Source organism: Pectobacterium jejuense (genome assembly GCF_026800125.1).
Lineage (GTDB): Bacteria > Pseudomonadota > Gammaproteobacteria > Enterobacterales > Enterobacteriaceae > Pectobacterium > Pectobacterium jejuense.
Genome location: NZ_JAPQKX010000002.1, coordinates 115,343 through 173,013 on the forward strand (window position 1 = coordinate 115,343; position 57,671 = coordinate 173,013).

General features: G+C 56.9%; 41 protein-coding genes (2 of these 41 running past the window's edge). 16 read left to right on the plus strand and 25 right to left on the minus strand.

All coding sequences use genetic code 11. The features are described from left to right. The 3 genes from NXT09_RS04095 to NXT09_RS04105 form a co-directional block, all read right to left on the minus strand. On the minus strand, positions 1–136 hold the 5' portion of the coding sequence (locus NXT09_RS04095; protein ID WP_268578967.1) for a hypothetical protein. 74 nt of this gene lie to the left of the window's left edge; the window shows 136 of its 210 coding nt (coding positions 1–136); the start codon lies at positions 134–136; its stop codon lies beyond the left edge, outside the window. A 142-nt stretch (positions 137–278) separates the two neighbouring features. Next, entirely contained in the window at positions 279–752 is a 474-nt protein-coding gene (locus NXT09_RS04100; protein WP_268578968.1) for a hypothetical protein, read from the minus strand. An 837-nt stretch (positions 753–1,589) separates the two neighbouring features. Continuing rightward, on the minus strand, positions 1,590–1,868 hold the full coding sequence (locus tag NXT09_RS04105; RefSeq protein WP_119889254.1) for a YrhB domain-containing protein: 279 nt from the start codon (positions 1,866–1,868) through the stop codon (positions 1,590–1,592). A 171-nt stretch (positions 1,869–2,039) separates the two neighbouring features. Between NXT09_RS04105 and NXT09_RS04110 the strand changes: the two genes are divergently transcribed. After that, entirely contained in the window at positions 2,040–2,222 is a 183-nt protein-coding gene (locus NXT09_RS04110; protein WP_268579186.1) for a SymE family type I addiction module toxin, read from the plus strand. A 40-nt stretch (positions 2,223–2,262) separates the two neighbouring features. On the opposite strand, the gene NXT09_RS04115 is transcribed toward NXT09_RS04110, so the two are convergent. From NXT09_RS04115 to NXT09_RS04125, 3 genes are read right to left on the minus strand one after another with little or no spacing between them, the layout of a single operon-like run. After that, complete coding sequence (locus NXT09_RS04115) at positions 2,263–2,517, minus strand: hypothetical protein (protein ID WP_268578969.1); 255 nt, start codon at positions 2,515–2,517, stop codon at positions 2,263–2,265. Further along, positions 2,514–21,803 carry a hemagglutinin repeat-containing protein gene (locus tag NXT09_RS04120; RefSeq protein ID WP_268578970.1) on the minus strand — a complete coding sequence of 6,430 codons (19,290 nt, stop codon included), beginning with the start codon at positions 21,801–21,803 and terminating at the stop codon, positions 2,514–2,516. Before NXT09_RS04120 ends, NXT09_RS04115 begins: the two co-directional genes overlap by 4 nt. Before the next feature lie 50 nt (positions 21,804–21,853). After that, entirely contained in the window at positions 21,854–23,518 is a 1,665-nt protein-coding gene (locus NXT09_RS04125) for a ShlB/FhaC/HecB family hemolysin secretion/activation protein (protein ID WP_268578971.1), read from the minus strand. A gap of 336 nt (positions 23,519–23,854) precedes the next feature. Here NXT09_RS04125 and NXT09_RS04130 point away from each other — a divergent pair, with 336 nt between their 5' ends. Continuing rightward, entirely contained in the window at positions 23,855–24,520 is a 666-nt protein-coding gene (locus NXT09_RS04130) for a GntR family transcriptional regulator (protein WP_268578972.1), read from the plus strand. 20 nt (positions 24,521–24,540) lie between these two features. On the opposite strand, the gene NXT09_RS04135 is transcribed toward NXT09_RS04130, so the two are convergent. Together NXT09_RS04135 and NXT09_RS04140 are read right to left on the minus strand one after the other, a co-directional pair. Continuing rightward, positions 24,541–24,963, minus strand: a complete 423-nt coding sequence (locus tag NXT09_RS04135; protein ID WP_268578973.1) for a type III secretion system chaperone — start codon at positions 24,961–24,963, stop codon at positions 24,541–24,543. Between the two features lie 35 nt (positions 24,964–24,998). After that, positions 24,999–29,882: an AvrE-family type 3 secretion system effector gene (locus NXT09_RS04140; RefSeq protein WP_268578974.1), complete on the minus strand. Its 4,884-nt coding sequence runs from the start codon at positions 29,880–29,882 to the stop codon at positions 24,999–25,001. A gap of 174 nt (positions 29,883–30,056) precedes the next feature. On the opposite strand from NXT09_RS04140, the gene NXT09_RS04145 reads away from it, so the two are divergent. Both NXT09_RS04145 and NXT09_RS04150 read left to right on the plus strand, forming a co-directional pair. Beyond that, positions 30,057–31,532, plus strand: a complete 1,476-nt coding sequence (locus NXT09_RS04145) for a pectate lyase (protein ID WP_268578975.1) — start codon at positions 30,057–30,059, stop codon at positions 31,530–31,532. A gap of 1 nt (position 31,533) precedes the next feature. Further along, entirely contained in the window at positions 31,534–31,857 is a 324-nt protein-coding gene (locus tag NXT09_RS04150) for a hypothetical protein (protein WP_044204348.1), read from the plus strand. A 76-nt stretch (positions 31,858–31,933) separates the two neighbouring features. On the opposite strand, the gene NXT09_RS04155 is transcribed toward NXT09_RS04150, so the two are convergent. The 13 genes from NXT09_RS04155 to NXT09_RS04215 all read right to left on the minus strand — a co-directional run bounded on the left by NXT09_RS04155 (position 31,934) and on the right by NXT09_RS04215 (position 40,498). Further along, the gene (locus NXT09_RS04155; RefSeq protein ID WP_268578976.1) at positions 31,934–32,116 is read right to left on the minus strand and encodes a hypothetical protein; all 183 of its coding nucleotides are present in this window, start codon (positions 32,114–32,116) and stop codon (positions 31,934–31,936) included. Positions 32,117–32,351: 235 nt separating this feature from the next. Further along, positions 32,352–32,810 carry a hypothetical protein gene (locus NXT09_RS04160; protein WP_268578977.1) on the minus strand — a complete coding sequence of 153 codons (459 nt, stop codon included), beginning with the start codon at positions 32,808–32,810 and terminating at the stop codon, positions 32,352–32,354. 387 nt (positions 32,811–33,197) lie between these two features. Beyond that, positions 33,198–34,268, minus strand: a complete 1,071-nt coding sequence (locus NXT09_RS04165; RefSeq protein WP_306417446.1) for a type III secretion protein HrpN — start codon at positions 34,266–34,268, stop codon at positions 33,198–33,200. A gap of 144 nt (positions 34,269–34,412) precedes the next feature. Beyond that, complete coding sequence (locus tag NXT09_RS04170) at positions 34,413–34,760, minus strand: type III secretion protein (protein WP_268578978.1); 348 nt, start codon at positions 34,758–34,760, stop codon at positions 34,413–34,415. Further along, a complete protein-coding gene (gene hrpT, locus NXT09_RS04175; protein ID WP_268578979.1) occupies positions 34,753–34,944 on the minus strand; it encodes an HrpT family type III secretion system protein in 192 nt (63 codons plus the stop codon). Before hrpT ends, NXT09_RS04170 begins: the two co-directional genes overlap by 8 nt. 27 nt (positions 34,945–34,971) lie before the next feature. Continuing rightward, on the minus strand, positions 34,972–37,041 hold the full coding sequence (sctC, locus tag NXT09_RS04180; protein ID WP_268578980.1) for a type III secretion system outer membrane ring subunit SctC: 2,070 nt from the start codon (positions 37,039–37,041) through the stop codon (positions 34,972–34,974). Next, the gene (locus NXT09_RS04185; RefSeq protein WP_268578981.1) at positions 37,034–37,468 is read right to left on the minus strand and encodes a type III secretion system chaperone; all 435 of its coding nucleotides are present in this window, start codon (positions 37,466–37,468) and stop codon (positions 37,034–37,036) included. Before NXT09_RS04185 ends, sctC begins: the two co-directional genes overlap by 8 nt. After that, positions 37,455–37,679: a type III secretion protein HrpF gene (locus NXT09_RS04190; RefSeq protein WP_009112566.1), complete on the minus strand. Its 225-nt coding sequence runs from the start codon at positions 37,677–37,679 to the stop codon at positions 37,455–37,457. Before NXT09_RS04190 ends, NXT09_RS04185 begins: the two co-directional genes overlap by 14 nt. 147 nt (positions 37,680–37,826) lie before the next feature. Continuing rightward, positions 37,827–38,426 (minus strand): type III secretion system stator protein SctL, encoded by a 600-nt coding sequence (gene sctL / locus NXT09_RS04195; RefSeq protein ID WP_268578982.1) that lies wholly within the window; start codon positions 38,424–38,426, stop codon positions 37,827–37,829. Positions 38,427–38,463: 37 nt separating this feature from the next. Next, positions 38,464–39,081, minus strand: a complete 618-nt coding sequence (locus NXT09_RS04200; protein WP_268578983.1) for a type III secretion protein — start codon at positions 39,079–39,081, stop codon at positions 38,464–38,466. Next, positions 39,078–39,845 carry a type III secretion system inner membrane ring lipoprotein SctJ gene (gene sctJ, locus NXT09_RS04205; protein WP_240585444.1) on the minus strand — a complete coding sequence of 256 codons (768 nt, stop codon included), beginning with the start codon at positions 39,843–39,845 and terminating at the stop codon, positions 39,078–39,080. Before sctJ ends, NXT09_RS04200 begins: the two co-directional genes overlap by 4 nt. Before the next feature lie 6 nt (positions 39,846–39,851). Beyond that, a complete protein-coding gene (locus NXT09_RS04210; protein WP_205555015.1) occupies positions 39,852–40,223 on the minus strand; it encodes an EscI/YscI/HrpB family type III secretion system inner rod protein in 372 nt (123 codons plus the stop codon). Positions 40,224–40,291: 68 nt separating this feature from the next. After that, positions 40,292–40,498, minus strand: coding sequence for a type III secretion system major pilin HrpA (locus NXT09_RS04215; RefSeq protein ID WP_009112561.1), 207 nt, complete (start codon positions 40,496–40,498; stop codon positions 40,292–40,294). Between the two features lie 346 nt (positions 40,499–40,844). On the opposite strand from NXT09_RS04215, the gene NXT09_RS04220 reads away from it, so the two are divergent. Then, positions 40,845–42,440 (plus strand): EAL domain-containing protein, encoded by a 1,596-nt coding sequence (locus tag NXT09_RS04220; protein WP_268578984.1) that lies wholly within the window; start codon positions 40,845–40,847, stop codon positions 42,438–42,440. A 113-nt stretch (positions 42,441–42,553) separates the two neighbouring features. On the opposite strand, the gene NXT09_RS04225 is transcribed toward NXT09_RS04220, so the two are convergent. The 4 genes from NXT09_RS04225 to NXT09_RS04240 all read right to left on the minus strand — a co-directional run bounded on the left by NXT09_RS04225 (position 42,554) and on the right by NXT09_RS04240 (position 46,944). Then, positions 42,554–43,639, minus strand: coding sequence for a sigma 54-interacting transcriptional regulator (locus NXT09_RS04225; protein ID WP_205555017.1), 1,086 nt, complete (start codon positions 43,637–43,639; stop codon positions 42,554–42,556). A gap of 370 nt (positions 43,640–44,009) precedes the next feature. Continuing rightward, positions 44,010–44,651: a response regulator transcription factor gene (locus tag NXT09_RS04230; RefSeq protein ID WP_174865493.1), complete on the minus strand. Its 642-nt coding sequence runs from the start codon at positions 44,649–44,651 to the stop codon at positions 44,010–44,012. A 36-nt stretch (positions 44,652–44,687) separates the two neighbouring features. After that, positions 44,688–46,157 (minus strand): PAS domain-containing sensor histidine kinase, encoded by a 1,470-nt coding sequence (locus tag NXT09_RS04235; RefSeq protein ID WP_268578985.1) that lies wholly within the window; start codon positions 46,155–46,157, stop codon positions 44,688–44,690. Between the two features lie 241 nt (positions 46,158–46,398). Continuing rightward, complete coding sequence (locus NXT09_RS04240) at positions 46,399–46,944, minus strand: RNA polymerase sigma factor (protein ID WP_268578986.1); 546 nt, start codon at positions 46,942–46,944, stop codon at positions 46,399–46,401. Positions 46,945–47,271: 327 nt separating this feature from the next. Here NXT09_RS04240 and sctW point away from each other — a divergent pair, with 327 nt between their 5' ends. The 11 genes in view from sctW to sctU are tightly spaced (at most 11 nt apart) and all read left to right on the plus strand, a layout consistent with a single transcriptional unit that may run on beyond the window. Next, positions 47,272–48,480: a type III secretion system gatekeeper subunit SctW gene (gene sctW, locus NXT09_RS04245; protein WP_268578987.1), complete on the plus strand. Its 1,209-nt coding sequence runs from the start codon at positions 47,272–47,274 to the stop codon at positions 48,478–48,480. Next, complete coding sequence (gene sctV, locus NXT09_RS04250) at positions 48,477–50,579, plus strand: type III secretion system export apparatus subunit SctV (RefSeq protein ID WP_268578988.1); 2,103 nt, start codon at positions 48,477–48,479, stop codon at positions 50,577–50,579. The genes sctW and sctV overlap by 4 nt, the downstream gene beginning before the upstream one ends. Before the next feature lie 9 nt (positions 50,580–50,588). Continuing rightward, complete coding sequence (locus NXT09_RS04255; protein ID WP_268578989.1) at positions 50,589–51,524, plus strand: FHA domain-containing protein; 936 nt, start codon at positions 50,589–50,591, stop codon at positions 51,522–51,524. Then, positions 51,524–52,891 (plus strand): type III secretion system ATPase SctN, encoded by a 1,368-nt coding sequence (gene sctN, locus NXT09_RS04260; protein WP_268578990.1) that lies wholly within the window; start codon positions 51,524–51,526, stop codon positions 52,889–52,891. The genes NXT09_RS04255 and sctN overlap by 1 nt, the downstream gene beginning before the upstream one ends. Next, positions 52,881–53,318 (plus strand): type III secretion protein, encoded by a 438-nt coding sequence (locus tag NXT09_RS04265; protein WP_268578991.1) that lies wholly within the window; start codon positions 52,881–52,883, stop codon positions 53,316–53,318. Before sctN ends, NXT09_RS04265 begins: the two co-directional genes overlap by 11 nt. Beyond that, positions 53,315–53,860, plus strand: coding sequence for a type III secretion system HrpP C-terminal domain-containing protein (locus NXT09_RS04270; protein WP_268578992.1), 546 nt, complete (start codon positions 53,315–53,317; stop codon positions 53,858–53,860). Before NXT09_RS04265 ends, NXT09_RS04270 begins: the two co-directional genes overlap by 4 nt. After that, on the plus strand, positions 53,857–55,029 hold the full coding sequence (sctQ, locus tag NXT09_RS04275; RefSeq protein ID WP_268578993.1) for a type III secretion system cytoplasmic ring protein SctQ: 1,173 nt from the start codon (positions 53,857–53,859) through the stop codon (positions 55,027–55,029). Before NXT09_RS04270 ends, sctQ begins: the two co-directional genes overlap by 4 nt. Beyond that, a complete protein-coding gene (sctR, locus tag NXT09_RS04280) occupies positions 55,026–55,679 on the plus strand; it encodes a type III secretion system export apparatus subunit SctR (protein ID WP_095994683.1) in 654 nt (217 codons plus the stop codon). Before sctQ ends, sctR begins: the two co-directional genes overlap by 4 nt. Before the next feature lie 7 nt (positions 55,680–55,686). Continuing rightward, positions 55,687–55,947, plus strand: a complete 261-nt coding sequence (sctS, locus tag NXT09_RS04285; protein WP_011093640.1) for a type III secretion system export apparatus subunit SctS — start codon at positions 55,687–55,689, stop codon at positions 55,945–55,947. A 7-nt stretch (positions 55,948–55,954) separates the two neighbouring features. Then, complete coding sequence (gene sctT, locus NXT09_RS04290) at positions 55,955–56,755, plus strand: type III secretion system export apparatus subunit SctT (protein WP_174865484.1); 801 nt, start codon at positions 55,955–55,957, stop codon at positions 56,753–56,755. 11 nt (positions 56,756–56,766) lie between these two features. Further along, positions 56,767–57,671, plus strand: the 5' portion of a protein-coding gene (gene sctU / locus NXT09_RS04295; protein ID WP_268578994.1) for a type III secretion system export apparatus subunit SctU. 175 nt of this gene lie beyond the right edge of the window; 905 of the gene's 1,080 nt are visible here — the first part of the coding sequence; it begins with the start codon at positions 56,767–56,769; the stop codon falls past the right edge of the window.

Genomic DNA, 57,671 nt, shown 5'->3' on the forward strand with positions numbered 1-57,671 from the left:
TGCACCGCTGGCAATCGCTGCCCGCTAGTGCCTGGATCGGGCTGAGCGCGTTGTTCGCGTGCCCAACGTCACGGCTCAGCGTGGCGATATCCTGCACCTGCTTCGCCGTATCCCGCAACAACAGGCTGCAAGTCATCTAGAAGCTTGCTGGAAACAGCGGGATTTGGGACAGATATCCCAGTAGCAATAACCATTGAACACAGCCATCTGCTGATACGCACTGTAACTGAGTGACAGATGCAAAAATCCCAGCTCTTTTAGAGGCTGGGATTAGTCATTTATAATAATTGATATTTAATACCTTCATCGTATTCATATGATAAAGGTAAAGAATTAAAAATATTTATTTCATCTCCAACATTTACAATAATCAAATTTAAATCACCTTCAAAAACCAACTTTATTCCTACATAAGAATTTTCTATCGAAGAAAATATCGAATAAATCTCTAATAGTTCCTTCCCAGCATAGTCAATGAATAATGCAAATTTCGACATATCCATAATTACTTCCTTACCGTATTCGCCAAGATCACTTTCATGAATAGGCGAGTCCGTAAGTTCAAGTGTTGACCCATCTTTACCGCAGACGAAATTGACTAATCCTTCTGGGTTAGAAAAAATAAACTGCAATTTTTGAGGATGATAAAAATCAGGTGTATCAAGTTCATATACAAGCCCTCTCACACCTAAAAGCCGTTCATTAATAACACTACTTGCCCATTTTCTATATTTCCCTAAAAATTTAATCATTTAGGATCTCCCTTTAATGCATGCTAGCAATTCCGTCTTTTAGAATCGTGACAATATCACAGCAGCCCACACAGCAGACTGTCTGCCTCTCACCGCCGCATAAGAGTGGCTTAAAACTCGGTTTTAATACTGGACAATCCGTTATCGTCACCGTTGAACGCAGTAATCTGGTGTTTGAACCAGAACTGAAGCGCAGGCCGATAAAAAGAAGATCTCGATTTAAGGTCAGGATCTTTGAACATATTTTATTTATCCCTATTCACCTTGAGACGGGACATAAGCCAGATTCCTATCCCTAAGGGGACTCCCCCGGATAGGCCTTTTCTAGCAGAGTCAATAACTCCGTTCTGCCACGAAAAGTAAAAAAAACCATTCTTAAAAAAGAATACAGATGCGATACCTAATCTAATAAGAAGCATAGTTAAAGCAATGAGCACAGTGAATGACGTGATTAGAACCAAAAGAGTTTTAATCCCTACTTTATTTGCCATTTTGATTATTCCTGATTGCCTTTACTTGGTTCCCCGCCTCAGAAGTCGGTGCTTCTGAACTCAAAGCACTGACTACCGTCCCTACAGATTCCGCTGCTCTATCTGAAACAATATCACCATCGTCGAGAGCATACTGACACTCATCGATGGACTGGCGCTGAGGCCGATGGAATTCAACACGATCCTACTTGTAGCTCAAACTCAGCTTCAAGCCACTGAAATAAATAAATTTCAATATCGTCCAGTCAGTTATCGTTACCGTTGAGCGGGGTAAACTGGTGATTGAGACTGAGCTAAAATTTTGAGTAACGGATGTAAAAAACCCACCAATAACGGTAGTTTTTTGTTAACTCAGGCCATTTTTCTTTTCTTCATAATCCTGCAAATACTTTTCAATAGGATATACAGTTCCTAATGAGTGTATTTCACCACTATCTTTATCAATTATAAATGGAGCATTACCCGCCAACAGTGCAGACGAATCTCCAGTCTCAAGATACCCTCTTGATTGAAAGCAGAAAACCCACCCTTCAGTAAAACGGCCAATCAACGTTATGACAACAGGAGGTTCATCGCCTTCCAAATATTTATTAGCTTTTTCTAAAGCATCATCAAAACTGATCATTTATTCGTTCTCAATAATTGGAATGATGTAAACTGACTAAGATCCGCAGCCTTGCCAGATTGCCCATCAAGGAATCGAGCTATTCCATTCTGATTATCGACATTCAATACATGTCCCAGTTGACCGATACCGCTAGGCAGCATCATAAGTCAGCCCCCAGTATTACGACATCTGAAAGTTGGCTATGTCAGTCGTCGCCATGCCAATCGTCATGATATGACAAGCTATTACGGCCGAAGTCCCAGCCTGCACCCTACGGACCAGTGGCTGGATGCCGCGGAATTTTGGACAGATACCCCGATAGTTATCACCGTTGAGCACAGCCAGTTGCTGATCCGTATTGTGACTGAGTAACTGGCAAAAAAAACCGGCCTTTTTAGGGACCGGTATTTTTTTATTTTGGATCAGAATGAGGTTTCTTTTTAAACTTATCCAAAAGCTTAAAAATCAAAATACCTAACCATGCAGCAACTCCCGTGATCGAGCCAAATACAACCGCCCTTTCTACTTGATATTTAGGAAAATTAAATACCCCATGTGAAAAATAATACACAGATGAAATAATAATTCCTAAAGACAACAACATTAATATAAAAAACAAGCAGCTATAAAGAAGAAGAGCAATGTATCTATAGAGAGATTTAATCATTTATTTATCTCTCCTTCTGACGTAGGTTTATTGATGTCCTTGATAAAACCACTTGTAAACTCAGATGCTACCCCGCCGCTAAAATCATAAATAAATTCAGGTACCGGATCACTGCCAATCGCTTTTTTTACAACTTCAGGCGCATATTTTCCAAATGCGCCGCCAGCCCAAGAACCCGCCGCAGCACTGCCAATAGCACCTACGCTTGGCCCATCCGTAAATACCGCACTTCCCATCGCGATACCGACGTTCGGTAAAATATCACGCCCCGGAGCCAACCCACCAGTCACTAATGCCGCCGTGGTGCCCCAGTAGTCATAGCTTTTGTTTTCATTACCCGGCTTGCTCAGGTCATACCATTGATAGGCAGCATTCGCACTGCCACTCAAAGCAGAACCAACCACTACTTTACCTAACGCAACTGCCGGCCCCAGATACCACGCACCCGCTATCAACACACCATCCGTATATCCGTTCACGATGGCTTTCGAGATATCCTGCCCTTCCGGCATAACACCCGTCACTAACCTGTGCATCGCATACTGACGCTCTTCTTCCGTTATCGGATTCAATACATTACCGTTTTCATCCAGCAGGTTGGTATTGGTATACAATGATGTCATCGACATACCAACATCAGTCATTCCTTTTGGCATGCCATTTGGACCAAAGTAATTATTCTCAACCGCATTACGCCCGGACTGCGCGCCGCTGGCGGCGGAGGCGGTGCTGTTGCCTGCCAGACCGGATATCAGCCCGGAGGCCAGCGTCGAGAGAGCGCTGACTGACTGCTTTTCCTCTTCCGTCAGGTCGTTTGCCGTCTTGCCGGGGTATTGATCGGCCATGATGGCGCGGGCGATCAGTTCACCGCTGGAAGCACCGATCGCACCCGCCGCCGCATCCTGACCCGACAACTGCGCGACTACTGCTCCCACCACGGCGTGCGCCATTGCGTTGGCTGCGATATCCGACGCCGTGATTTTGCTTTCATCCTTCGGTATCGTGACATCTTTCACCAGCTGTGCCAGATACGGTGAGGCACCGCTGGCAATCGCTTTCTGAATGTCCCCGCCAGCCAGGGCCTGAATTGCCGCCGTGGCCGCCTGTGCCGCACGCTGGAAATCACTGCCCGTGCCGTATTTCTGCATCTCGGCTTTGTAGGTCGGCGATTCCGTCAGCGCTTTTTTATAGACTTCCCATTCCTTCGCCGAATCACCGTCTTTCGGACGGTTGACTTTGGCGTCACCCTTGGCTTCCGCCGCTTTCTGCGCTTTCAGCTCGCCTTCCGTGCGCACAATATCCATCACCTGCGCGCCGATTTCACCAATCAGCTGCGCCTGTTTCAGGCGTTTTTGCTCTTTCTCTTTGTTAAAGATCGGGCTGAGCGCGTTATTCGCGTGCTCAACGTCACGGCTCAGCGTAGCGATATCCTGCACCTGCTTCGCCGTATCCCGCAACAACAAGGTACCATCGCTCACCGCCGCATAGGTGGTGCTGGCGGCGCTGCCGCTGCTACCCAGCGACATCAGCGCCGACGGGGCCGTCATCGCCAACGTCGAGAGCATACTGCCACTCATCGAAGGGCTGGCGCTGAGGCCGATGCCACTGTGCTCCACCTTGAACTCGGCTTTGTTGTTCAGCCCGCTCCAGCCCAGCGTCCCCGTTTCCAGCCGGTTTTTCTCTGCGCTGGCGGTGGAACCAATCACCGCGGCATCAAGCTGGGTGTGTTCACCGGTTTTTATACCAAATCCGTCTTTACCGGCAAAGAACCCGGTCTGCTGCTGCACGCTGTCATAGTTGCTGTGGATCTTGTCTTTACTGGCACTGAGGTAACCACTGCCACTCATCGATCCCCAGGTAAAGCTGCCGCCGGCGGCCACGCTGGTCTGTTTGGAGTCATAACGCTCGCTGTCCTGCTGACTTTGCAGCAGCAGATTACGTCCGGCATCGACATCAATGCGCTCACCGTTCACCTGCGCGCCAATCAGCCGCGTGTCGCGTTCGCTTTTCAGCGTGACGTGGTTACCCGCATCCACCGTCGTTTCTGACCAGCTATTGCCCGTCCCGGTTTCGCGCCCTTTTGCCGCATTGACGTTAGCAAAAATGCTGAGCCCCGCGCTTCCGTTGCTTAAGCCCAGACTGATGCCGATATTCCCGCCGCTGCTGCTGTTTTTACCGCTGATCTCCTCGCTGTTACGCGCAGAGAGCAGGTGGATATCCCGTGCCGCGTTCATCATGACATCGCCGCCCGCCTTAAGCTGACTGCCTGCGACCGTGATATCCCCGGTGCGCGATTCAATGCCAATATCCCCCGCCGCATTGAGCGTCGAGCCAAAGCTCTGCTTCTGCTCGCTGGTCTGGCTGGAGCGGGAGTTTTGCGCCCCGATAGAAATACTGACTCCAACAAAAGAGGCTTCCCCCTTGTTGTTCAGCTCGGACTGGCTGCCCTGGTAGGCCTGATACCCGGACAGCCCGGCTTTCATGCCCTGAAGCAGCGCCAGACGGCCATCGCTTTCACTTTTTGCCGCCTGAATGCTCTGCACCGCGCTGTTGAGCGCCGAGCCCACCACGCCGGACAGCGCCACGGTCAGACCCGCGGTTTTCTGCTGAAACTCCTGCTGCTGTTTGCGCATGTCATAGCCCGGATCGAGGGTGACGTTGTTGCCTTGCAGGAAGATGTCTTTTCCGGCCACCATATCAGTGCCGCTGATCGTGACATCGTTCCCGGCCTTCACCGTCACCGAGTCGGTCGTACTGCCGAGGGTGCTGATGCTCTGGCTTTGTGTCGCGGCCTGATCGCGCAGTTTCTGACTGGTCGAGGTTGAACCGATGGTAAAGCCAATGCCGCCACCGCTGAACAGGCCGCTTTTTTTCTTGCTGTGCTCTTCATAGTTCTGGTAGTTCTCGACGCTGGCAACGGTGTTGACGTCATTATTCGCCAGCAGCGTGACCTGTCTGTCACCAACCACGGAGGAGCCCTGCAGGTTGATATCCTGATTGGCCGCCATCGTGACACTGTCACCCGACAACAGACTGCCTTTCTCATCGGTTTGCAACGTTTCCCGCAGGGTATGCGTCACCGTCTTCGAGAACCGCTTCTTCTTGACTTGGGTTTCTTCAAAGAACGTGTGCTGCGTTTCGGTGGCTGACAGCAGATTGATGTTGTTGCCCGCCTGTGCCGTCACCGCACCGCTCGCCACGCCCTGTGCCGCCTGCAGATTGATGTCTCTGCCGGCCTGCAGGTTCAGGCCTTTGCCCGTCGTGAGTTCGGTACTTTGTTGGGTGATGTTTTGCTGCCAGTCGGCGTGACGGCTCCACCAGTTGCCGCTGTAGGTTTCTTCGGTTTCAGACAGCAGGTTGAGATCGCGTCCGGCCGCCAGTGTCGCACTACCTTTGGCGTTCAGGCTGGCCGCTTCGGACAGCACGTCTCGTCCGGCCACCAGATTCAGGCCGCCCCCGCTCAGGAGCTGGCTGTTTGCCACGTCCTGCGTGCGGCGCTGCACGGTGCTGCCGCCCTGATACAGCGTCTCTTTCAGCGTGTCCTGCGCCGTCAGACGGATATCATTACCTGCCGCCAGCGTCAGCGCCGTCCCGCCGGAAAGCGAGCTGGCGTCAATCTGGATGTCCTGACCCGCGACGGCGCTCAGTGCGCCGCCCGCATTGACGGTGCTGCCCTGCACGGCCGTGTTCAGCGCGGTGTTGCTGCTACCCCAACCGATATCCACGCGGTTGTTGGTCAGCGCCAGCGCCTCAATCGCCACATTACCTTTGGCGTTCAGCGCCATGTCCTGTCCGGCGTTGAGCGTGGCCGCCACGTTGCGGATATCCTTGCCCGCGCTGAGCGTCAGGCTGTTGCCCGCGACGATCTCGGCGGTTTTACCCAGTTCAGTGAACGTGAGTGAGCCAGTGCCGCTGCGGGAAGCCGTCGGCTGCGCGGTCTGGAAATTGCGGCTTTCCGTCCGGTTGATGATATCGCCGTTAATGCTGGCAAGCTGCAGCGTGTTACCCTCAATCCGGCTGCCGCTGTTAGTGATGTTATTCAGCGCCACCAGATTAAGGCCGCCGTCTGACTTGATCAGGCCGCCCTCGTGGTTATCAATCCTGTCGCCGCTGGCGATCGCCAGTAATTCAACGGCGTTAAGCGTGCCGCTGTTGGTGACGCTGCCGCCCGCGTTCAGCTCGACTTTATTCGCGACAATCGCGCTGCCCTGCAGGTTGCTTTTATCCGCCTGCGCCAGATACAGCTTCGGTGCCAGCACTGTCTGCCCGTTGACCTCGATATTTTCCCACCAGACCAGACTCTGGCTGAGGTTCGCGACCTGATCCGGCGTCAGGCTGACGCCCAGCTGCAGGTTCATGCCTTTCTGCGCCGCCGCGGCGTTATCCAACAGCATTTGCATCTGTGCCAGATCGGAGCCGGTGCCGTTCAGGTGACGCTGCCCGCTCTGTTTCAATACCGCCTGGCTGATGTAGCGGGTATCAAACTCCGCATCCCCGAGGAAACGGTAGTCATGGTCTGCATCCAGATTCAGCCTATCCAGCAGATAGGATGAGCCCAGCACCCGGTCGGCCTGCGTCCACTGAGAGCGCGTTTCGACCGGCACCACCGTTGACGGCTGTTGCCCCAGCAGCGTCTGCAGATCGCTGAACAGCGCGTTATCCACCTGTCCCAGCTGTTCCAGTTTCGGATTGGTGTGGATCAGGTAACGGCTGTCGGCATTCGGATCGACAACCAGCAGCCCGTTATTGCCCGTCGGCAGCGGGTAATCGGCAAGTGGATTGGTGCTCAGGTTTTGCAGCCCGTTGCCAATGGTGCTCAGCAGCGCGGCAGCAGAGAGAGGTTGTGGCGCAGAAGGCGAACTCCCGCCCGACAGGGTGTCTGCACTGACCGCCTGCTTCGGTGCCTCAACCGCGGCCATACCCGGTGTGGTCAGTGTGGCAGGGGTACCCACCGTACCCGCTATCGTGACGCCCGCCGCGGTATTGTCCACGTTAACTGGCGTCAGGCTTGTACCAGTATCAGGTCGTTGACCCGTCGACGTCAGTGCGACCGCATCAGGATTGCTGACGTGACCAGAGGTAGAAGGTTGCAACACCACCGCGTCGCCGGTGTTGAGCGTCAGCGGCCCGGCGGTATTCGGCGCAGCGATCACCTCGGTGATGTTGTCAGCCTGTGCGCCCGCTTGCAGCGCGGTGCCCGCCTGCTGCGTCAGCACGACCGCATTGGGATTGTTCACGTGACCGGAAGTCGAAGGCGATAATACCACGGCGTCACCGGTGTTGAGCGTCAGTAGCTCGGTGGTATTCGGCGCCGCGATGGCCGTGGTGATGTTGTCCGCCTGTGCGCCCGCTTGCAGCACGGTGCCCGCCTGCTGCGTCAATGTGACCGCATTGGGATTGCTGATGTGGCCGGAAGCTGAAGGTGATAACACCACCGCCTCGCCGGTGTTGAGCGTCAGCGGCCCGGTGGTATTCGGCGCAGCGATCACCGCCGTGATGTTCTCCGCCTGTGCCCCCACTTGCAGCGCGGTACCCGCCTGCTGTGTCAACATCACGGTTTTACCCGTCGCATTCACGCCTGCGGCATTGCCTGCGAGCGCAGTCTGCCCGCTCCCTGCCTGGGTGACGTCTACCGCACCCGCGTTAAACGACGAATCCTGACTGGCCAACTGGCGCGTGGTCTGCTTCTGCAAGGGTGATAGCGTGGTGATGGCATCCAGCACCGGTTTGGTGGACGCAGGCATAAATCCGCCGCTGCCCGGCTGCAGTGTGGTGTTGCTGATATCTTGATCAAAATCGGCGGTGATGGTGCCGCCCGCCTGAATTAAGGCGTTATAGCTTTCGCCCTCAGTTTTTTCGGTAGTCGGGGTGCCATCTAGTCCAAAGTAAATATAATCTGGAGCATTTTGACGAGCAGCATCACTTACTTCAGTTGTTGTTAATGGATATTTTCCTTTGTGTATATATGTTAAAGATTCAAATATCCCGCCTGAATGATATGAACGATTATCAAGTTCACTACCTTGAATTGCGGCATTATTTTTAGCTAAAAATAATGACGCACTATTAAATACTGCATTTGAAAATATTACTAAATTATTACCAGATCGAATTCCTGCTGCACTGCCTTTAGTATTTATTGTCGTCAACTTACTTTTTATCACTACTTTTTGGATGTTAGCATTTGGCAAAGGGACATATGTATACCTTTCAGGACGGCCTAATTTTTGAGGGCGATAATTTATCCCGTAATCACCCTCTTTAAACCATGAAATAGGGATATAAGCATCTGTTTTTCCTGCCCATTCCGGGACCGAGTCTCCAGCCAATTCCGTTTCCGTAACAACAAACCCTTCCCGCTGATTGGTTAGCGTGCCGGTATTAATCGTGATATCCCCAGACTGGGTTTCAATGGTGCCGGAGCTGTTGAGCAGCGACGTGCTGGCGTTGCCCTGTGCGTCACGCTGCACCCACAGGCTGTTGCCCGCCAGAATGGTACCGAATACGTTAGTCAGGGAATCCGATAGCAGACGCATATTGCCGCCCGCATAGAGCATGCTGCTGTTATGTAACACGCCGCCGGCCTGCACCAGCAGGTCGCCCGTGGTGCCAATCAGTCCTTGGTTATTCAGCGTGTTATCGCTTACCAGCGTCAGGTTGCCGCCCGCCTGCACGCTGCCCGCTTCCAGCTGTACGATATCTTTTGCACTGAGGCGCGATTCGCCGCCTGCCAGAATGCGGCCCTGATTCGTCAGCGTACCGGTGCTGGTCAGTTGGACGGATTGGCCCTGCAGGGTGCCACGCTGATCGAGGTCGCCCGCCACGTTCAGCGTCAGCTGCTGTCCGGCGGCCATAGTTTGCGTAAAGGTCAGCGGCCCGGTGAGTTCGGCGCTCAGGTTACCCAGCGCCACCAGTTGCCCGTCCTGTTGCAGTTCCTGCGTTTTCAGGCGCAGGTCCTGTGCGCTGTAGAGCTTCGCACCCTGACGGTTGATGAGACGCTGCGTCTGCAGCGCCAGCTGTGTCAGGCCCAGCAGCGTGCCGTGGTTGTCCAGTTCATCCGCGATAATCTCCAGTTCACCGGCCTGCACAAGCCCGTTGTTCACCCACTGCGGGATTTTCAGCGTCAGTTTGTCCTGCGCCATCAGGCTGCCCTGCTGGGTCAACTGCGCGGTGTTGAGCACCAGTCCGCGCCCCTGCAGCCAGCCGTGGTTGTCCACCGCGGGCGCATTAAGCGTGGTGATGCCGTCAGATAACAGCTGTCCGCCCTGCTGGTTGATAATCCGGTCGGTCGCGTCCAGCTGCAGCGCGGCGGTGCCCTGCACCGTGCCGCCGTTGATGACGGTGTTGCCCGTCAGCGTGGTGGTGGCAGCTTTGATGTCGCCCTGATTGTCCAGCGCCGCGGCCTGCACGTTCAGCGTGCCGTCGCTGCTTAAACGCGCCTGCGAAGCATTACTGAACTGGCCGGTGACGGTGGCATTCAGCGCACGGTCGCCGCGCAGGGTGCCGTGATTAGTGAGTTCATCGGCACCCAGCGTCAGCGTGCTGCCCTGCAGTTGCCCGCGGTTGATGATGTCATGCGCCGTCAGGCTCAGGTCACCGCCGCTGACCAGCTGGCTGCCCTGCGCCCCCTGATAGGTCCCGCTCAGCTGCAGCGTCCCGCGCTGCACGCCCAGCAGATTGCCCTGCTGTTCCAGGTCACGGGCGGTCAGTCGTAACGCGTCCGACTGCCACAGTCCCTGATTGCTCAGCACGCCGGTTGTCAGTTCACCCGTACCGCCACTGAGCAAGCGCCCCGTGGCCAGGTTATCGACGCGGTCGGTGAGCTGCAGCGTAAAGCCGCCGACACCCGTCAGCGTACCGCCGTTCTCCAGCGTCTTGCCGGTTAACGTCACCGCACCCTGCGAGAACAGCTCGCCCTGATTTTTTATCTGGTCGCTGGTTAACGACAGACGGTTCAGCCCCGCGACGGTGCCGCGGTTGTCGAACGTGTCACCGTGCAGCGTCAATGTGCCCGCCTGCCATAACCCGGCGTTGTCCGCCTGTTTAGCCTGGAGCGTGGCCGCGCCTTTGCTGAGCAACTGGCTGCTTTTATCGCCAACATAACGCAGCACATCGAGCAGACGCAGCGCGTCGGTACCCTGAATGCGGCCCTGATTATCGATATCCTCTGTGCGCAGTTGCAGGTCGTTGGCCTGTAGCGTACCCGCATTGCGCAGCGTGCCGCTGTCGAGGCGGCCTGCGCCATTGGTCAGCAGTTCCGCTCCCGCGCGGTTAATCAGTTCATCACGGTTAACCACCGTCAGGCCGTGGCTGCCCAGTATGCGTCCGCCGTTATCCAGCGTGTTGGTGGTCAGGTTCAGCGAGCCCGCGGCTATCTCACCGCTCTGGCTCAGGCGGTCGGCCGTGATGATGGCATCGCCGTCGCTCAGCAGACGGGAGGAAGCCGTCCCCTGATAAGTGTCCCGTAAATCAAGGCGCAGCCCGTCCTGACCGAGCAGCGTCCCACCGTTTGTCAGGTCGTTCGCCGTCAGCGCCAGCGTGTTGCCCTGCCAGAGCCCGTCGTTTATGACCGTGCCCGCCTGCGCCTGCAGGACCCCGTTGGTCAGCAACTGACCGGTGCCGCCGACCGTCAGGCCATCCCGCAGCACCAGCGTGATGCCGCGTTCACCGATAACCGTGCCAGCGTTGTTGAACGAACCCCCGTCCAGCGCCAGCGCCCGGCTTTCCCAGCGTCCGCTATTGCGCAACTGATTGCCGCGCAGCGTCAGCGTATCGGCGGTATGCAACAATCCCGAGCCCTGATAGTCGCCGTCAAGCGTCAGCGCCCCGTCGGCCATCACGCTGCCCGCGTTGTTTATCGCCCCACTGTCGAGCGCCAGCTTACCCACGCCGGATACCGTGCCCTGATTGTCGAGCCGGCTGGCGCTCAGCCAGCTGTCGCCGCCGGAGAGCAGCATGCCCTGATTAGTGAGAAGGCTAGCAGGGTTAGTACGGTCCAGCGTGATAGCTAACCCGTTGTCCCCCTGCATCCGCCCACGGTTGGTCAACTGCTGGGCCTCAAACGTCAGGCGGTCTGCCTGCGCATCGCCGTCGTTTATCACGCTCGCCGCGCGTAAAACCGCCATCCCCTGCGACAGGAGTTTTCCGTTTTGCTGATTCGTCAGGCCATTGGCGGCGGTCAATGACAACGCATTGATACCAAAAATCTGCCCGCTGTTGGTCAGCTCAGCGGCCTGCAGCGTGATGTCGCCCGCCTGCCACTGCCCGTGATTCTCAACCTGACCCGCCGTCAGCGTACTGCTACCCTGACTCAGCCAGTTGCCCTGATTGCGTGCCGTTCCCGCAATCGCCAGCGTCAGTGCATCCACGCCCAGCATCTTGCCCTGATTATCCAGCGTCTGCGCGTCCACCTTCAGCGCCCGCGCTTCCAGCGTACCCTGCTGGTCGATATGGTTCGCCACCACGCCCAGCGTGGTGCTGCCGCTGATAAGCCCGCGGTTATCCAACTTATTACGCACATCCAGTTGCAGATCGTCCGAGCCGAGCATCTGCCCGTGGTTCAGCACGTCTGCCGCGGTGATACCGATACGCTGGCTGGTGAGATCGCCCGTGTTGGTTAGGGTGCCGTCCAGCGTCAGTTGCAGATCGCGTGTGCCGTTAAGCAGCCCACCGTTGGTCACGTCGCGGGCGGCAATGGCAAGCGCCTGACTGTTCAGCGCGCCCTGATTATCAAGCTGATTGCCGAGCGCCAGCGTCAGCCCGTTCACGCCCGTTACCGTGCCGTGGTTGACGACGTCATTGGCCTTGAGCGTCAGCGCATTGCTGCTGAGGTCACGCGTATTATTCAGTGTCCCGTTCAGCCCCAGAGACAGGCTGTCGACGCCGGTGATTGTGCCGCTGTTGGTCAGGTCATTGGCGTTCAGCGTCAGCGCCGCCCCGTACAGCGTGCCGCGGTTGGTGAGGTTATTGCCGACCGTCAATTCAAGACGGTCGAGGCCGTTAATTTTCCCACCGTTTTCCAGCCTGTCGGCCTGTGCGGTCAGTTGATTGCTGCTCAACGCCCCCTGATTGATTAACGCGTCATCCAGCGTCAGATGAAGACCGTCAACGCCGGTCATCTCACCCGCGTTGGTCAGCGTACGGGCCGCAATCGTGGCGAGCTTGCTCCACAGTGTGCCCTGATTAGTGACGTCACCGTTTGCCAACGTCATCTTCAGGGATTTGTCGCCCTGAATATGGCCGCGGTTGTTCAGGTGTTGCGCGTCCAGCGTCAGGCTGTCCGCCAGCCATTCACCGTCATTTTCGGCGCTGGCCGCGTTCAGCACCGCCACGCCCTGCGTGAGCAGTTGGCCGGTTTGCGCATTGGTCAGCGTATTTTTCGCCGTCAGCGTCAGTGCCGACAGCCCCAGCAGTTGTCCGGCATTCCCGACGTCATCCGCCGTCAACGTCAGCGTGTTGCCCTGCCAGAATCCGTCATTCGTGACCGTTTTTGCCTGCGCCTGCAGGGCACCGTTGGTCAGCAACTGACCAGTGCCGACGACCGTCAGGCCATCGCGCAGTTCCAGCGTGATACCGCGCTCACCGATAACCGTGCCGGTGTTGTCGAACGCACCGCCGTTCAGCGCCAGCGCCCGGCTTTCCCAGCGTCCGCTATTGCGCAACTGATTGCCGCGCAGCGTCAGGGTGTCGGCGGTATGCAGCAGGCCTGCGCCCTGATAGTCACCATTGAGTGACAGCGCCCCGTCGGCAATCACGGTGCCCGCATTGCTAATCGAACCGCTGTCGAGCGTCAGCTTACCCACGCCGGACACGGTGCCCTGATTGTCGATCAGGCTGGCGCTCAGCCAGCTGTCGCCGCCGGAGAGCAGCGTGCCCTGATTGGTTAACCGGCTGGCGGGGTTGGTGCGGTCCAGCGCGATGGCTAACCCGTTGTCCCCTTGCATCCGGCCGCGGTTGGTCAGCTGCTGGGCTTCAAACGTCAGGCGGTCTGCCTGCGCGTTGCCGTCATTTGTCACGCTCGCCGCACGCAATACCGCCATGCCCTGCGACAGGAGTTTCCCGTTTTGCTGATTCGTCAGGCCGTTGGCGGCAGTCAATGACAGGGCGTTGAGACCAAAAATCTGCCCGCTGTTGATTAGGTCAGCGGCCTGCAGCGTGATGTCGCCCGCCTGCCACTGCCCTTGATTGTCAACCTGATCCGCCGTCAGCGTGCTGCTGCCCTGACTCAGCCATTTGCCCTGATTGCGCGCCGTTCCCGCAATTGCCAGCGTCAGTGCATCCACACCCAGCATCTTGCCCTGATTATCCAGCGTACCGGCGTCCACCTTCAGCGCCCGCGCTTCCAGCGTGCCCTGTTGGTCGATATGGTTCGCAGCGATACCCAACGTGGTGCTGCCGCTGAGAAGCCCGCGGTTATCCAGTGTGTTGCGCAGATCCAACTGCAGATCGTCCGAGCCCAGCATCTGCCCGTGGTTCAGCACGTCCGTTGCGGTGATACCGGTCCGCTGGCCGGTAAGGTCACCGGTGTTGGTCAGGGTGCCGTCCAGCGTCAATTGCAGGTCACGTGTGCTGTTCAGCTGCCCGCCGTTGGTCACGTCGCGGGCGGCAATGGCAAGCGCCTGGCTGTTCAGCGCCCCCTGATTATCCAGATGATTGCCGAGCGCCAGCGTCAGCCCGTTCACGCCCGTCAGGGTGCCGCGATTAACGACGTCATTGGCTTTGAGGGTCAGCGCATTACTGCTGATGTCGCTAGTATTATTCAGCGTCCCATTCAGATGTAGATTAAGGCTGTCGACGCCGGTGATCGCGCCGTCGTTGGTCAGATCGCGGGCATTCAACGTCACCGCTGTCCCGTACAGCGTGCCAGCATTATCGAGGCTCTCGTTTACCGTGATCTCCAGTTGATCAAGGCCGTTGATTTTCCCGCGGTTGTCCAGTTTGTCCGCCTGTGCGGTCAGCTGATAGCTGCTCAACGCGCCCTGATTGGTTAAGGCGTCATCCAGCGTCAGCTGAAGACCGTCAACGCCGGTAATCTCACCCGCGTTGGTCAGAGACCGGGCCGCAATCGTGGCGAGCTTGCTCCACAGCGTCCCCAGATTGTGTAATTCGCCGTTTGCCAGCGTCACTGCCAGCGATGTGTCACCCTGAATGTGGCCGCGGTTGTTCAGGTTTTGCGCGTCCAGCGTCAGGCTATCCGCCTGCCATTCGCCCTCATTGCTCGCCTCAGCCGCGTTCAGCTCCGCCAGACCCTGCGTGAGCAGTTGGCCAGTTTGCGCATTGGTCAGTTTATTTTTCGCCGTCAGCGACAGCGCCGACAGCCCCAGCAGCTGGCCGGCATTCCCGACCTCATCCGCCGTCAGCGCCAGCGTGTTGCCCTGCCAGAGCCCGTCGTTTATGACCGTGCCCGCCTGCGCCTGCAGGGCCCCGTTGGTCAGCAGTTGGCCGGCACCGCCGACCGTCAGGCCATCGCGCAACTCCAGCGTGATACCGCGTTCACCAATTATCGTGCCCTGATTGTTCAGCGCCCCGCCGTTCAGCGCCAGCGCCCGGCTTTCCCAGCGTCCGCTATTGCGCAGCTGATTGCCGCGCAGCGTCAGCGTATCGGCGGTATGCAGCAGGCCTGTGCCCTGATAGTCGCCATCGAGCGTCAGCGCCCCGTCGGCAATAACCTTGCCCGCATTGTTTATCGCAGCACTGTCGAGCGTCAGTTTACCCACGCCGGACACGGTGCCCTGATTGTCGAGCAGGCTGGTGCTCAGCCAGCTGTCACCGCCGGAGAGTAACGTGCCCTGATTGGTTAACCGGCTAGCGGGGTTGGTACGGTCCAACGTAATGGCTAACCCGTTGTCACCCTGCATCCGCCCGCGGTTGGTCAACTGCTGCGCGTCAAACGTCAGGCGGTCTGCCTGCGCATCGCCGTCGTTTGTCACGCTCGCCGCGCGTAAAACAGCCATCCCCTGCGACAGGAGTTTCCCATTTTGCTGATTCGTCAGGCCGTTGGCGGCGGTCAATGACAGGGCGTTGAGACCAAAAATCTGTCCACGGTTAGTCAGATCGTTGGCCTGCAGCGTGATATCGCCCGCCTGCCACTGCCCCTGATTGTCAACCTGATCCGCCGTCAGCGTGCTGGTGCCCTGACTCAGCCAGTTGCCCTGATTGCGGGCTGTCCCCGCAATCGCCAGCGTCAGGGCATCGACACCCAGCATTTTTCCCTGATTATCCAGCGTCTGCGCGTCGACCTTCAGCGCCCGCGCTTCCAGCGTACCCTGTTGATCAATCTGGTTCGCCACCACGCCCAGCGTGGTGCTGCCGCTGAGAAGCCCGCGGTTATCCAACTTATTACGCACATCCAGTTGCAGATCGTCCGAGCCGAGCATCTGCCCGTGGTTCAGCACGTCTGCCGCGGTGATACCGATACGCTGGCTGGTGAGATCGCCCGTGTTGGTCAGGGTGCCGTCCAGCGTCAGTTGCAGATCGCGTGTGCCGTTAAGCAGCCCACCGTTGGTCACGTCGCGGGCGGCAATGGCAAGCGCCTGACTGTTCAGCGCGCCCTGATTATCAAGCTGATTGCCGAGCGCCAGCGTCAGCCCGTTCACGCCCGTTACCGTGCCGTGGTTGACGACGTCATTGGCCTTAAGCGTCAGCGCATTGCTGCTAAGGTCACGCGTGTTATTCAGTGTCCCGTTCAGCCCCAGAGACAGGCTGTCGACGCCGGTGATTGTGCCGCTGTTGGTCAGGTCATTGGCGTTCAGCGTCAGCGCCGCCCCGTACAGCGTGCCGCGGTTGGTGAGGTTATTGCCGACCGTCAATTCAAGACGGTCTAGGCCGTTAATTTTCCCACCGTTTTCCAGCCTGTCGGCCTGTGCGGTCAGTTGATTGCTGCTCAACGCCCCCAGATTGATTAACGCGTCATCCAGCGTCAGATGAAGACCGTCAACGCCGGTCATCTCACCCGCGTTGGTCAGCGTACGGGCAGCAATCGTGGCGAGCTTGCTCCACAGTGTGCCCTGATTAGTGACGTCGCCGTTTGCCAGCGTCATCTTCAGGGATTTGTCGCCCTGAATATGGCCGCGGTTGTTCAGGTGTTGCGCGTCCAGCGTCAGGCTGTCCGCCAGCCATTCACCGTCATTTTCGGCGCTGGCCGCGTTCAGCACCGCCACGCCCTGGGTGAGCAGTTGGCCGGTTTGCGCATTGGTCAGCGTATTTTTCGCCGTCAGCGTCAGCGCCGACAGCCCCAGCAGTTGGCCGGCATTCTCCACGTCATCCGCCGTCAACGTCAGCGTATTCGCCTGCCACTGGCCTGAGTTCTCCAACCGTCTGGCGGTCAGCGAGCTGTCGCCCTGACTCAGCCATTTTCCGCTGTTGCGCGCCGTGGTGTTAATCGCCAGCGTCAGCGCATCGACGCCCAGCATCGTGCCCTGATTATCCAGCGTATCCGCCTGCACCTGCAGCTGGCGGCTTTCCAGTGACCCTGCTTGGTCGACCTGATTCGCCTCAAGCTGTATCATCTGAGTGCCGCTAATCAGGCCGCTATTGCGCACCGTATCCTGCAGCGTCAGGTGCAGCGCATCACCAGAGATCTCACCCCGATTGAACAGATCGGTCGCCGACAGTCCCAGCGTCGCGCCATAAAGCTGTCCTTTGTTTGTCAGGCTATCGGCAACGGTCAGCTGCAGTGCCTCAACCCCGGCAATTTCGCCGCCGTTAAACAGGCTAGTGGCCGTGATGTCGGTGCGCTGCCCCAGCAGCGTGCCCTGATTGTCCAGCGCGTGCCCCTGCAGTTGGATAGCGTTCGCCTGCCAGCGCCCGCGGTTGGTGAGCGTAGTGCCGGACCAGTCCAGCAGACCGTCAGTCTGCAGCGTCCCGCTGCCCTGATAATTGCCCGCCAGTGACAGCCCGGTGACGGCCACGATATCTCCGGCATTCTCCACCGTCTCGCCGATAAGGGTTGCTGTGCCGTTACTGGCCAGTGAGCCCTGATTGGTTAGCTGCGTGGCGCGCAGCTGTGTGTCGCCCCCGGAGACCAGCGTGCCGCGGTTGTCCAACACACCGCTTGTTGCTCCGCGGCTCTGACGTGTGGATGATGCGTTGAGTTGCTGAATATCGACCGCCAGTGACAGCGCCATCGGCAGGAATGAACGTTGACGCGCGGCGTTCGCAGGCGCGACCGTGATATCCATGTCCCCTGCGGCCTGTACCCGTCCCGTATTGATAAAGTGGGCGGTTTCCAGCGTCAGGCGCTCTGACCGCCACTCGCCGTGGTTCTCCGCCTGCGCGGCCTGTAACACCGCCGCGCCCTGCGTCAGCAGTTTCCCGGTTTGTTGATTGGTCAGCCCGTGTTGTGCAGTTATCGACAACGCGTCAATTCCCAGCAACTGCCCGGCATTCACGATCTCATCGGCCTGCAGAGTCAGGTTCCCCGCCTGCATCAGGCCGCGGTTGTCCACCTGCTGAGCGGTAACCATGCCAGCTTTCTGGGTCAGCAGGCTGCCGTCATTGGACAGATTACCGGCAATCGACAACGTCAGCGCGTCCACACCCAAAATCTTGCCCTGATTGACCAGTGAGGCGGCGTCCAGCGTGACGGTTTTTCCTTCCAACGTACCGCTCTGTTTGACACCATCTGCCGTCACCGCCAGCGTATTGCTGCCGCTGATTATCCCCGCATTATCCAACTGACCGGCGAGCGTGAGCTGCAGCGCGTCCGTCCCGACGATGTCGCCACGGTTATCGAGGGCGGTTGCCGTGATACCCAGTGCACGACTGCGCAATATCCCGGTATTATTCAGGCGGTCGCCGAGCGACAGCGTTAGCGTATCGACACCCGTGAGGTCGCCGTGGTTAACCAGGCGATCTACGGACATAGTGACCGTGTTCCCCAGCACCGTGCCCTGATTGGTCAAGAGCTTCCCTTGCAGGGACAGTGCCCGGCTTTCCCAGTGCCCGTTATTCGCCAGCGTGTCGCCGTGCAGCATCAGTGTGCCTGCCGTATTCAGCAGGCCACGGCCCTGATAGTCACCGCGCAGCGACAGTCCGGTTGCCGCGACCACTCGCCCGTCGTTAACCAGCGACAGCCCGGTCAGCGACGTATGGCCCAGACTGGACAACGAGCCCTGATTGTCCATCAAGCGCGCGAACAGCGTGGCATCCCCGCCGGTCGTCACAGTGCCGCGGTTAACGAAGGTGCCTTTGCCGTCAGTGGCGGGTAGCGTCAGGGACAAAGCCTCATCGCCCTGGATCTGGCCGTCATTGGTCAGATTCCCTGCCGCCAGCGTCAGGGTGTTCGCCTGCCACTCTCCGGCATTGACGGCTTCTGCCGCTGTTAACGTCGCAATGCCCTGAGACAGCAGTTTGCCCGCTTGCTGGTTGGTGAGCGCGCGGGTGGCCGTCAGCGCCAGCGAGGACACACCGAGGATTTTCCCCGCGTTATCCAGTTCCTCAACCTGCAGCGCGACGTTTTTCGCCTGCAACGTGCCCTGATTGATAAACCGTTGCGCTGACGTGATGCTGTCACCGTCGCTCAGCAGTGCACCCTGACTGGACAGGGTGCCGACTATCGCCAGCGTCAGCGCGTCGGTGCCCTGCAACGTGCCCTGATTGGTCAGACGTGCCGCTTCTGCACGAAGCTGGTTGCCCTGCAGCGTGCCGGTATTATCCAGGTTGCCGGTTAAGAAGAGCGACAGATTATTGATACCGCTCATCGTGCCACGGTTGTCGAGAGACGTGCCGTCTGCGGTGAGCGTTAACGCCTGCAACGTGCCCCGGTTTTCGGTCTGCGCCGCCTGAAGGTGCAACGCCTCTGCGCTGAGCCAGTCGCCGCTATTGGTAAAGGTATCGGCGACGGTCAGGTTCACCGCGCCCCGCGCCTGTGCCTGCCCGCTGCTGGTGAGGGTATTCGCCTGAATATTCAGCACAGTGCCCTGCAGCGTCCCGGCCTGGCTGACGATATCGCTGTTCATAGTCCAGTTTCCGCTGGCCAGCAGGCTGCCGCGGTTGTCCAGTTGCCCAGCGATAATCTGTCCGTCGCCGCTAATACTGGTCTTGCCCGCGTTGAGCCAGCGCTCGGCATTCAGCAGGAACTGCTGCGCCTGAATCGCGCCGTCGGTCTCCGCCTGTCCGGCATTTATCGTCAGGTCGGTGCCTGCCAGCAGCGTGCCGCGGGTGGATTGCGTCAGTGAACGCGTGGCGTCCAGCTGCAGCGCCTTGTCGGCCTGCAGCGTGCCCTGATTGGCGAGCGTGCCGGTGTGCAGTTGTAATGCCGGGGCGGTAAGCGTACCGTCATTGCTGAGACGGTCAACGGTAACCTGCAAGACGCTGCCGGCCTGCATCAGGCCACGGTTATCCAGTGAGTCGTCCAGCGTCAGTGCCAGTTTTTCACCCGCGCTGAGCGTGCCACGGTTCACCAGACTGCCGCCATGCAGCGCCAGCATCTGCTGGGCGTTGAACGTGCCGTGGTTTTCGGTCGTCTGGCTGGTCAGGTCGAGGGCGCTCGCGGTTACCTCGCCCTGATTACTAAGCTGGTCAGCCTGTGCGGTCAGCGTGGCGGCCTGCAGCGTGCCACCGTTGGTGATGTTGTCGGCCAGCAAGAACAGCTGATTATCCGTCAGGATGTTACCCTGATTATTCAGCACCGTTTGCAGTTCAAGTTTCACTTCATGACGGGCGCTGAGTAATCCGCTGTTATCCAGACGCTGTGCGTTAACCGTCAGCCGCTCGGCGGCGGCCAGCGTGCTGCGGTTCGTCAACGTGTTGCCGCTGAACGTCAACGCCTGCAACGCAGCGATATCGCCCTGGTTATCCAGCGCATCCAGCGTCAGCGCGACGGTTTTCCCCGCCAACGTGCCGTGCTGTACCAGACGCCCACCGTCAACATGCAGCGCATGACCGGCAGTCAGATTCCCCTGCCAGTCGCCCTGCTGCGTCACGCGCACCGTGGCATTGTTCTTCGCCTGAAGCTGGGCGCTGCCGGCACCGTTAAGCATTTTCGCCTCGAGTCGCACATCCTCAGCGCCTGCGCTCCCCGCCAGCGACACCGTGTCGCCGCGCATCTCAAGCACTGACTCCGCCTTGATGCCGCTTTGCGCATCCTGCTGCAGCGAGCGCCCCGCCTCGACCGTCACCTTGCCAGCGGCAAGCTGGGTAGCATTAAGCGTGACACCGTCACCTTTAAGAGAAAGTTGATGAGCGGAGTTGACCTTACCCTGCGCATCGACGCCGGCACTGATGATGCTGTTTTGCGCGTTCAGCCCGCCACCCGATGCCAGTTCGATGTGTTGTCCGGCACGCAGCGTCGCGTCCTGCAGCGTGATGTCCTGTCTGGCGTTCAACGTCAGCGCATCGCCCGCCTGCTGTTTGCCCCGCAGCGCCAGCGCGTCCGCATCGGCCTGAATGTTGCCCTGCGCCACCGCATCACCGAGGCTGAGTTTACCGTTCGCCGACAGCGTGATATCACCGCTGCGCGCGCTCAGATTGCCGACATTAACGCCCACGCCTTTATCGCTGGAAACCAGCTTGATGCGATTGGTGTACATGCCACCCAGCGCGCCCGTATCCAGCGCGACTTTTACATTACTGCCAGCTACGCCGCTGTCCGCCGCCTGCGCTGTCACCTTGCCCGTCGCGTCAACCTGATTGGCACCCAGCACAATCCGGGTATCGTTGGCATTCAGCCCGGCATCAATCTGCGCGGTGCGGGCTATCAGGCTGAGGTAGTCACTCTTGCTCGCATCCAGCCCCTGCCCGGTCAGCGTGATATCGCCGCGTTTCACGTCGATATGCTGCAGATTGCCCTGCACGTCCAGCTGTGGTTTACCGGTGGTCAGCGTCACCTGCGGGGTATTGATAAAGCCGCAGCCGTCGCAGGTAATGCCATTGGGGTTGGCAACGATGACGCTGGCCTGCTTGCCGCCGACTTCCAGATAGCCCGCCAGCGTACTGCTGTTGGTGGACACCACTTCGTTGATGATGGCGTCGGCGGCCTTGCCTTTCAGATTGGGGTTGTTCTGGATCAGCCCGCCGAGCTGGGTCGGATTAAGCTGCGCCGTGCCGTTATTCAGGATCAGACCGGGTTTATCGACGTTAAAATCCTGATACTGGTTGTGGGAGATCCCCGCGCTGTTTGGCGTGGCGATATTGATGACCGGGACGCCGTTGCCGGCCTGATCCAGCGCGGTATTACCCGTCGCGACCTGCACCCCCGCCGCCATCGCCGGCAGCAGCGGCTGAAACGCAATCAAATGGATCAGCGTGTACGCCAGCAGGCGCTGTGTGGTTTTTATTGGTTTCATCCCTGATCCCCGGTCTTAATGACTACTCATGAATAACGAAAAATTAAAAACTAAAAAGACAGCCCAACGCGGTAATACACTACGACGCTATCCGGTTTTAGCCAGTCAGGATGTGCCAATGGCCAGCCAACCGTGATTTGTTGTGATAGATATTGATTCGCGACACCCGCGCCTACCGCCGCGCCCCACAGCGTGCCCGCCGATTCACTGTCGGCCTGATGTGAGAAAAGGTGCCCGCCGTCCACCGCCGCTGTTAGGGTAACGCTGCCCAGCTGCGGCAGCTGCGCCGCCCGCCAGTTGAGTTCATTGTGCCAGTAACCGCCGCGATTACCTGAAACATACTGTTCTTTGAAACCGCGAACGGAGGTTTCCCCGCCCAGCGTTACCTGCTCGCTGCCATACAGGCGCTGCGGTGAATACTGGCCGTAGAAGTTGGTGAGGTAATGGAGGTTGTCAGCAATCGGGTAGTAATAACTGGCCGCCAGCGTCACCTTGTTGAATTCGGCGCGCAGCGCATCATCAGATTTCCCTTCATCGCTTTCTGCGCCGAACCAGCGCGTTCCCCGGCTGTAAGCAGGGTTGAGCGTCGCCAGCCCGCCCCACAGCTTCTGGCTGTGGTTGATGCCGATAATCGCGCTGCTGAGTTTACGGCTGCTGGATTGCAGCAGGACATCATTCAGGTAGTTCTTTCCGATACGGTGCGACAGGCCCGCCGAGAGGCTGGTTTTCATGTCGCCGTTGCGAAACACCACACGTGATAGCGTGGCGCGGTGCGTCTGGCTGTCGCCAGTTGAATGCCAGAGAAAATCCCGGTTGATGAAATCGTTGCGATAACGGCTTTGCGAGTAGTCGTAGCTGAGTGTCCAGTAGCCATAGGGCAACGACACGCCCGCCTGCAGGCTTTCGACATTGCGGCTATCGCGAAACTCGCTGCTGTGCCCGCCGTTAACAAACCACTGGTCGGCCAGCCCCAGCACGTTATCCGCCCACAGACCGCCGCTTAGCTGCTGCTCTCCGGTGCTTTTCTGCCCGCTATTATCAAAACCAATGTTTGCCGTCAGCGGAATTTGTTTCTTACTGGTAAGGTTGACGATGGAATAGCCGGGCTGGCTACCGGGCTGAATTTCGATGCTCACCTGCTGCGTCGGCATGCGGTTAAGCTGTTCCATGCCCTGTTCGATATCCCGAAGATTGAGAATGTTGCCTTCCAGCCCCGGGAAAACCTGTTTTAATGCCCACGTCGATTGGTTATTAAGATTAATAGATTCGAGACGGCCTTCCAGAATATCGATCTGCAATACGCCGCCAGAAAGATCTTGCTCAGCAATAAAGGCTCGGCTGGTGATATAACCTCGTTCGATATACCAATTACTGACGTCATGAATCAGCTGATTTATATCGTTAACATTAAGACAACGATTAATATAATCTTTATTTAACCTATTTTTATCTTTTTCACGCAGCAGGGAGCTATTGTGATAATTAATATCTTTAATGAAAAAGCAGTGCCCGGCATCGCTTCCGCCAGTTGGATTTGTCGTCGTTTGAGTTTGATTTAACTGTAATAAAGCATCGCGCTGCTGCCGGGATTGGTCAATTACCTCGGCCTGCCGCTGCTGAATGTCATTTCGGTCTGCCGGATTAAGCGGCGCGGAAAATACGGTATAAGAAAATAGCGCAGGCATGATAAAGATCAGCCTGAAAAAACCACGCATGGCTTCATCCCTGATGATAATAATTTTTTCGGCATAGTAGAACCGTTAATTACCAAGCTCAATATGTCAGGTAATATATAATTTTATGACAACAGGTTTGCGTTAAGTCGCGATAAAATACTACCTTAACCAATAATTTTAGGGTGGTTACACCTCGTCATACAATACTGCGTATTTCATGACCTTTTCTTGTCGATTCTTCACCCGTGCGATATCTCACCCCATAGCCTCGTTGATGCATCATATTGTATATTAGCGCCTCATCGTCGCGGGTCGTTGCGGCGCTAACTCATGTTTATCTCATCACGTTGCGCAGCGCTTCTCTCTGGGGGAACAGTGAATTATCCAATTGGGCAGATCAATCACAGCTATCTGGGTTCCAGCGTTTATACCATGCTGCGTGAGGCGTTAATTACCGGCCAACTCAAGCCGGACGATCGTCTGAGAATACGGGAACTCGCCGCACAGGTTGGTACCAGCGTCACGCCGGTGCGAGATGCGATCCTGCAACTGGCGAAAGAACAGGCACTAGTGCTCAGGACGCCGCGCGATATCCGCGTTCCTCAATTGACCGAAGCCCAGTTTATAGAGATCCGCACACTGCGGCTGGCGCTGGAAGGCACGGGAGCCGAGCAGGCTGCTACGCACATTACGCCGAAAATGCTGGAGCAGATTGAAGAGAATATTCGCCAGAATCGTCTGGCGATTGACGAGAAAAATCTACGCGAAGCGCTGCGGTTAAATAGCGAATTTCACCTGTTTCTGGCGCAGGCGGCGCGTATGCCGCTGTTGACGCAGTTTATCGGTAGCCTGTGGATGCGCACCGGCCCGCTGATTGCGCAGGCCTATGCGCATTTTTCCGTGCAGATGGCGATTGAACATCACGAAGAGGTCTTCGCAGCGCTACAGCAGCGCGATGCCAGCACCGCCCGACAGGCCATCCAATCCGATATTCTGGACGGCAGCGAAACGATGCTGGCCTTTATTGCCATCGATCAATAGCATGACGTGGCTCAACCGCGCTACGCCGCCATGAATCGTGGCAATAAGCCGCGAATCAGCAGTCGGGTCTCTTTGGCCTGACTGATAAAGGCAGGCAGCAGCGCGGTAAAGCTCGGTTCGTCCAGCGATTCTGCGGTGTGCTGAGTGCACAGCCGCAGCGTCGAGTTCTCATCCAGCGCCAGCCAGCAGCCTTTCATCGCCGCCATTTCAAAGTTAAGCATCAGCATGAACTGATACACCGCCGTGCTGATCTCCCCCTGAAATCGCATCACATCGCTGTGTAATAGCAGCACGCCGCTGCTGGCGGGGACTTCCAACACCACCGCCTCCTGACCGCCAGGTTCGCGTAGTGCACAGATGCCGTCCTGCAAGCCCAGTTGGGTGCGGCTGAGCGCGCCGTAATGGCGTAATAACCGAGTAATATGCTGTTGTGTGGGTGTCATCCTGTTCTCCTGTAATCACCGCATGATATTTACGATTAGCTGTTTAGCTGCAGGCCTTCCTGCTGGAGCTGCTGCAACGCGTTGGCGGTCGCAGGATTGGCTTTTGCAATCTCGCCGCTCAGTTTGTAACTTTGCGGTACGGTTTGATCCTGCCCGTAGCTAAAGCTGACGTTGCCGAGCAGTTTATTCATGCTGACGCCCGCGCTGCTTGATGCGTTGATGATGACCGCCGGGGTATTGAACCCTTCGCTCTTCTTCACCGCCTTCGAGACTTCAATGCTGGCGAGACGCAAATTATTGCCGTCTTTAAACAGCGCGATGACGTCATCCTTGCCGTGCGTTTTGTTCTGAATGCCCTTCTCGATCTTTTCCCGCACATCGTCTTTCAGCTCCAGCGTGACCGTCACCGACGCTCGGTCGTTATCCTGCAAGCGGCTCACGATATCCTTCAGCGCCGGATTGTCCGCGATCAGTTGATTGATGCGATCGGCATTGCTCGGCGGCAGCGAAGAAAACAAATGGTTGCCGATCACCTGGAACAGCCCGTTTTCCGTCAGTTTGCTGAGGTTGGTGTAGGACGTCGTGTGCTTGACGCTATCCAGCGTTGCCCCGTCACGCTGTGCAACATCCTGCTGCACGTTCAGCTTTTGCAGACTCATTAATCCCTTATGCTGATCGTCGGTGTTTGCCGGTTTATCCGCAAAATGCGCATTCAGGATGGCCAGTTGATCGCCCGGTTCCGCCATTCCTTTCACGCTGTCGATCAACAACTGACTGGCTGGATCGCTAAAGGCGGAAGCCAGTGTCTTGGTCAACGCGTCAATGTCTTTTTTCTCTAGCGGTTCAGCCTTTTTCATTCCCAAACTAATTGACTGGTTGGTACGCGAATCGGTCGCCACATTCACCCCAACGCTGGCCGCAGTGAAGAACGGGACGGTGCCATCCGGTGTCGTTCTGGCCGCCCCGGCACTGATAGTGGCATTGAGCCCCGCACTGGCCTGATTCATGAAACGCAGACGGTTGTCAGATTCCGCATAGGTTGTGGATTTCTCCCCTTGTGAAACGCTGGACGAACTGGTGGCAGACAGCACGTTAGCGCTCGCCGTCACGCCAACCGATCCGCGCAGCGTCGCACTGGTGGGTGCCGCGCCTTTTTCCGTCAGGTTGATCCCGCCACGCAGCTCCAACGCGGCATTGCCATCCAGATTGAAGCTGACCGTTTTCCCCGCCTTCACGCTGTGCTGTTCCCCTTTATCCAGCAGGGCAAGCGGGTTGATCGTGCCGCTCGATAGGCCGTCAATAAACCCCGGTAGTTCTTCTTCGCTGAGAGTAAAGTTCAAGGCGTTTTGCTGCGCCATTTGCAGGCTGGCGGATACGCCGAAAGAGGCACGAACGTCCGGTGTGAAGCTGTGTTTGCTGTTGATGCTTTGCGTCATCTGCGCCGAGGTTTTTCCTGTCAGATACTGGCTGACGTCATACCCGCCGGAGTAACTCACTTTCCCGGTAATCCCGCCTGAACGCTCGAAGGCAACGTTGATGCCATTTTCACCGCGAGAAAAGCTCATATTGTAATTCCGCTCGCCGCTGACGCCGCCACCCGGCACCGGAGGGAAAGGTAATGACGTGCCGCTGACCACAAACGACATGGATGCCCCACCGCCATAGGTCCGGTTAAACGCGATGCTTTCGTTGCTGTCCAACGACAGGACGGTCGCCTTCATCTTATCGATCATGTCCGTCTGGCTGGCCGCCTGCATCACGGTTTTCGAGGTGACGCTGATGGCGTTGTCCTCTTTCCGGAACGCCTTCATAAAGGTTTTAACCGAATCGTAATCCGCCTCCAGCGACTTATGATTGGTGAACCCCATATCGGTCATTTTCTTCACCGGATTGTCGCCGTAATCTCCCTGCCGCAGCGCGTTAAGTTCTTTCATCATCGACGCCAGTTCCGCTTCACCCGGCGACGTGCCGGAGAGCGTATCGATGCGATCGGTCAGCTTATGCAAATCCCCCAGCACCAGGGTATCCAGCACCAGTCGCGTTTTCGCCAGCGACAGTGCATCGCTGGTATCCCGCTGCTGCCCAAATGATTCGCTATTCGGCTTTTGGGCTATCGGCGTTTTGCTGTCGACAAAGGCTTTGATCAGCGTACTGGCCGTACTCGTTTTCGATGACGGATGACTTTCCATCGCCGCCAGCAGCACCGGGGCCAGATCTTTTTCTCTGCCATGCAGGCTGGTGGGTTTGCCTTCCGTGTTCATGACACCGTTATCGTTCACCACGCCCTGCTGCCTGCCAATCAGCAGCGCTGCTTTGGCCGAGCTACTTTCCAGTTCGGTATGGAACTGTTTTAGCAGGTTCACCAGCGGTTTCCCTTTTTCCCCCAGATCCAGCTTGTCTAGCTTACTCGCCAGATCCATCGCAGTGCCCTGCGACTGGCTCGTCGTCGCATCCAGCTTTTTCAGCAATTCGGTTTGCATGTCATAAACAGGTTTCAGACCTTCACGCCCGCTGACCTGATGCTGAACATGGTCGGCAAAGGTTTTTAACGGCCGTGGCACGTCCAGAGTGAATGAAACCAGATGGGCTCGCAGCAGATCTGACAGTTTGCTTTTCACCTGCTGCGACTCTTCACCCGTTTTACCGAGAACCTGAACATCGGCTTTAAACGTGAGCCCGGTTAACGGTATTTTTCCCCCTTTGGTCGCCACATCCAGCCGACCAAACACCGTTTCTGCGGCACGTGGCTCCGCGGTTAACGGCGCTTCCCCTTTTGGCACGGTCGTTTTCCACGCGCTCCCTTGCAGGGTATGGAGTTCATGCTCGTCATGCGCCACCTGCAAATGATGCTGCGCATTCGTGCCCAGTGAATTCACTTTGCCCTCTGCTGGCGTCTTCACTGGCTGCCATTGTGCGCTGTCGTGGTTCGCCACATTTTGCCAGTCGGCTTTCGGCAGTTGGAAAAGCTGCCCGTCTTTATTCAGGGCAAAGAGCGTCTGCTGGTGATCCAGCGCGATGTCCTGTATCTCACCGGCCAAACCATTTTTAGGCAGCGCCAGCGGTGGCGCTGCGAGCTTGTCCGTTCCCGGTTTGATCTGGTGGAAATGCAGATCGCCCTGCTTATCAACGGCAATAAATTTATTACGGTTGATCACCGCCATCGCCGAGACGTCATCGTCCTTGGCAATCCCCGGGAGTGCAGTGCCCGCAGACGGCGTCATACGCACCTGCGGCAGCGCAAACACGGTATTGTCGCCGTGCGTAAACGTGTCTGACTTCTGGTTAATGGACAGCGGCTTGATTTCACCGTCTTTTAGCGTATAAGCCTGATTGTCCAGCCCGCGCTTGAGCTGGCTAGCTTCAATGCTGGATGCCTCCCAGCTTTTGGTATTGCCGTTGTAAAAATGAACTTTGCCTTCCTGTAGACCGATCTGCCCCAGCCGTCCCAGATCTAAGGTGTCTTTCGCCTCGGGCGCTGCCGTGGTCAGCCCCAGCTTATTATCCACCACCAGACTGTCGCTCAGGTTCCACCCCGGCGTGGGGGACAGCCCATTCTGCCCCAGAGGAGCGACGTGCTTTTGTCCCTGGCGATCGGTGGCGAGCGCCTGCGTCTGGCCGTGTTCATCGTGGGCAAATCCGGTAATACGATGGTCGTCGCCCAGCACCGCATTCAGTTCCGGCGTGCTGGCAGGGGTTAATGTGGCGTGCGACGCACCCGCCTCGGGCAGCGGTGCGTGGTAAAGTTTGCCGTCATTGTCGGCAATCAGCAGGTGTTCTGCGGTTAACCCCACCGCTTTCGCAAACACGGGATCACCATTTTCCAGCTTGAGATCCACCGGCTGCGGCGTGGCATCCAACGTGCTCATCAGGTGCAGCTGCGCGAGGTGATCCTGTTCGGTCAGCACGGCAGATTGCCCGTTCTGGTTGGCAGAGAACGCCGTAATCTTATCGCTGAAGGTGGATGACTCCATGCCCGACGACAAATTGCTCAGCGTGTGGTCGTCTTTGACGGCATACAGTTGACCATCTCCCTGCCGAGATAACTGGCTGTGGGCGACATCGCTGCTTTGCTGCCAGACACCGAACTCGGTATTCAGCGCAAAGAGCTTGCCGTCATGAAGACGCAGTTGCTCACCCGCGCCTGAAGCTGAATCAGGCTGTCGGTGGACACCGGTCAGCAACTCGTGGTTCATGCGTCCAGATAGCGGCACGCTCGTAGATTCGCCCGAGGTTGTTTTCAGAGAAATATGTTCCGGCGTGGAGTCCAACTGTACGTTACTCGCGCCCAGCTTGCCCGATGGCATCGCGCTGCGGCCGCTGCTGTGAAGCGCAATATGCTGATTGTCATCGCTTTGAATCACGAACAGCCGTCCTGACTTGTCGACTAGCGCGTGCTGCTGTGCATCCTGATTTTCATGATGAGCCACGAACGGCTGGCTATTCTTCCCGATGGTCTGTTGTAACAGCGTGCTCAGCGCCTCCGGCATGCCTTTGCCGAACTGAAGCTTACCGTGGCTGTCCAGCGTGATATCGGATTTCGCGGCAGGTGTAGCGGTCGTGCTACCGCTTATTTTGATCTCAGCAGCTTCAGTGGACGCAAAACGCGGCAGGCTCTGGATCGGCCCACCCGAGGCCAGCGAATCGCGCGGCACACGCGGTAGCCCCTGACTCACGCCTTCCGATGAGAATAGCTCACGCAAGGTAGTCGAGCGCGAGTCCTGGCTTTTCACTGAACTGCCGTTTCCCTGCTCCAGCTCGGGCGGTTTATTTTTATCATGCAAACCTTGCTGGATCAGGGACTGCGCACCTTTTTGGCTCGCGCTGGTGCTACTGCCCTGCGATAGCGGTGTGTTAGCGAGCGTTGCGGGTGCAATTTCCGACGCGGATAGACCGGGCTGAACATGCTGAATTTTCTGCATAACAGGTTCCAAGGGTGATGAAGTGATCGTGTCGGTTAAGTGGTCAGTTTCTCCTTCTGGTTCCCGACATCTTTCTCTTTCCTGCACGGGAACCACATCACACCTTCCCTCACTTAATACGCAACAGACGTAAGCCTGTTAATGACCCACATTATTCACTTTCAAGGAGATGTTATGGCTGATATGACGATCACGCTCAGCATACAACCCGGCGCTGGCCTGTCATCAACAGGTCTGAATTCCCCGCTTTCAGGCAGCAACGGCGGGGCTTCGCCACGTTCTGCACAGCAGGATAGCCAGCTCATGGAGGCGCTGGGCACATTGCTTAGCGCGCTTTTGCCTAATGCGCAGGGCAATACGCCGTCATCAACCGATGGCGGCCCGCAGGGCCAGGGCGGTGCAGGCAACGGTGGCAGCTCGGCGTTAGGGCAAAACGGCAGCCCTGCCGATATGCTGATGAAACTGCTGGAAACGCTGATTCAGGGAAAAAATGGCCAGGAAGCGGGGAATCCACTCTCTTCCGGTTCGTCGGGCGCGGCAGGCGGTAACGGCGGTGCCTCACCGCTGGCGGGTTCATCCGGCACTGGCGGCGCAGGCGGCGCGCAAAATCCAGAAGATTTGAGCCGTTCTCTACTGCAAGAGTCGGCTGGCAGCGCATTAGATAACGCCATCAGCCCAACCGCAGACGGCGGTGGTCAACTGAGCGGCAACGATCTGTTAAAAGCGCTGCTGGAATTGATCGGCAATCTGATGGATTCACAGAAAGGTGAATTCGGTCAGCCGCAAGAAAAAGGACAACCACAAGGTGGCGGCTCGCCGTCAGTGGGTGCACCGCAGGCCTCATCTGGCGGTGGATCGCCTGCCGCGCCGTCTGCACCCTCTGCTGGCGGTGGTGGATCCCCAGCAGCAGCATCAGCCCCGTCTTCACCCGTTGGCGGTAACGGCGGCGGTGCGTCTGCCCCACTAACGGCCGCCCCAACCGGCGTTGGTGGTGGTTCTGCGGCATCGCCGACGACATCAACAGCCGGTGCTGGTCCAGTGGCATTCCCTAAAGCCAGCGGTGATGCCACCGTGGTAAATGACACCATCAAAGTCGGTCCTGGCGAAGTCTTTGACGGCGGAGGAAAAACCTTCACTGCTAGTAGCAAGTTAGGCGACGGTGGTCAGGCTGAAGGCCAGAAGCCAGTCTTTGAACTAGCTCCAGGCGCAACGCTGAAAAACGTGGTGTTTGGTGATAATGCGGCGGATGGCGTACACGTCCGCGGCGATGCCAAAATTGATAACGTGCATTGGACCAACGTGGGTGAAGATGCGCTGACGGTGAAATCAAATAACGGTAAACCAGCCAACGTTGAAATCACCAACAGTAGCGCTCAGGGCGCTTCCGATAAGATTTTCCAGTTGAACGCGGATGCCAACCTGACCATCGATAATTTCAAAGCGAAAGATTTCGGTACGTTTGTCCGCACCAACGGTGGGCAACAAGGTAACTGGAACTTGAATCTGAGCAATATTGACGCAGAAAACGGCAAGTTCTCGTTCGTGAAAAGCGACAGTGAAGGGTTGAACGTCAAAGGCAGCAATATCAGCCTGACGAACGTCAATAATCACTACAAAGTGCCGGATTCCGCCAACTTACAGGTGAAGTAAGATGCCAAACACAATGACATCTCCCGCACCGACACGCTGGGCGGATATCGCCAGACAAGGCGGATACATTACGCCGGCGCAACGTGAATCGTTCACGCAGGCTATCCATCTGGTGAGAACACAGTTGAACACGGTGCTCAGCCAGTCAGGATCGCTGCGACGGGGTGAGTTCGAGTTCGATGCGTTTGTGGATTCGCTGGAGCAGGATTTTCTGCATCAGGCCGACATCCATACGAAGAACGGGCTACATAGCGACGTGGCGCAGACCTCGTTCTGGATCGCCCGCCTGATCGCCGATCGTTTTATTGCGGTGCGTCAACTGTAATACGTGCGCCATTACCGCATCAGGGAAAAGCCAGCCAGGGAAACCTGTGCTGGCTTTATTACTCATTGCTTACTGACTATAAAAAAGAAGATAACCATTTCTGATAATATTTTTCTTGTTCTTCCGGCGTCACCAGATCATTCTCTTCATAAGCAAAGATAAAGACCAAATCTCCACGAACAGCTGGTCTCCCCATTTCAAATTCATATCCTTTTATCCCATAAGCCATTTGTCTCGCCATTCTGGAATGGATAGACATTTCTCTTTGCTCCTTTGCATAAGAAAGTCATGTTTCTACAATGCCGTCTAAGAACACAGAAACAAGAGAAAAAATCATCACTTTCAGCGGTATATATACAGTCACAACCAATCGAAAACCTTATTGAGCGCCCTGAATTTTGACTAAGAAAAAATTCGGCATGTTCTCGTATTCCATTTCTGATTATCGCAATGTTTAGTTTCTGCTCCATCGTTATTAACGCCTAAAAGCTCGATTAGTATTGTGGATAACGTGTTTCCCAATTTTTCTTGAAGTGACTTTCATGCACGCCAAATGTCTGTTCTATGAACGCCATACATTTATAGAAATCATCGAAGGTATAATATTCGTCATACTTCACATGTGCAGCGAAAATCTCGGAATCAGAATCTTCCAGATATTGTTTTTCAATATCGCAAACATTCAGGTTATAGAGCCAGAAAACATTTTTTCTATCAGGAACGTAGCCTAATACTTTGACTTCAGGGTACATGTCTTCCAGCGTCAGCATTCCTTTTTCCAGAAAACCCATTTCTCTTTCGAACATCCCCTCTGGGAAGTAAGCTCTGGGCCTGATGATAATAAAACGTGAATCCTTACCTTCATTGATATCCACTTCACAGTAGGAGCCGTCTCTAACATCCCCTCTAAAGCCGTAGGGGTATGGGTTATAGGGGGTGATTTTCTCAGCCATTACTTACGTCCTTACTGTGCCCAGTATCGTTATTACCGCCAGTAGCAGGCATAATCCACGGTTGCGTTGCTTACTAACCCATTGATTAAAAAGCCAGGTGAGTGGCTTCAGTCTGGCTAAAGACAACACGTTGACGGCAATGAGCTTATCTAACAGGAGGCTGGCTTGGCGATGCGGAATAGAATAATGAAAACGTTCCATGTGGTTCCTTGACGCAAGTCCCGTTAAGAAAAAGTCGCACGTCAAGAATAGCAAGCGAAGTGAAAACGCCATAATGCAAAGAAAGGACTAAAACGAAGCAAGCTGATTGATTTGAATTGAAATAATCACATTGAAGCCAATAATTAGGAGCAGTGCTTCCGCCCTGCTCCCTGTCGTTTTTTCGCTTTAGCTGGAGAGCTTTTGCAGCCCCATATTGACGATACGGTCGCCGATCATCGCTGCATCAATGCCCAGAGACGCGCCGCCGTTGCCGCGAGCGTGCAGGTTGGTATTGCCGGTATCGCCCGCCACCGCGCTCTTGATCATGCCGACCGCCTTCATGAATTTATCCATGCTGTCTTTGGTCATGCCGTCGTCATCCGGCTTGCTCAGCGCTTTCGCCCAGGATTTGTCATCCTGCTTCGCCGTCTGCCAGTTATCTTTCTGGTATTCCGGTTTGCCGAAGACTTCAGGATATTGATCCATAAACTGACCAATCTCTTTCGCCATCTTACGGTCTTCTTTATCGACGAAGTAACGTGTCGGGCTGTCATTGTGCGTGCTGATGTTGTTCAGTTCCTGCAAACCGGCTTTTTGCCCAACGCTCATCCCCAGCGTGCTACCCAGTTGGTTGAACGCACCCGCGCCGCTCAGGCCTTGCAGACCGTTATTGCCCAGCTGCAGCGGTGAAGTTTGCCCTTTCGTCTGGCTCAGGCCGTTGCCCAGAATGGCGGACAGCGCATCGTTAACGCCTTGGGTATAGGCAGAAATTTCCGGCGACGACGGCTGTTTGTTGCCGAAAAGCCCACCCTGCTGCTGCGACATGCCGCCGCCCAGCAGATCTTCCAGCGCGCTAAACAGCAGGCTACCCATCATGGCAGATGGATTCATGGCATTCATGCCGGCACCCAACGCCCCGCCTAATCCACCGCCGAGCGCACTACCCAGCCCGCTGCCAAGGCTACTGCCGAGACCACCACCTAAACCACCGCCCAGCAAACCGCCGCCGAGTCCGCCCAGGCTGCTACCCAAACCACCAAGCCCACCGCCCATGCCGCCGCCCATCATGCTGCCCATGAACATCATGGTCGTCATGATATCGGACAGCTGTTCTGCGATGTTGCTACGCTGGCCACCAAACGCTGACTGCGATGGCGATCCACCATTCTGTGAAGACTGAGATTGAAATAAACCGCCGTTACCGCCCGCCTTGATCGTGATTTGCAGAGAGGTTCCGCCACCAAGAGAATTAAGCATAATGTTTCCTCAATGAGTAAATGGGTTATGAAAGCGCCAATGATGTGCGGTCAGCCCGCGTGATTGTGACACTCCCCCATTAAGTGATTTCCTTGCTTACTCAGTTCCCGTCTTATGCACGAAAACGCATGACTTTTTCACGTTTCAGCGCGGCGGCAGACCGGCCAAACGCCACAGTTCGTCGATTGCCGCAACCGAGTCAGTCAATGTGGATAACGTGCGACGTAACCGCAGATGTTGCTGTTCATCCAGGCTCAGGCCACAGGCAAACAGCGCATCCGCCTCCAGAAAGCGGCGTTGTAAAATTTGCCGCAGCATGCCGGGGTAATGTCGTGCAGGCGCCAGCGTTAAAGTGAGCATGGCCTTATCCTCCGACACCGCCGTAAACCACAGCGTGACGCCCGACTGTACCGGCCAACTGGCCGTCGTCTCGGTCTCCAGCGCCGTGAGGAAGTCATGCTGATTGTCGAATACTGCCGCGGGTTCACTCATCCACGTTGACTCTGCTGTAATCCGCCGGACTGCTGCGCAGATCGGGCTGCCACCAGATGATTAATTGCCGCGTTTCCGGCTGTGGACGACAGGTCACCGAGGCGCAGTTGGCGATCTGTCGCGGGGAAGTGCAGGCGCTCAGCAAGAGTGCGATCAGCGCGACGGACAGTGCTTTATGATTCATGACCCTTTCCTGTTTTAGTTGAAATCGCTACTGAGATGTCAGCAGGTTACGTCGGGCGGGCTGAGACATTAGGGCGGGCTGCAATGCAAGGAACACCTCGCTGGACTCCCCCGGTGCCAGCGTCGTTTTCGGCCACACCGCCACCGCTAACGTGCGGCTACTGGCACAGGCGGCCTCATCAAAACGCTGCGGCTGTGTGCCGCCGTTACGCACGACGCCGACGCTCAGGCGCAACTGACCGTTGCCGTACCATTGATAGCGCGAACTGTCGTAGATCAGGCCCGACTGCGAGCGGCACACTTCTCCCAATCGCGTACCTTTGCTATCAGCCTGAAACCCAGCGGGAAGCTGGCGGCTGGCGAGATCGCGAAACGCGCCTTCAATCAGGCTATAGAGATCCGTTTTACCGCTGCGCTGCGCGACGCGGTTCATGGCACCGTTCAACTGCTGACGATTAGCGGAGGAAACATAGCGCGTGGGATCGGTCTGATCGCCGACCAGATGCGGCGTCAGAATAAACAGGCGCTCACGGCGTGAGACTTCATGACGCGTCGAGGTGAACAGCTGCCCCAGAAGCGGGATATCCCCGAGGATCGGAATACGACGATCGCGGTCACCGCTCTCTTCAACATGAAAACCACCCAGCACCAGCGCGCGGTTTTCACCAATCAGCGCCTGCGTGCTAACGGTGCCGCGTTTCACGCCGGAGGCCTCACCTTCGCGCCCCGTCTCTACCTGGCCGTCTTCGATATCGATAACCAGTTGGATGCTGCGCTGCGCCCCTTCGCCGATCACACGCGGCGTCACCTGCAGGCTGGTACCCGCCGTTACAGGCTGAATGTCCGCGACGCGTTCGCCCGTCGCCGTGATGAACGCCGTCCGGCTGAAATCAACAATCGCGGGCTGATTCTCCAGCGTCAGTACAGAAGGATTAGCGACGATGGAGGCCGTTCCTTCTCCCTCCAGTGCCTGAATATCGGCAAAGAAGCGCTTGAAATCGCTGACAAACAGGGTGCTCCGCCCCATCATCATGGTGCTGCCTGCACTCACATTGCCAAGCTGCGCCTGCCAGTTTGCTTCCAGTCGCGACATGGCAGTTCGGTCCACATCCAGAATAATGGCATCAATGTTGACCAGATTTTGCGGGACGTCGATATGGTCGACGAGCTGCTGATACTCCGCGCGGCGTTTTTCATCATCCCGAATCAGCAGCGCGTTATTACGCACATCGGCGGAAATCTTGCCGCTTAGCGTCACGCGGCCTGCCCCCTCACCGTTGCGACCTGGGTTGTTACGGGTTGCCAGCCGGGTCATCAGCGAGCGCGTACTGTACCGCATCGCTTCCATGCCGTTATCCGGCTGCACGGGCATCGGGCCGGATGCGCCTGCCGGTGCCGCACGTTGACCATCCATCAACTCATTGAGAATGGTCGCGACGCCGGGAATCGTGACTTTTTGATCGCGATATTGCAGCGTCCGGTCAGATACCGAGGCATAGCGCAACGGAAAGATCATCACCTTGCGCCGTTCGTCCTGCTTTTCCCGCTGCTGGCTGAAATTACGAATCAGATCGATATACGCCTGCGGACCGGTGACCAGCACCACGCCCTCTTCCGGCAATTCACCCCAGCCAAAGCGCGCATCGAGCAGCCCGATACCGCTGAGCGCCTGTTTGATATCGGGGGCGGCATCGGGGGAGATTTCCAGACGCACCGACGCCTGTTCGTCCTGCGGGCTGACATAGAGCGCATTGTTATACACGAACCACTGAAAGCGGTGCTCCAGCGCCAGCCTGTCGAGGAAGAGCGTAGGGTTATCCGCACGAATTTTTGCCGTAACCTCATTGTCCGCAATATTGCCCAGCACCAAATCCACGCCGTGGCTGTTGGCAAAATCCGTCAGAATCGCAGACAGCGGCGTTTGTTCGGCAGAATAGGCATACGCGCCCTTGTTCCAGTCGGCTGGCGTGGCGGCATGCGCCAGCGAAATCATCCCGTTCACTGGGATAATCCCCATCAGCACCACCGCCCAGCAAAACCAGCGATAGGCCGCCAGAAAAATGCTATACGCGCGATGACGTATTAATCCCTTACGCATGTCGTTCTCCTTGCAAAAAAGCCAGCGTGTTTAGATTCAGTGGAGCGGAAACGGGCGTTTTCGCCCGCGGCATGAGCAGGCTCAGCCAGACGTCCCGTTGGTTAAGTAAGGTTTCCAGGCTGCGACACAGCTGCATGACGTCATCGGCATCGGGCCGCATCCATAGCCAGAGCTGTTCATCCTGCGGAGAGAGCGACAGGATGGCAGTATCATCCTGAAACTGGGCGTGGGCGGCATCGGCCAGCTGTAATGCGCGCGCCAGCATCGGCTCATCGGGCAACACACGCAGCGGAATGGCCGCGCTGCACGCCACTCCCGACGACTGCCGCACAAGCGCCACCGCCCCGCCATCAATGTCCAGCTTCAGCGCCGGCGTTCCGCCGTTTAGCCAACGCTCCAGCATCACGGCCAACTCAGTTGAAGTCATTGATGATGGCCTTTGCCAAGCCGTGTTTCACGCTCAGCAACTGCCCGACCGCCCAACTGGCATTGGAATAGTCCATGCTGGCTTCAAAAAAGGCATAACTGTCGGCCTGACTGGCTCCACCTTCGGCAACGTTCAACGCAATATCATCCAGCTGTTGCTGCGAATCGACCAGATGCGCGTCAAGGCGACGCTGAATGGGGTTAAGGGACATAGCACGCTCTCCTCATAGGGTATTTTCCTCACAACACGGTTTAGGTCGTTGACGAGAACTTTTGGTCGTAAACCTAAACGTTCTCGTCATTGACTCAATAGTGAGTGGTTAACCCCGGCGTGCAGTTCCCAGTAGCAGGCGATGATTTTATATTGCGGCGGGATACCCTGGAGGAAGCAGTTGCGCCGTCGCCTGCCGCCAGCTCAGCGACATCACGCCATGTGCGGTAATCAGCTTCATAGCATCGTTATCCAGCGCGTCATCGCTGGCGAGACGCCACTCAAGATGTGTATGTTCATCCAGCCAGTGTTGTACATCGGCAAGCTGGGCGGGATGGCAATACAGCGTTCCCCGACTTTCTCCCTGCTGTTGCTTCAGCAACTGCCGCAGTAAAGCGTGATGGCGCGACGGTGCGGGCGTTTTATCCAGCAAATGCGCCAGCGCATCGCGCAGCAGCTGTCCGGCTTGCGTAATCATGATCTTTTCCAGTTCCATTCGATCTTGTTGAACGCCCTGCAATAGCGCGTTTGCCTGCTGCCAGAATTCCGCTTCTGCCTGTTCAACCGCCTGCTCACCGAGCGTTCGGGCACGTTCGTGTGCCTGTGCCACAATCGTATCGGCCTGCGCATTGGCCTCTTCCCAGAGTGTCCGACTATGACGGTGCGCCGCGACGCGCTCCGCCGGAATAATCACCGTTTCATCCCGACTGCCGCCGGGTAATGTCGCAAACGTCTTCGTCGTCAGCATGCTTCGTCCTTAGCAAAATGAATAGAAATGAGGAGGGTTATGTGGGGGTCGATGCTTTCCAAATCAGGGCATCACACAGCGCATTCAGCCGGGCGGCGGGTAATGACATCGTCGGGGCATGGCAAGCACAGGACCCATCGCGAGGAAAAAGCAGCCGCAGACGCGGCCAGCACGTTTCACCATAGCGAATGCGCAGCAGCGTCAGTGCACCCTGATGTCTCGCGGCGGGTGACGTCGACGAGAAAGCAGAAAAAGTGACCGCTGACGGTAGCCATAAGCCCGGCCGCAGCGCCTTTGCCAGCCGCTCGCACCATATGCCCTCCGCGTCCGAGCCGTCTGGATTGCGTACGGGCTGACACACCCGCGCCATCAGACGCAATACCGTTTCCCGCTGCGCCGTATCCAGCGCCCCCATTTGCATCAGTGAAGCAAGTGGATCCGGCGGCAGCACCGACGGCAGAGAAAAATGGCGATGAAGCTGCACGGCGTTCACATGCAGCCAATCGCGACGCCGCGGCGCATCGGGTAATATCACCTTCCCGTTCCACCAACTGGGATCGGCTTGTAACAGGCAGTCCTCTGCCCACCAGATCAGCCAGGCAAGCGGAGTGAGGTCGCCCGACTCATGCTGCTGGCTTTGCGCTTGTGTGGTCATGGTGACGACGACGCCCCCGCTTTTTTCTGCTGCCACTGTCGCAGGTAAGGCGTGCCAACGCGCCAGCCTAATAGCCCGGCCAGCAGCAGACCGAACAGCCCTGCGCTCCACTGCCAGCGTCGCATCTCATCCGGCGTGAGCGTAAACGGCCCTAGCGTGACCACGGGGATCGTGTCCTGATACGGTTCCGCCGGAACAAAGACAATCGCCAGTTCCTTATCATCCTTGCCAGACAGGCCGGGGATGCTGCTGGCGACCATACGGCGGATGCGCTGCTCCATCCCATCGGGTTCCAGCTCGGCACGGTATTTGATAAACACCGCCGCCGAGGCGGGCTGAACCGGCTCGCCGGGGGCAATACGCTCGGGCAGCACCACATGCACCCGCGCCACCAGCACGCCATCGATCTGCGCCAGCGTCGCCTCCACTTCCTGCGACAGAGCGTAAATATAGCGGGCGCGCTCCTCCAGCGGCGTCGAGATCACGCCGCTTTTCTGAAAGACCTCGCCCAGATTGGTACGCGATTGCTTCGGTAAACCTGCCGCATTCAGAATATTGACGGCTCGTTCCATGTTTTTTGCATCGATCACCAGCGTGACGCCGGTTTTGTCCACCCGTTTCTCCGCGCCGATCTGATAGCGGCCGAGCATCGAAATCGCTTCGTTGGCATCGTTCTCCGACAGCCCGCGATTCAGCTCAATCGGCTCGCCGCAGCCAGCCAATAGCCCGATCAGCAGAAGAAACACTCGCTTATCGATTTTCATAGGCCGCTACTGTAAGTTGGTGAGTTTTTCCAGACTTTGCACACTTTTCGCCACCAGTTTGGCGCTCAGCAGACTTTCCAGATAGAACGACGACAGCGTTCGGGTCGCATCCAGCACATCTTTTGGATTATTGGAGCGCATCGACTGGCTCACATCGCGTTCGGCGGATTTAAAAACGCCGTTCAGTCCCTGAGATTTTTCCGCCAGCGCGCCCAGCCACTGACTGTTGCCGCTTTCTGCCGTCATCGGTGTCGACGACATGGCTGCGCTAAACCAGGACACATCCTGATTAGTAGCTGAAGAGGAAAAAGACGTGCCGTTGTCCGCCAGCGGAGCATCCCCCGGCTGGGGCAGCGTAGTAGCGTGGTTGATTTTCATGGTGTGGATTCCATCGCGGACGGGATAAAAATAAAGCCGGAGCAAGGCTCCGGCTCGTTGCATCACGATCAGAACTGGATGGCTTTCGCCGCTTTCTGCCCGGAGTTCAGTGATTTGGACGCGGAATCCATCTGGCCATCCAGAATGGAGTTTTCCGTATCCAGCGCAATTTTCTGAGCCTGAGCGCCCGCTGCACGAGTCAGAGAACCGGCCATCGCGGTATCCAGAGTCTGAGAAGCCGCCTGAGATGCAACCTGAGAAAGTCCTAAAGCCATGATATATCTCCAAATATGATGAATGTTTACGGTAGTGAACTGTCATGCTGTACATACAGTCATCTTGTTCATTCATTAAGTGGGAGAGCGGGTCAGTGAGTTCCAACGGAAAGGAAATTCTTTCGGCAATAACGATGCGAGGGGAAGAACTAGCCTAGTTTTCTCTGTGTTTCCGGCCGTTAGGCATTATGGATTTTCTTTTAGAATAATAGAAAGCGTTGTTACCTGACCGAAAGGCCGTACGTTGTTTCTGATTTTCAGGAACGTTTTTATGCTGTGCAACTGGCAAGGATGCGATATTTGAACCCATGCCGTACTATTCCCGTCACGCTGCCAAATGGTCGCTATGCTCACCTTAACTACCAACACCGGATTGTGGTTCAGACTTATTTTGATTTCGTTTGCCAGCGCATTGCTGGCGCTGTTTATTGGTCAGGGAATTTTATCTAGGCTGGAACAAACGCAGCTGCAGCACTATAGCCAGGACGTGCTCGAACAAGGCACCGCCGTCGCCCGGGAAAGCCGGGAAACCATTGACCGCGTGCTAACGCTAAATAACACGCCTTGCTCCAGCGCCGATCTGAAAGAATTACGCCTGCTCTCCTTTTACTCCGTCTATCTACGAGATATCGGGCGAATCAAGAACAACTATCTCATCTGTTCCGCGGGCTGGGGCATCCTCACCCCACCCATTTATCTGTTACCGCCGAACCTGACGACCGATGAAGGTGTACAGCTGTGGACCGCGATGAAAGATGTGGTGGATCCGCGTATTACCGCAGATATGGCGAGCCTTAACGATGTCGTCACGGTCACCGCTGCCGCCGCATTTCGTCATTTCACTCAGCCACCCGCCGAATACAGCGCGATGCTGCTCACGCGTAATCTGGGGCATATCTATCAGACCTTTGGCAACATCGACTTCCCGATGTTCAAGGAGAAACGGCATGAGAGTAACGGGTGGTTGACCATGGGAAAACGCCAGACGTTTTCCTGCGCGGCGACGCTGAATGTCTGCGTGTTGGCTCAGTTGGATTCTGCCGGCATCCTGTATCGCCCGTGGTACATCATCGCTGCGCTGTTTTTTGTCGGGGCGATCCTCGGGACCAGTTTTTCCCTGTCCTACCAGCTCTACTACGATCGGCACCATGCTTTACCCTCACAGCTAAAACGCGCGATCAAACACCAGCGGTTTCAGGTACATTATCAGCCGCTGATCAGCCTGCCACAGCGCACCATTATTGGCGTAGAGGCGCTGGCGCGTTGGAAAAACGAGCGTGGCGACAACGTTTCGCCAGAGTTTTTTATCAGCGCGGCTGAAAAAATGGGCTACTCAGATGAGCTAACCCGCATCATTACGCGTCAGGCGCTGCGTGACATGCAGCCGTACCTCACGCAGGACACACCCTTTCTCCTGAGTATTAATCTGTCCGTCTCCGACATCATTTCGCCGGATTATCATCGCTTCCTACAGCAAATGTGTGATGAATTGGCGATCGATAAAACCCGCGTCATGCTGGAACTCACCGAGCGGTCGAGCACGTCCCACAAGACACTGGCTGATGGCCTTGAGGCGCTACGGCGCTCGGGCTATAAGATCGCGCTTGATGATTTCGGCACGGGCTATTCCAACCTCGATTATCTGAGCCATTTACCGTTCGATATGATCAAGATCGACAAGATTTTTGTCGACGCCATCGGCACGGACACGGTTAATGCCGCCATGGCCGATCTGTTATTTACTCTTATCAAAAAACTCGACGTTCCGGTGATCATCGAAGGGGTGGAAACGCGTGAGCAAGCCGCCTACATCCTGCAACAGTGCCCGTCGGCGATTATGCAAGGATGGTATTTCAGTAAGGCCGTGGCATTGCACGATCTACCGGATATCCATCACTATCCATGCCCGCCGATAGAAAAAATGCCGACAGAAACGGTGTAGACAGAAACGAGGTAAATAGAGACGGTGTAACCTGAAAGCAGGCCGACTGGTAAAAATCGGCCTGCCGTCATTGGCTACCGTAGCCCGAACGATAAACGGCGGAGAGTCAACTCTCATGCCTGACAGGCTTCCCCGCCCCCTGCGCACATCTCTCGCGCCGTCACGTTCAGCACTTTCAGGCGGTGATAAAGCGTCCGCTTGGGGATCCCCAGCTCCACAATCACATCGTCAATGCAGTGGTCGTGGCGGCGCAGCGCATCCTGAATCAGAAATTTTTCAATCCGCTTTAAGCGATCTTTCAACTGCAAAGGACGCGGGTGCAGCAGCGGCTGGATTTTCGCCAAGGGCGACAACCCCAGCGCCCAGCGATCCGCCGCCGCTTTCAGCTCGCGGATATTGCCTGGCCAGCTGTGGGTCAGCAGTTGTTCGTAAATGTCTGCCGTCAGCGGCGGCAGCGTCATTTTCAGGCGCACAGCAGCTTCCTGACTAAAACGCTGAAACAGCGGCAGAATGAGATCGCTGCGGGAACGCAGTGTTGGCAGTTGAATCTTTACGGTATCCAGACGGAAATAGAGATCGCGGCGAAACAGCCCTTTTTCCACCAGTTGCAGCAGCGGCGTTTGCGTCGCCACAATCACGCGCATATCCACGGGCGTGAACTGGGTGCTTCCCAGCCGCTTTACGCCACGGCTTTCCAGCACGCGCAGCATCTTGGCTTGCAGCGTCATGGGCATACTGTCGATCTCATCCAGAAACAGTATTCCCTTATCTGCACTTTCCAGATACCCGGCGCGGGAGCGGTTCGCGCCAGTATAGGCGCCCGAGACCACGCCAAACAGCTCACTTTCGGCCAGATTTTCCGGCACGGCGGCGCAGTTCACCGCCACCAGCGGACCACTGCATCGAGAAAGTTGATGAATGCGGTTCGCCAACGTGTCTTTGCCCGTACCGGTTTCACCTTCCAGCACGATGTCGACATTGAGAGGCGCAATAACATTAATGATGGGTGAGAGCGATGAATGAATATCATCGGCTGTGTGTGTGGAATGTCCCGACGATGGCGGGAAATAGTCTGCTGATGACCGAACGTTTTCTAATGAGGGCTTTTCTAATGATGAAGGCGCTAATGGTGAATGCTCTGATAACGAATGCGCTAACAAAGAAGCGTGCTGTCTGTCCTGATGGTAATAATAACTCATTAACTACTCCTGAAGCCCAGACGGGGCTAACTGACTGCCTTCCATAACGTGGTGCTCTACCGTGCATCTGTCGCGTTTCTCCGCATAACGTCGACCAATAACCTCTCCAGTAGAACGATGATAAGCATTACCGCCATTGAATAATGAAACCATCAGGCATCGCTGAACATCAGGTAGGAATTCCAGAGGAATTTGTAGGGAAATGCCTACAAAAAACGGCCAATATAAGCAAAAACAGTCTGTTACTTTCCTGAACAATTAGCAGGAAAACGAAAAGATATCGTCAGGAAAATGTAAGCTTCAGCAAAAGGGATTCACCGACAGTTGAATCCCTTTTATCTGTTATTTGTCGCACAGCGCATTCCCACCGCTAGGGAATGAGCTTCTTACTCACGACATACTTCACAATTTCCACATTGGTGCTGAACTGCATTTTCTCCATCAGACGCGCTTTATGGGTGCTGACCGTTTTGTTGCTAATGGCCAGCTCATTGGCGATGGCGTTAATGCCCATCCCCTGCGCAAACATAATCATGATTTGGTGCTCTCTGGCCGTCAGCACATCGTGCGCGGCTCGGTCACCCTCCGTGTAATGGGAAAACACCAACTGCTCGGCAATCGTATGGTCGATATAGCGAGCGCCCTGCGCCACGCGTCGGATCGCCGACAGCAGCGCTTCCGGGTCTTTATCTTTGGTGATGTAACCTCTGGCACCACTCTTCAACGCATGCTGCGCAATTTGCGCTTCGCTGTACATGCTGAGCACCAGAATCGGCAGACGTGGATATTGCGCCACCACGCGTGAAATCAGCGCTTCACCGCTGATGCCAGGCATCGACATATCCAGCAGCAGCAAGTCAGGGGTCACGCTGCGCAGCTGCGCCAGTACCTGTGCACCATTTCCCGCTTCGGCGACGACGCTCAGCGAGTCATCCAGCGCAAAGATCTGCTTGAGACCTTCACGCATGATGACGTGATCGTCGGCGATCATTAAACGTATTGGTTTGCCCATCGCTCATTTCTTCCTTTCGTTATTCTTATCCCGCGGTTAACGGGTATAGCCATTTTTAGGAAACGTTAGCTGCACCAACGTGCCTTTGCCGGGCGCGCTGTCTATAACCACTTCGCCTCCCAGCATCCGTCCGCGTTCTTTCATGCTCATGAGTCCGAAAGCATTTTTATTTTTAGCGCGGGAATCAAAACCTTTACCGTTGTCCTTGGTGCACAGCACCACGCAGTCCTGCTGGTTATCCAGCGTAATGATTACCTGTGTGGCGGCAGCGTAGCGCGCCACGTTAGTCAACGACTCCTGCACGACGCGGAAGGCCGCTGTGGTGCTCTCGTCATTGAGCACCAGCGGTTCTCCCAACGTTCGCAGTAGACAGGTTGCGCTGTAGTGCCGGTTAAATTCGTCACACAGCCACTCCAGCGCGGGCGTCAGCCCCATATTCAGTACATTCGGCCTGAGCCGGGTCGAAACGTTACGCACCACCTGGATCGTTTGGTCAGTCAGCTGCATCAGCTTTTGCAAATGCGTCTGCATGTCTGGGTTTTCCTTGGCAAAGCACATGCGCATGAGCGACAGGCTCATGCGCATCGTGGTCAGGTGTTGCCCCAGCTCATCGTGAATTTCCTGCGCGATATGCTTACGCTCTTCTTCGCGTGAAATCTCACGCTGACGCGCCAATAAACGCAGTTGCATATGCGAATCGGCCAGTTTCTTCTCCGCATAACGAATCGCCGTAATGTCCCGTCCGACGGTCAGAATGGACACCAGCGCGCCATGCTGATCGAACTCAGGCACACAGCGAATATGGTGAATATGATGGTGACGCTGCTCACCTCTCCCCAACTCTTCCATGACTTCACCTTCTGCACTGCTGCGGGTATCGATAACCAGCCGCACCAGCTGTTCTATGCGGATCGCACAGCCCACGCCGGGCATCAGTTCCGTAATCATACGGCCCTGAAGTTGCTCTACGGTGAAATCCAGATGTTTCAGACTGGCGGGGTTGGCGTACAGGCAGTTCAGGTTGGCATCAAAGCGGATAATCAAATCCGGCGTGTTCTCCACCAGCGCGCGAAATTCCTGCTCTCGCGCGTAAGCCAACTGCTCGATATGTTTACGTTCCCTGATATCTCTGACTACACACATGTTGTAGCTACGTCCTCTGTGTTGGAAATGCGTGAGATTGACCTCGACCGGAATCGTCATGCCATTGCGGGTGAGGTGCTTGGTTTCAAACGTGGTGCCGCCGCCCAATGCGTATTCATGAAACCAGTCGGGCGAGCTATGCTCAGCGACCCAGTCGGGATCGATATCGGCAACGCTCAAATGCATGAATTCCGTAATGCTGTAGCCCAGCGTCTGGCTCGCTGCTTCATTGACGTAACAAAAACGCTGATCTTCGTTGACGATATAAATCGCGTCCTTGATGCGGCCAAATGCAAAATCCACCAGTTCAAGCTCGGGGGCTTTGGTTTTCTCATCGGAACGAAAAGGTTGGGTGAACATCATTGCCATCTCCTTATTTGAATTAAGACTATTGTGCAGCCACCCGCCGTGCAGGTAGCGCAATACGGCGTCTCAACATTCCAGAAGATGGACAGGGAACCCTGCAACGGCATCAATGCGACCTGATATCACGGCGTGCGACCACGAACTGAACGGCAACCGCCATAATGAAATAACGCGGTTACCAACTCAGTCAGTGAAAAACGGCGGGTGCAGGCGCGTCCTTTCGTCCCGTGAAATGCCGTCAGGATTCAACAGCCTGACGGATCACACCTCGGGCACGAGACAGCCGCGACCGCACCGTACCGATCGGGATCTCCAACTGCAACGCGAGATCCTGATAGCTGGCATCGGTATCCAGCAATTGCATCAGCATCTGACGGGTATCTTCAGGCAGTGAGACGATGGCATCCATCGCGCGTTTCAAGGACCGCTGACTTTCGGTGATAGCACCGGGATCGAGTTCTATCGCGATATGGTCCAGCATCTCATCGCCCATTTCCTGAGCGCGCTGGCGTGCCTGCTTGAAATAATTGCGAACCAGGTTGAGGGCAATACCGAATACCCACGTCTCCGGCCGCGATGCTCCCGCAAATTTATCCTGATGTTTGAGCACTTCCAGATAGGTCATTTGCTGTAAATCCTCCACGTCGTCATGGTTGCTGACGCGCTTGCGGATAAAGTTATGCAATTTCTTTCCGTGTTGACGAAACACCTGTTCCCAATCGACAGATAACGCTGGGTAAAGCGAAGGGGTCTGTTCGATGTGTTTCAGAGTAGACATTTCCATTAGCTGACTCTCCGTTGTTGTGCCTCATTGGCAAAAACGGAAGAGCAAGCCTTGTGCCAGCCCGAAAAGATTTTTATCACACTGATTTTTAATCAGTTATTTTTCACTTTGCTTTTTATCACGCCACTTATTGCCAACGCCAGCGGCGTGAAATTGCAAGTTATTGCAATCAGTAGAACGGCATTTAATCCAATCCGCCATCAAATTCGGCCTGCTCCGATGACTTCACGTCGGGGAACCCATTCTTTTCTGCGTCCACACAGCAATACATTCATACCGCTGCACGTTCACACCACGACACGTAGCCGATTTATTCAGGATGACATCATGATCAAAATGCCGACGGTTCTTCCCTCTAGCAGCGCCCTGCCGCGTCCTGTCGTGGTGGATGACGATCCCGCGCCACAGGCTGCGGTGCAGCAGACGAGTTCGCACCACGCGCCTCCCGGTTCGCCGCTCTCCACCTCAATGGAGGAAGTGGCAATGGCGTTTGGCGAGCAGGCCGAACGCAGAAGCAAATCGCTGAACCGACGCCACATCGCCCAGCAGCCGGACGCGCGCGCCACCGCCAATGTCGAACGGATTGAGAAACTGACCGAACTGTTCAGGATGCTGGAAAATCCATCGCAAAGTACGCTCGATCAGCAATTGAGTCGGATGCGCGACCTGCTGATGCAGCAAGGCTCGCCGTCTCTTGAAGCGGTGCTGGAAGCCGCGGGCAACGATCCGGCGCGCGGCGATCTCCTGCTGCGCCACATCCAGCAGCAATCTCCCCAACAGCCTGAGCTGACCGCGGCGGCGGAAAGTGCGTTACAGCAGCTGCATCAGGAGAAAGGGCCGGAAGTCCGGGCTGGTCTGAACACGGCAACGGCCATTGCCCTGTTCAGCACCCAGCCGGAACAAAAGCAGGCGATGCGCGAGCTGTACTACCAGAAAATCGTGCATCAGCAGTCGGCCAGCGCGCTGTTGGATTCCCTGCTGGAACGCTTTGATGCCGCGACGTTTTCCATTGGGCTGCGCACGTTGCAGCGGGCGCTGGCGGCGGATATCGCCTCGCTGACGCCGTCGATTTCGAAAGCCGTACTCAGCAAGATGCTGAGCAACCTCAACGATTCCCGCCACCTGAGCCATACGCTGTCATCCAGCCAGACGCTGCTTACTCGGTTAGCGAACAAAGTGCCCGCCTTTACGCTCGGTGCCGTGGAGCTAACCCGCCGCCTGATTGGTCTGAGCGCCAACGGCGCCTATGCCCGCGATCTGCATAATCTCGGGCGGGAAGTCGCTGGTACGCAGGTACAACATCAGGCGATGTTTTTCAGCGCCCTGCTGCCGCTCGTTAGCGACCTGCCGCATCCGCTGTGGCGAGACAGTAAAAACCGGCAAACGGCGCTCCAACTGATACGCGGCATGATTGGCGATATCGCCCAATATGAGAAACAGCAGGCCAAAAGCACGCAGCATGATGACCTGGCGCAGCGTGATCCCGCATCGCGGCAAAAGCAGGATGCGCGCGACTCGGATAAGGGGCAGCCATGAATCTGTTGATTATCTGGCTGAACCGTATTGCGCTGAGCGCGATGCAGCGCTCGGAGGTGGTTGGCGCAGTCATCGTGATGTCCATCGTCTTCATGATGATCATTCCGCTGCCCACCGGGCTGATCGATGTGCTGATCGCGCTCAATATCTGCGTCTCTTCTCTGCTGATCGTGCTGGCGATGTATCTGCCCAAACCGCTGGCCTTTTCGACGTTTCCGGCGGTGCTACTGCTGACCACCATGTTTCGATTGGCGATCTCCATTTCCACCACGCGCCAGATTCTGCTTCAGCAGGACGGTGGCCATATCGTTGAAGCCTTCGGTAACTACGTGGTGGGCGGGAATCTGGCGGTTGGTCTGGTTATCTTCCTGATTCTGACGGTGGTGAATTTTCTGGTGATCACCAAAGGCTCCGAACGCGTAGCCGAGGTAGCGGCACGCTTCACGCTCGATGCGATGCCCGGTAAACAGATGTCCATCGACAGCGATCTGCGTGCCGGATTAATCGAAGCCCATCAGGCACGGCAGCGGCGGGAAAATTTGGCGAAAGAAAGTCAACTGTTCGGGGCGATGGACGGCGCGATGAAGTTCGTTAAAGGCGACGCTATTGCGTCGCTGGTGATCGTGTTCATCAACATGATCGGTGGTTTCGCCATCGGCGTGTTGCAGCACAACATGGCCGCGTCCGATGCGATGCACGTTTACTCGGTATTGACCATCGGCGACGGGTTGATCGCCCAGATTCCCGCCCTGCTGATCTCGCTAACCGCCGGGATGATTATCACCCGCGTCTCAGCCGACGGGCAAAAAGTGGATGCCAATATTGGCCGCGAAATTGCCGAACAACTTACTAGCCAGCCCAAAGCGTGGATCATCTCTTCCATCGGTATGTTTGGTTTTGCGCTGTTGCCGGGGATGCCGACGCTGGTGTTTGTCACTATCAGCCTGGCATCGCTCGGCAGCGGTCTGTTTCAGCTCTGGCGCATCAAACAACAGGGTCAGTTAGATGCCAGTCAGTTGGAAGCGGACAATATGCCCGCGGAACAGAACGGCTATCAGGATCTGCGGCGTTTTAACCCCACGCGCGCTTATTTGCTGCTGTTTCATCCGGTCTGGCAAGGGCAGCCAACGGCAACGGCGCTGGTGCAGAATATTCGCCGCCTGCGTAACAAACTGGTCTACCGCTTCGGCTTTACGCTGCCGTCCTTTGATATCGAATTTAGCGATCGGCTGGCAGAGGATGAATTTCAGTTTTGCGTCTACGAAATTCCCTACGTGAAAGCCACGTTTGTCACCGATCGGCTGGCCGTTGCCAGCGGTGCAATCGAACCGACGGATGTTGATCTTGCCACACCCGGCCCGACGCTGCGGGATGAAAGCCAGTGGCTCTGGCTGCCGCTCGCACATGTCGCGCAACAGCCGGACGACGTGCCGCGCTGGAGCTCGGATGAGCTGATTCTGGCACGCATGGAACAGGCCATCCACCGCACCGGCTCACAGTTCATCGGCTTGCAGGAAACCAAATCCATTCTGGCCTGGCTGGAGAGCGAGCAGCCGGAGTTAGCGCAGGAACTTCAGCGCATCATGCCGCTCTCGCGTTTCGCCAGCGTGCTGCAACGGCTGGCTTCCGAACGCGTGCCGCTGCGGTCGGTACGCCCCATCGCCGAAGCGCTGATTGAAGTCGGCCAGCACGAACGGGACACGCTGGCGCTGACCGACTACGTACGTCTGGCGCTCAAATCGCAAATTTGCCACCAGTACAGCGATGAAAACAGCCTCGCCGTCTGGCTGCTGACGCCGGAAAGCGAAGAGCTGCTGCGTGATGCGCTGCGCCAGACGCAGAACGAAACCTTCTTCGCTCTGACGCAGGACTACGCTTCCACGCTGCTCGGTCAGCTGCGGCAGGCGTTTCCGCCGCTCTCGTCACAGCGCAGTCTGGTGCTGGTGGCACAGGATTTACGCAGCCCGCTGCGCACGCTGTTGCAGGACGAATTTCACCACGTTCCGGTGCTCTCCTTCACCGAACTGGAATCCACGCTGTCGATCAACGTCATTGGACGTCTCGATCTTTACGACTCCCCCGACCCCTTTAGCGCATAGGAACACACCATGTTTGAATTACGCGTGCTGACTGGTTTACATCGCGGTGCGGCGCTGCCGCTCTGCGGAAACGCCTGGCGCATCGGTGCGGCCGATGATGCCGATCTCGTGCTTTACGATCCCGGCATTGCGCCGTATCACGGCCAGTTGGAGAAGACCGCTGACGGCTGGGCGCTCAGCGCACAGGATGGCGCGTTGTGCAATGCGGAAGGCCATACCGTCGAACAGATTGACGCTCTGCCGCCCGGCACGCCGTTTGCGCTGGGGCAGATTTGGCTCTGCATTGTGGCCGCCGATACCCCCTGGCCTGACGACAGCGAAACGCCTCCAACGGCGGAAGAGGACGTTCCTTCTGCTGATATGACCGCCGATGAATCACCAGTCCATACCGCTGCGCTGATTCCTGCGCCTGCCCCCGCACCGCGCCTGCCGCTGTGGGCCAAAGCCAGCTACCTGCTGCTCGGCGCGTTGCTGCTGGTAATGGTGGGCAGTTGGCAGCTACAGGAGAGCGTCGCGATGCCTGCCGCCCCGTCGCCACAAGATACCCGCAAACCGCTCGGCACCCTGCCACAGTTGGAAAGCACGCTGCGCATTATGTTGCAGGAGCGGGAACTGAGCACGGCCGTGAAAGTGGCGGCTTATCAGGATCGCGTCACGCTCACCGGACAATTATCGCCGGACGATCAAAAAAAGCTGGAACGGATGCTCGCCCAACTCCACCAACGTTATAGAACCGCGCTATCCGTGGATAACCGCACGCAGCTGAAAACGGAGCAACTGCCGTTTCAGATCGTTCAGGTAACCAGCGGGTCGCGCGCCAACGTCGTCACGGCGGACGGTCAGCGCTTTTTCATCGGCGATGAGATCGACAACCTGCGTCTGGTGAGAATTGACGAGCACCAGATTGAATTCAGCGGCAGACAACAGATAACGGTGAACTGGTAATGCAGACACAACCTTCTTCTTTTCCGCTGCTCGACCAGTGGGTCACGCAGCAGCGCCAGCATCTGGCAGCCTATGCGCCCGTGGAGAAAAAAGGCCGCGTCATGGCCGTCAGCGGCATCCTGCTGGAATGCAGCCTGCCGCAGGCACGCATTGGCGATCTGTGCTGGGTGGCTCGTCAGGATGACAGCCAGATGATGGCCGAAGTCGTGGGATTTAGCCCAGACAACACCTTTCTCTCCGCGCTCGGGGCGCTGGACGGCATCGCACAGGGAGCCACCGTGACGCCGCTGTATCAGCCGCACTGCATTCAGGTGTCGGAACGTTTACTGGGTAGCGTGCTGGACGGATTTGGTCGTGCGCTGGAGGACGGCGGCGAGAGCGCGTTTGTCGAACCGGGTCATACTACCGGCCGCACGCAGCCAGTGCTGGGCGATGCCCCACCGCCGACCTCCCGACCGCGCATCAGCCAGCCGCTCCCCACCGGATTACGCGCCGTCGATGGCCTGCTGACCATCGGTCAGGGGCAGCGTGTCGGCATTTTCGCCGGTGCGGGCTGCGGCAAGACCACGCTGCTGGCCGAACTGGCACGTAATACGCCGTGCGACGCCATCGTTTTCGGGCTGATTGGCGAACGCGGCCGCGAACTGCGCGAGTTTCTCGATCACGAACTGGACGATGAGCTGCGCAGCCGCACCGTGCTGGTGTGTTCCACCTCTGACCGCAGCAGCATGGAACGCGCCCGTGCGGCGTTCACCGCCACCGCCATCGCCGAGGCTTACCGTGCCGAAGGCCGTCAGGTGCTGCTGATTATTGATTCCCTGACGCGTTTCGCCCGTGCGCAGCGTGAAATCGGCCTGGCGCTCGGGGAACCACAGGGGCGTGGCGGGCTGCCGCCGTCGGTCTATACGCTGCTACCGCGCTTGGTCGAACGCGCCGGGCAAACGGAAGACGGTGCCATCACCGCGCTCTATTCCGTGCTGATCGAGCAGGATTCCATGAACGATCCGGTCGCCGACGAAGTGCGTTCGTTGATTGATGGGCACATCGTGCTCGCCCGACGGCTGGCGGAACAGGGGCATTATCCGGCTATCGACGTGCTGGCCAGCCTGAGCCGCACCATGAGTAACGTCGTGGATACCGATCACACCCGCAACGCGGGCGGCGTACGGCGTCTGATGGCGGCTTACAAGCAGGTCGAGATGCTGATCCGCTTGGGCGAATACCAGCCCGGCCATGACGTGCTAACCGATTCTGCGGTCAACGCCCAGGCAGAGATTACCCAGTTTCTGCGCCAGTCGATGCGTGAACCGATGCCGTATGCCGTGATTCAACAACAGCTCGCCGGAGTCAGCCGCTATGTCCCATAACGCCGAACGCGATGCCGAGTTACAGACCATGTTGAATCTGCTGATGCCGATACGCCGCCAGCGCTTAAGCCGCAGCGAGCGTCAGCAGCGGCAGGAAGAACAGCAGTTGATAAGGATTGCGGAGCAACAACGCCATCACCAGCAGCAGGTTGAGGTGCTGCGACAGGCCAGTCAGACGCAGCGTGATCAGTTTGCCCGAGAAACTCAGGGGCAATGCCAAACGCTGGAGAACCTGAAAAAAAACCTTGCCGCCGAACAGCGCTTACTCGGCGAAATCGCAACAGAAACGCAGCAGGTGCAAGCCACGCAGCAGCAACACCACGACCAGCAGCGTCAGGTTGATCACGCCCGAGACGCCACTCGCCAATGTCAGAAGGCGGTGGAGAAACTGGAATATCTGCTTACGTTACCTCAGGAGCACGTATGAATAACCGACAGATTGCGTCATCCGAATCCAAGGCGACGCAGAACGCGCAGGCCGTGTTGCATGGCAAGTCCGCGCGCGCAGACGATTCGCAACACAATCTACAACCCGACCCACAACATAGGGATTTCTGGGAAGCCTTCACGTTTTCGGACGGCTTTGAAGATGCGTTCTATCAGGAATCACCTGTCGCCTTAGCGCCGGGCAGCCCCATCAATGCCCCGCTGCCGTTGCAGAGTGAGGCACTGGACAGCCCACAACATGTGACACCGTCACAGTGGCAGCCGCTGCAATGTGAGCTGATTGAGGCGATGGATAACATCTGCGCCCCGCCGTTTGCCTTCAGCCTGCAACTGCCGCAGTTGGGTGATATCGATGCGCGGTTAGCCGCGCTGGTGCCGCGGGGCTGGGATATTTCGCTGCGTTTCAGCCGGGAAAGCTACCACCAGTTAAAAGATCGGCGTGAAGCCTGCCGTCATTCGCTCTCTAGCGCGCTGGACTGCCCGATAAACCTGCGTTTTGACGCCAGAGAGTATGAGCGATGAGCCCGAATTTACCCGACGTTCATTCACTGCACGTCAGACCGCTAAAGCTGCCAACCCTGCGCGCGCAACACGCTCGTATCCGATCAACGCTGGCCGCTGGATTATCGCTGCCGTTTATCCGCGACGGGCTGGCTGGCCGCCTGCATCTTCAACTGGTGAATGCACGTGAGCAGGCAGAGGAATCATCCATCGCGCAGACCAGCAGTTGGCGTAGCGACATCGGCGATATCTCACTGACCGATCCGTTTCCTGTGCTCAGCCTGCTGTCGGACTGCCCGCTGTTGCCTCTCACAGAAGACGATGACGCGGCACAGGAATGGTACTGGACGCTCTACAACCAGTCGCTTAACCCCGTGCTGCGGGCGCTGGTTGGGGAAATCTATCCGCTGGAGCGTTCTCAGAAAGAACAGGATTCAGCAGAAAAACACGGCAAAGGCGCTGCGCTCTGCGCCTGGCTCAGCGTGAGCTGGAACGGCATAACCGTGCGCAGCCGGATGCAGGCCGCTGACGCCGTCTGGCTGGCGCTGTTTTCCCGTGCTGACTGGCACCGCCAGCGCCGCGCGCTACCCGCAGAAATGACTATCGCTATTCCGCTCACGCTGGCTGATGCCGTGCTGCCGCTGTCCGCGTTATGCCTTTTGCGTACGGGCGATCTTATTCTGCCCAACCGCCCGTGGTTTACCCCCTCTGGCGAGGGAACGCTGTCAGCCGGCACGCTGCGCCTGCACGGCACGCTACAGCTCACGGAGCTCACCCCCTACACCTTTACCGTTACTGACATGGAGACTGTCTCAATGCCCCCGTCCGCGACTGACACGATGCTAGCCGATCCCCACTCAGAGGCCTCAGTGCTTGAACTTACACCATTAGGTGACAACGTCACTGAAAATTTACCACCGCTGCCGGTCACCTTACATATTCGCTGCGGCAGCCTGACGATGACGCTGACAGAATTGCAATGCCTCGCCAGCGGAAGCGTGCTGACGCTGCGCGACGTGGTGCCGGGCCAAGCCTGGCTGTATCACGGCGATATCGCACTGGCGAGCGGCGATCTGGTCGATGTAGAAGGCCGACTGGGGCTACAAATTACCCAGCGTTTTTCTACACCGACGCCAATACTGCCGATAGCGGATGAAGAACTCACTGCCGAGCCGGAGCTGGCACCATGACCTCCGGCGCGTTCGATCCGTTGATGTTTGCGCTCTTTCTGGGCGCACTCTCCCTGATTCCGCTGATGATGATTGTCTGTACCTGCTTTCTAAAGATTGCGATTGTGCTGCTGATCACCCGCAACGCCATCGGGGTGCAGCAGGTGCCGCCCAACATGGCGCTGTACGGCATCGCACTTGCGGCGACGCTGTTTGTGATGGCACCCGTCTTTCAGGACATCAGCAAACGCGTGCAGGAAAAGCCGCTGGATATGACCGACATTACGTCGCTTCAGGCCAGCGTGACCTACGGGCTGGAGCCGCTGCAAGCTTTTATGTCGCGCAACGTTGACCCCGATATCCTCACCCACCTGCATGAGAACAGCCTGCAAATGTGGCCTGCATCGCTATCTGAAAAGGTGAACACGCAGAATCTGCTGTTGGTGATCCCGGCTTTTGTGCTGTCGGAGCTACAGGCCGGGTTCAAAATCGGCTTCCTGATCTATATCCCGTTTATCGTCATCGACCTCATCGTCTCAAACGTGCTGCTAGCGCTGGGGATGCAGATGGTTGCGCCAATGACGCTCTCGCTGCCGTTAAAGCTGCTGCTGTTCGTGCTGGTCAACGGCTGGACGCGACTGCTGGACGGCCTGTTCTACAGCTACCTGTGAGGCCACGATGGAAATAATCACGCTTTTCCGTCAGGCCATGGTGATGGTCGTGCTGCTCTCTGCGCCGCCATTGCTGGTTGCAGTGATCGTCGGCGTACTGATTTCACTGTTACAGGCGGTAATGCAGTTGCAGGACCAGACGCTGCCTTTTGCCGTCAAACTGATTTCCGTCGGGCTGACGCTGGCGCTTTGCGGGCGCTGGATTGGCGTAGAGCTGATGCAGCTGGCTATCACCGCATTCAATATGATTGCGCACACCGGAGTATAAATCCTGCATGATCGCCACCATTCAGCACGTTTATGACTTTATCATCGCCATTACACTCGGCATCGCCCGACTGTATCCCTGTTTCATTCTGGTGCCGGTTTTTTCACTCAACGTGCTGAAAGGCATGACGCGCAACGCCGTGGTGATTTCCCTGACGCTGCTGCCCGCCCCCATCGTGCAGCAGCAGCTTCTGCTGACGCCGCTATCCTGGCCGATGCTGCCCGGCCTGTTGCTGAAAGAGGTTATTGTCGGGCTCCTCATCGCGTTGATTTTGGCGATGCCGTTTTGGCTGTTTGAATCCGTCGGCGCCCTCTTTGATAACCAGCGCGGCGCGCTCATGGGTGGCCAGCTCAACCCGGCGCTGGGCTCGGACGCCACGCCGCTTGGCCATCTGCTGAAACAGACGCTGATTCTACTGTTGATTATCGGTATCGGCCTGAAAGGACTCACGCAGCTGATTTGGGACAGCTACCAGATCTGGCCGGTGCTGTCGTGGTTACCCGCGCCGGGCGAACAAGGATTTGAGGTGTATCTCAGCCTGCTAGCCGACACCTTCACCCATCTGGTGGTGTACGCCGGGCCGCTGGTCGCGCTGCTGCTGCTGTTGGAATTCAGCATTGCGCTACTCAGCCTGTATAGTCCGCAGCTTCAGGTGTTCGTGCTGTCCATTCCAGCCAAATGTCTGGTGGGGATGGCGTTTTTTATCGTTTACCTGCCGGTGCTGCAATATTTAGGTGACCACAAACTTCAGGGGCTACCGGATCTCAAGCACCTGCTCCCGCTGCTTTTTACCGCATCGAATAGCTAAAGGCGGAACCGATGAGCGAGAAAACGGAAGAACCCACAGAGAAGAAGCTCGAAGACGCGCGCCGTAAAGGGGAAGTCGGACAAAGTCAGGATGTGCCCAAGCTGCTGATCTGCGTCGGCCTGCTGGAGTGTGTACTGGCGCTGGCGGACAGCACGATGGGGAAACTGCAAACGCTGGTACAACTGCCGCTGCAACGGCTGGATGCCCCGTTTGCGCAGGTGGCGAAAGAGGTATTTCACGATGCCGCCGTGCTGGCAGGCACGCTCTGCCTGCTAGCCGCCGCGATTGCCGTGCTGCTGCGCGTGGTCGGCGGCTGGCTCCAGTATGGTCCGCTCTTTGCGCCCGAAGCGCTGAAGCTCGATCTCAACCGCCTGAACCCGATCAACCAGTTCAAGCAGATGTTTTCGATGCGCAAGCTGGTAGAAATGCTGACCAATATCCTGAAAGCCGTGGTGATCGGGACCGTTTTTTATAAAGTGGTGGTGCCGGAGTTGGAGGCGCTGGTTGAATTAGCCTATGGCGACCTGCACGGCTTCTGGCAAGGGGTGAAAGCGCTGCTGATGCGCATTGCCCGCACCACGCTAACGGCGCTGCTGGTGCTGTCCGCACTGGATTTCGGCCTGCAAAAGTATTTCTTCCTCAAGCAGCAGCGCATGAGCCATGAGGATTTACGCAACGAGCACAAGGATTCCGAAGGCGATCCGCACATGAAAGGCCACCGTAAATCACTGGCGCACGAACTGATGAACGAACCCGCCGCGCCGCGCCCCAAAGCCAAGGTCGAAGACGCCGATATGCTGCTGGTTAACCCAACGCACTATGCGGTGGGGCTTTACTATCGCCCCGGCAAAACGCCGTTACCGCGCATCTTGTTTAAGGGAGAAGACAGCGCGGCGCAGGAACTCATCGCTCAGGC

Bases quoted from the DNA above. Each gene is read 5' to 3' on its own strand.
- NXT09_RS04105 (WP_119889254.1), bottom strand. From the start codon at position 1,868: ATGATCAGTTTTGATGATGCTTTAGAAAAAGCTAATAAATATTTGGAA.
- sctR (WP_095994683.1), top strand. From the start codon at position 55,026: ATGACCTCCGGCGCGTTCGATCCGTTGATGTTTGCGCTCTTTCTGGGC.
- NXT09_RS04215 (WP_009112561.1), bottom strand. From the start codon at position 40,498: ATGGCTTTAGGACTTTCTCAGGTTGCATCTCAGGCGGCTTCTCAGACT.
- sctT (WP_174865484.1), top strand. From the start codon at position 55,955: ATGATCGCCACCATTCAGCACGTTTATGACTTTATCATCGCCATTACA.
- NXT09_RS04120 (WP_268578970.1), bottom strand. From the start codon at position 21,803: ATGAAACCAATAAAAACCACACAGCGCCTGCTGGCGTACACGCTGATC.
- NXT09_RS04170 (WP_268578978.1), bottom strand. From the start codon at position 34,760: ATGAGTGAACCCGCGGCAGTATTCGACAATCAGCATGACTTCCTCACG.
- sctW (WP_268578987.1), top strand. From the start codon at position 47,272: ATGATCAAAATGCCGACGGTTCTTCCCTCTAGCAGCGCCCTGCCGCGT.
- NXT09_RS04155 (WP_268578976.1), bottom strand. From the start codon at position 32,116: ATGTCTATCCATTCCAGAATGGCGAGACAAATGGCTTATGGGATAAAA.
- NXT09_RS04135 (WP_268578973.1), bottom strand. From the start codon at position 24,963: ATGACACCCACACAACAGCATATTACTCGGTTATTACGCCATTACGGC.
- sctC (WP_268578980.1), bottom strand. From the start codon at position 37,041: ATGCGTAAGGGATTAATACGTCATCGCGCGTATAGCATTTTTCTGGCG.
- sctQ (WP_268578993.1), top strand. From the start codon at position 53,857: ATGAGCCCGAATTTACCCGACGTTCATTCACTGCACGTCAGACCGCTA.
- NXT09_RS04265 (WP_268578991.1), top strand. From the start codon at position 52,881: ATGTCCCATAACGCCGAACGCGATGCCGAGTTACAGACCATGTTGAAT.
- NXT09_RS04160 (WP_268578977.1), bottom strand. From the start codon at position 32,810: ATGGCTGAGAAAATCACCCCCTATAACCCATACCCCTACGGCTTTAGA.
- NXT09_RS04220 (WP_268578984.1), top strand. From the start codon at position 40,845: ATGCTCACCTTAACTACCAACACCGGATTGTGGTTCAGACTTATTTTG.
- sctJ (WP_240585444.1), bottom strand. From the start codon at position 39,845: ATGAAAATCGATAAGCGAGTGTTTCTTCTGCTGATCGGGCTATTGGCT.
- NXT09_RS04235 (WP_268578985.1), bottom strand. From the start codon at position 46,157: ATGATGTTCACCCAACCTTTTCGTTCCGATGAGAAAACCAAAGCCCCC.
- NXT09_RS04190 (WP_009112566.1), bottom strand. From the start codon at position 37,679: ATGTCCCTTAACCCCATTCAGCGTCGCCTTGACGCGCATCTGGTCGAT.
- sctN (WP_268578990.1), top strand. From the start codon at position 51,524: ATGCAGACACAACCTTCTTCTTTTCCGCTGCTCGACCAGTGGGTCACG.
- sctS (WP_011093640.1), top strand. From the start codon at position 55,687: ATGGAAATAATCACGCTTTTCCGTCAGGCCATGGTGATGGTCGTGCTG.
- NXT09_RS04100 (WP_268578968.1), bottom strand. From the start codon at position 752: ATGATTAAATTTTTAGGGAAATATAGAAAATGGGCAAGTAGTGTTATT.
- NXT09_RS04255 (WP_268578989.1), top strand. From the start codon at position 50,589: ATGTTTGAATTACGCGTGCTGACTGGTTTACATCGCGGTGCGGCGCTG.
- NXT09_RS04150 (WP_044204348.1), top strand. From the start codon at position 31,534: ATGCCAAACACAATGACATCTCCCGCACCGACACGCTGGGCGGATATC.
- NXT09_RS04230 (WP_174865493.1), bottom strand. From the start codon at position 44,651: ATGGGCAAACCAATACGTTTAATGATCGCCGACGATCACGTCATCATG.
- NXT09_RS04240 (WP_268578986.1), bottom strand. From the start codon at position 46,944: ATGGAAATGTCTACTCTGAAACACATCGAACAGACCCCTTCGCTTTAC.
- NXT09_RS04270 (WP_268578992.1), top strand. From the start codon at position 53,315: ATGAATAACCGACAGATTGCGTCATCCGAATCCAAGGCGACGCAGAAC.
- sctL (WP_268578982.1), bottom strand. From the start codon at position 38,426: ATGCTGACGACGAAGACGTTTGCGACATTACCCGGCGGCAGTCGGGAT.
- NXT09_RS04115 (WP_268578969.1), bottom strand. From the start codon at position 2,517: ATGATTAAATCTCTCTATAGATACATTGCTCTTCTTCTTTATAGCTGC.
- NXT09_RS04210 (WP_205555015.1), bottom strand. From the start codon at position 40,223: ATGAAAATCAACCACGCTACTACGCTGCCCCAGCCGGGGGATGCTCCG.
- NXT09_RS04200 (WP_268578983.1), bottom strand. From the start codon at position 39,081: ATGACCACACAAGCGCAAAGCCAGCAGCATGAGTCGGGCGACCTCACT.
- NXT09_RS04185 (WP_268578981.1), bottom strand. From the start codon at position 37,468: ATGACTTCAACTGAGTTGGCCGTGATGCTGGAGCGTTGGCTAAACGGC.
- sctV (WP_268578988.1), top strand. From the start codon at position 48,477: ATGAATCTGTTGATTATCTGGCTGAACCGTATTGCGCTGAGCGCGATG.
- NXT09_RS04140 (WP_268578974.1), bottom strand. From the start codon at position 29,882: ATGCAGAAAATTCAGCATGTTCAGCCCGGTCTATCCGCGTCGGAAATT.
- NXT09_RS04165 (WP_306417446.1), bottom strand. From the start codon at position 34,268: ATGCTTAATTCTCTTGGTGGCGGAACCTCTCTGCAAATCACGATCAAG.
- NXT09_RS04125 (WP_268578971.1), bottom strand. From the start codon at position 23,518: ATGCGTGGTTTTTTCAGGCTGATCTTTATCATGCCTGCGCTATTTTCT.
- NXT09_RS04145 (WP_268578975.1), top strand. From the start codon at position 30,057: ATGGCTGATATGACGATCACGCTCAGCATACAACCCGGCGCTGGCCTG.
- hrpT (WP_268578979.1), bottom strand. From the start codon at position 34,944: ATGAATCATAAAGCACTGTCCGTCGCGCTGATCGCACTCTTGCTGAGC.
- NXT09_RS04225 (WP_205555017.1), bottom strand. From the start codon at position 43,639: ATGAGTTATTATTACCATCAGGACAGACAGCACGCTTCTTTGTTAGCG.